Source organism: Halalkalicoccus tibetensis (assembly GCF_037996645.1).
Classification (GTDB): Archaea; Halobacteriota; Halobacteria; order Halobacteriales; family Halalkalicoccaceae; genus Halalkalicoccus; species Halalkalicoccus tibetensis.
Genome location: NZ_JBBMXV010000004.1, coordinates 55,185 through 110,402 on the forward strand (window position 1 = coordinate 55,185; position 55,218 = coordinate 110,402).

Sequence of the window (55,218 nt, forward strand, 5' to 3'; positions counted from 1 at the left end):
CAGATGGACCTCGTGCCCGCCCTGCCCAACGGCCCCGCGACGAAGTTCGAGTCGGGCGAGACGAGCTTCACCGCCATGGAGATGGCGACCCGGCTGTCGGGCCACCAGGAGTTCCCCTACGAGGACGCCGACTCGCTGGTCGACGACGTCATGACCGGCCTCGAAAAGGAGGACATGATCTGACCGGTACGGTTTCACCGTCCTTCCCCGAACGACCGTTGTCGTGCGTGAGACCCTATATCACAACCCGGTCGTCGCCCCGGACCGCGGTCGGGGACCGTCGGCGAGAGCCCGGACGCCGTCGAGGCGCTCCACGCATGCTGATCGGGACGAAACGCCCGTCCGATCCCGTTTCTACGCCGCATCCGGCACCACGTCGACGCTCGCAACCCGATCGTCCTCGGCGAGCCGCATCACGATCACGCCCTTCGTGTTCCGCCCGACCGTCGAGACGTCCGCCGCGCGGATCCGCATGATCTGGGCGTCGTCGCTCATCACGACGAGGTCGTCCTCCCCGCTCACCGACTCGATCGCGGCGACCGACCCGTTTCGGTCGCCGATCTTGATGTCGATCAGTCCCTTGCCGTAGCGCGACTGGGTGCGGTACTCCGAGAAGGGCGTCCGTTTCCCGTAGCCGTTCTCGGTGATCGTCAGCAGGTCACGGCCCTCCGCTGCGGTCACGAGCCCGACGACCGCGTCGTCGTCCCGGAGCTTGATCCCGTTGACTCCGCGGGCGTTTCGTCCCATCGCGCGGGCCTCGCCCTCGGGGAACCGGATCGCCATCCCGCCCTCGGTGGCGATCACGAGGTCGGTCGAGCCGTCGGTGACGGTGACGTCGACGAGGCGATCGCCCTCCTCGAGCGAGGCAGCGATCAGCCCCGAGGCGCGAACGCGCTCGAAGGCGCTCGCCGCGGTGCGCTTGACGTAGCCGTTCTCCGTGACCATCGTCAGGAACTCGTCGTCCTCGAAGTCGTCGGTGTTCACCACGGCCGTCAGCTCCTCGTCGGGATCGAGATCGAGGATGTTCACCGCCGACTTCCCCCTTGCCGTCCGGCTCATCTCGGGGACGTCGAACCCGCGGATCTGGTAGGCCTTGCCGTGGTTCGTGAAACAGAGCAGATAGTCGTGGGTGTTCGCGCGGAACACCTTCGAGACCTCGTCGCCCTCCTTCAGGTTTGCGCCGATGATCCCCTTGCCGCCCCGACCCTGGGGGTCGAACGCCGAGACGGGCATCCGTTTGACGTAGTCGTCCTCGGTGACGAGGATCAGCGACTCCTCCTCGGGGATGAGGTCCTCGTGGAGGACCGAGTCGCCGCCCTCGATGATGCTGGTGCGTCGGTCGTCGCCGTACTCCTCGCGGATCTCCCGGAGCTCCTCCTTGATGACGCCCAGGAGCTCGGATTCGTCGTCGAGGATGGTCTCGAGGCGCTCGATCTCCGCGGTGAGGTCGTCGTACTCCTCCTCGATCTCCTCGCGTTCGAGCGAGGTCAGGCTGCCCAGCTGCATCCGGACGATGTGTTCGGCCTGCGCCTCGGAGAACTCGAACTCCTCTCTGAGGACGTCCTTCGCGCCGTTTCGGTCCTCGGCCCCGCGGATCAGCTCGACGACGCTGTCGACGTTGTCGAGCGCCTTCAGGCGTCCCTCGAGGATGTGCGCGCGGTCCTCGGCCTCCCCGAGGTCGTACTCGCTGCGCCGGCGCACGACGTCCTTTCGGTGTTCGACGTAGTGTTCGAGCGTCTCCTTCAGGTCGAGCACCCGCGGCTGGCCGTCGACCAGCGCGAGGTTGATCACGCCGAAGGTCCGCTCGAGGTGGTGTTCGAGCAGCTGGTTCTCGACGACGTCGGCGTTCGCGCCGCGCTTGAGGTCGATCGCGATCCGGATGCCGTCCCGGTCGGATTCGTCGCGCAGGTCGCTGATCCCCTCGATCCTGCCCTCGTTGACGTTCTCGGCGATGCGCTCGACCAGCCGGGACTTGTTCTGCTGGAAGGGCAGCTCGGTGATGACGATCCGTTCTCGCTTGCCCGCCTCCTCGCGCTCGAACTCCGCGCGTACGCGGAGCCGTCCGCGGCCCGTCGTGTACGCCGAGTGGATCGCCTCCCGGCCGACGATGTTCGCGCCCGTCGGGAAGTCCGGCCCCTTGACGTGCTCCATCAGGTCCGGAATCGAGCAGTCGGGGTTCTCGATCAGGTGGATCGTCGCGTCGATCACCTCCCGCAGGTTGTGGGGCGGGACGTTGGTGCTCATCCCGACGGCGATACCCGAGGAGCCGTTGACCAGCAGGTTCGGGATCGCCGAGGGGAGCACCTCGGGCTCCTCGAGGCGATCGTCGTAGTTCGATGTGAAGTCGACGGTGTCCTTCCCGATGTCGGTCAGCAGCTCCTCGGAGATCGGGCTCATGCGCGCCTCGGTGTAGCGCATGGCCGCCGCGGGGTCGCCGTCGACGCTCCCGAAGTTGCCCTGACCGTCGATCAGGGGATAGCGCATCGAGAAGCCCTGGGACATGCGCACGAGCGTGTCGTAGATCGCCTTGTCGCCGTGGGGGTGGTAGTCCCCCATCGTCTCGCCGACGACCGAGGAGGACTTGCGGTGGGCCGAGCGGGAGCTGACGCCCATCTCGTGCATCGCATACAGGATGCGCCGGTGGACGGGCTTCAGCCCGTCCCGGACGTCCGGGAGCGCGCGGCCCGCGATGACGGACATCGCGTAGTCGATGTAGGACTGCTCCATCTCGTCCTCGATTCGGACGGTGTCGATGCGTGCGGCGTCGATATCGGGGTTCGGAACGTCAGAACTCATGGTGTGGGGGTCTCAGGGTGTGGTGGTCGCTGTGAGTGTCGTTCGTACTGCGGTCGCGATGGCTGTCCGCGGTGCGGTGGCCTCGCTTCGCGGCCCGTGGCCGCGAATCGAACGGGGAGGTGTGCGGCTGGGCCCTCAGCGAGCGATTCCGGTCGGAATCGCTCGCAATGCGGCCTGGTGGTCCTCGGAAATCTTCGATTTCCGGGACGCCGAGAGACCGTGAAGCGGTCTCTCGTAGCGACATGCAAAGAGTGAGGGCTTTCGGGGCGTTCGCTATATATCGACCCATTCGGCCTCCTTCGCGTGGTCCTGGATGAACTGCTTTCGCGGCTCGACGGCGTCGCCCATCAGCACCGAGAACATCCGGTCGGCGGCGGCGGCGTCCTCGATAGTGACGCGCTTCAGCACCCGGTTCTCGGGGTTCATCGTCGTCTCCCAGAGCTGATCGGGGTTCATTTCGCCCAGCCCCTTGAAGCGCTGGATCCGGTCCGGCGCGCCGTGCTCCTCGATGATCCCCTCGCGTTCGGCCTCGGTCATCGCCTCGCGGGTCTCCCCGCCGTAGCGAAGCCGGTAGAGCGGCGGCTGGGCGGCATACACGTAGCCGGCCTCGACCAGCGGGCGCATGTGCCGATAGAGAAGCGTCAACAGCAGCGTGCGGATGTGCGCCCCGTCGACGTCCGCGTCGGTCATGATGACGACCTTCCGGTAGCGCGACTCCTCGAGGTCGAACTCCTCGCCGACGCCCGCGCCGATCGCGGTGATCAGGTCGCGGATCTCGTCGTTCTCGAGCACGCGATCGAGGCGGTGTTTCTCGACGTTGAGGATCTTCCCGGAGAGGGGGAGGATCGCCTGGAACTCCCGTGCGCGACCCTGCTTGGCGCTGCCGCCCGCCGAGTCACCCTCGACGACGAACAGCTCGGCCTCGGTCGGGTCGCGGGTCTGACAGTCCGCGAGCTTCCCGGGCAGCGCCGTCGATTCGAGCGCCGATTTCCGGCGGGTGAGCTCCTCGGCCTGTTTGGCGGCCTTGCGGGCCTTGGCGGCCTCGACCGCCTTGCGGATGACCGCCTGGGCGGTGTCGGGGTGCTCCTCGAAGTAGGTGCTTAACCCCTCGTGCATCGCACTTTCGACGATCCCGCGGACCTCGCTGTTGCCCAGCTTGGTCTTCGTTTGCCCCTCGAACTGCGGGTCGGGGTGTTTGATCGAGATCACCGCGGTCAGCCCCTCGCGGATGTCCTCGCCCCGGAGGTTCTCGTCGATGTCGTCGAGCAGCCCCTGCTCGTTGGCGTAGTCGTTGACGATCCGCGTGAGGGCCGTTTTGAAGCCCGTCAGGTGGGTGCCGCCCTCGCGGGTGCTGATGTTGTTCGCGAAGGCGTGGATCGAACCCTGGAGCTCGTCGGTCGCCTGCATTGCCACTTCGACCTGGATGTCCTGTTCCTCGTCGGCGATGTAGAGGACGTCGTCGTGAAGCGGCGTGCGCGTCTCGTTGAGGTACTCGACGAACTCCCGGATCCCGCCGTCGTACTTGAACTGCGACTGGCTGCCGTCGCGCTCGTCGGTGAGCGTGATCTCGACGCCGGGGTTGAGGAAAGCCAGCTCCCGGATGCGCGTCTCGAGCGTCGAGGCGTCGAACTCGACGTCGTCGAAGATCTCCTCGTCGGGCCAGAACCGAACGGTGGTCCCCGTCTCCTCGTCCTCCTTGAGCTCCCGGACCCGCTCGATGTCGCCGTCGGGCGCGCCGTAGTCGAACCCATGGGTCCAGACCGCGCCGTCCCGACGCACCTCGGCCTCGAGGCGTTCGGAGAGGGCGTTGACCACGCTCACGCCGACGCCGTGGAGGCCCCCGGAGACTTGGTAGGACTTCGAGTCGAACTTCCCGCCGGCGTGGAGCACCGTCAGGATCACCTCGAGGGCGGGTCGGTCGTACTCGGCGTGGGTGTCGACCGGGATCCCACGACCGTCGTCGCTGACGCTCACCGAGTCGTCCTCGTGGATGGTTACCCCGATGGTGTCACAGTACCCCGCGAGCGCCTCGTCGATCGCGTTGTCGACGACCTCGTAGACGAGGTGATGCAGCCCGCTAGAATCGGTAGACCCGATATACATCGCCGGACGGGTGCGAACGGCTTCGAGCCCCTCTAACACCTGAATCTGCCCGGCTCCGTATTCACTCTGCTCGGACATAAAATCTGATTAAGCGTTCGTCCTCCGTAGTGATTAAACTTCCCGTACGCGCGCCCGCGCGAGACGCCGGCGTTTGCTCGGCGTGGTCGGGGACCGGACGGGCCCGGCTGTACTCGAGCTGTCGGCCGAGCTGCATATGCCTCGCGTGCCGCGCGAGGTTTTTGGCCCGCTCGTGCCTCCCTCCGGTATGGACCCTCTACTGACGGTTCTCCTCGTCTCGATTCTGGCCGGCTGTGCGACCGGGCTGGGCGCGCTGCCGATCCTCTTTGCGGACAGCGTCTCCCACCGGGCCTACGACGCCGCGCTCGGGCTGGCCGCCGGGATCATGTTCGGCGCGGCGGTCTTCGCGCTGATCGTTCCGGGCATGGAGATCGGCTCGCTCGCGGAGGTGCTCGCCGGGATCCTGCTGGGCGGGCTGTTCCTGCTGGCCGCGAACCGGGCGATCCCCCACGTCCACCTCCGGGTCAACGGCCGGCGCGCCGACGAGCGCGACGCCGAGATCGCGCCTGAGGACGCCGACACCATCCGAAGGGCCCTCCTCGTCGGTGGCTCGATCACGATCCACAACGTCCCCGAGGGGCTGGCGATCGGTATCGCCTTCGGCAGCGGGCTCGACGCGGTCGGGATCGCGCTGGCGATCGCCATCGCCATCCAGAACGTCCCCGACGGCTTCGCGATGGCCGTGCCGGCGAGCCAGACGGGACTCTCGGACGCGAGGACGATCCTCTACACCACCCTCTCGGGCGGGGTCCCGGAGCCGATCGCCGCCGTCGCGGGGTTCGCGCTCGTCTCGGTCGTCACCCAGCTGTTCCCCCTCGCGGCGGGGTTCGCCGCCGGGACGATGATCGCCGTCATCTCCCGCGAGATGATCCCCCAGAGTCACGGCCACGGTTTCGCCGACGAGGCCACCCTCACCTTCCTCGCCGGCTTCGCGATCATGCTGTTCGTCGACACCGCGCTCGCGGTCTGAGACGCCCACTTCCACTTTCACCAAGCTACCGCACGGGTTTTACGTGCGCCGGCGATAGAGACGCGTACGAATGACGTCGCTCCAGTCGACGCTCGGCGACGAGCAGGGGATCGCCGACGAGCTCGCTGCAAACCAGCGGGAGATCTCCATCGCCGAGTTCTTCGAGAAGAACAAGCACATGCTCGGGTTCGACAGCGGGGCCCGGGGGCTGGTCACCGCCGTCAAGGAGGCCGTCGACAACGCGCTGGACGCCACCGAGGAGGCGGGCATCCTCCCCGACATCTACGTCGAGATCGAGGAGGTCGGCGACTACTACCGGCTGGTCGTCGAGGACAACGGTCCCGGCATCACCAAGGAGCAGATCCCGAAGGTGTTCGGGAAGCTGCTCTACGGCTCGCGCTTTCACGCCCGCGAGCAATCCCGCGGCCAGCAGGGGATCGGCATCTCCGCCGCAGTCCTCTACAGCCAGCTCACCAGCGGGAAGCCCGCACGGATCACCTCCCGAACCCAGGGCTCGAGCGAGGCCGAGTACTTCGAGCTGATCATCGACACCGACACCAACGAGCCCGAGATCAGCAGGGAGGAGACCACCTCCTGGGACCGCCCCCACGGGACGCGCATCGAGCTCGAGATGGAGGCGAACATGCGCGCTCGCGGCCAGCTCCGGGACTACATCAAACACACCGCGGTCGTCAACCCCCACGCCCGGATCGAGCTCCACGAGCCGAACGACTCGTTCAAGGCCGAACGGGCGACCGACCAGCTCCCCGCCGAGACCGAGGAGATCCGCCCCCACCCCCACGGCGTCGAGCTCGGGACGGTCATCAAGATGCTCGGGGCGACCGACTCCCATTCGCTGTCAGGGTTCCTCCAGGAGGAGTTCACCCGCGTCGGGAGGAAGACCGCCGACAAAGTGCTCGACAACTTCCGGGACCGTTACTTCGGCCGCGAGATGGCCTGGGAGCCGCCCGCCGAGGACGAGATAGCGGACGCCGTGAGCGAGGCGACGACGAACAAGGCCGCCGACGCCATCGAGGCGTTCGCGAACGGGATCGCCGAGCGCGTGGCCGCCCGCGACAGCCTCGCCCACCACGAGCTCGAAGGGGTCGTCGCGGCGGTCGCCGACGAGATCAGCGTCGAACACGGCACCTTCGGCGAGACCGCCCGCGAGAAGGCCGTCGCGGCGGTCTGGAGCGCGGTCACTGAACACCGCGAGGAGGAGTGCCGTCGCCTGGTCGATGGCGCGACGAGCACCCACAAGGACGCGGCGACGATCGAGGCCCTCGCGGGGCGGATCGCCGCGAAGTTCGACGACGGCGGGCGCCACCGGCTGACCCGTTCGGCTCTCGCGGAGTACGTCGACCGCGCGGCGGACATGACCCAGGAGCGCGACGACGTGGCGATCGGCGAAACCGCCCGCGAGAACGTCGTCGAGGCGTTCTGGTCGGCCATGCGGACGGTCCCCGACGACGTGCCGCTCGCCCGCGAGGTCGCGAGCGACCGCAACACCGCCCGCGACCTGGTCGATGCGATGCGCGAGACCGACATCATCGCCCCGCCGACGGACTGCCTGGCGCCGATCACCGACGAGCTGGTCGAAGCGGGCCTGCGAAAGGAGTTCGACGCGGAGTTCTACGCCGCGGCGACCCGGGACGCCGACGTCCACGGCGGCGACCCGTTCATCGTCGAGGCGGGGATCGCCTACGGCGGCGACATCCCCGCCGAGGGGTCGATCGACGTGATGCGCTTCGCGAACCGCGTCCCGCTGGTCTACCAGCGCGGGGCGTGTGCGACCACCGACGTGGTCAAATCGATCGGCTGGCGCAACTACGGGCTGGACCAGCCCGGCGACACCGGCCTGCCGAACGGTCCCGCGGTCGTGATGGTCCACGTCGCCTCGACGAACGTCCCGTTCACCAGCGAGTCGAAGGACGCCATCGCGAACGTCCCCGCCATCGAGGACGAGATCGAGCTCGCGATCCGTGAGGCCGCCCGCGAGCTGAAGTCCTACCTCTCGAAGCAGCGTTCGATCGCCAAACGCCGGAAGAAACAGGACGTACTGGCACAGATCCTGCCCGAGATGGCCGAGAAGGTCGCGGAGGTGACCGGGAGGGAATCGCCGAACATCGATGCGGCGCTCGCCCGGATCATGAACAACGTCCAGGTCTCGCGCGCCGCCGAGAACGGGACGGTGAAGCTGGTCGTCGAGAACCACTCGAGCACCGCCGAGGAGCTCGACGTCACTGACATCGTCTCCGCGGAGCCGAGCGACCTCTCGGAGGGAACAGTGATAGAAATGGACGGCGAGTGGTTCGTCAAGTGGTCGCCCACGATATCGGCGGGCGAGACGGCGACCCTGGAGTACAGCGTGGACGGGGAGGCGACGTTCGACCTCGACGTGAGCGGGGTCGAGACCGCGAAACTCACGGTAGACGAATGAGCACGGACACACCACACGACGCGCGAGAACAGCTGATCGAACTGGCGGCGGAGTTCTACGACCAGTTCGCGGAGGGGGACATCCCCGAGATGACGCTCCCGACGCGGACGAAGAGCAACATCGAGTACGACGAGGACTCGCAGGTTTGGGTCTACGGCGACCGGACGAGCACCCGATCGGCGAACTCGGTCCGGGGGGCTCGCAAGCTCCTGAAGGCGATCTACACGATCGAGTTCCTCGCCGACCAGCTCGGCGAGGACCGCTCCTCGACGCTGCGTGAGCTGTACTACCTCTCGGAGAGCTGGGACAACGAGGAGGCGCAGTTCAACGACCAGGACGAGTCCAACCAGCTGATCGAGGACCTCGAGATCGTCTCGGAGGTCACCCGCGAGGACTTCCACATGCGCCCCGAGGAGTCGGGCGCGACGATCATGGGGCCTCTGGAGCTGCGCGAGCAGACCCGGCGGGGCGAGCGGGTGATCCACTGCCAGGAGGACGTCGGCGAGGGCGGTTATCAGATCCCGAACAACCCTGACACGATCGAGTTCCTCGAGAACGACGCCGACTTCGTCCTCTGTGTCGAGACCGGCGGGATGCGCGACCGGCTCGTCGAGAACGGCTTCGACGAGGAGTACAACGTGATCGTCGTCCACCTCAAGGGCCAGCCCGCCCGCGCGACCCGACGGATCACCAAACGGCTCCACGACGAGCTCGACCTTCCCGTCACCGTCTTTACCGACTGTGACCCGTGGTCCTACCGGATCTACGGCTCGGTCGCCTACGGCTCGATCAAGTCCGCGCACCTCTCGGAGTACCTCGCGACGCCCCAGGCGCAGTTCGTCGGCATCCAGCCCGAGGACATCGTCGAGTACGACCTCCCGACCGACCCCCTGTCGGACTCGGACGTCAACGCCCTCGAGAACGAGCTCGAGGACCCCCGGTTCCAGACCGACTACTGGGAGGAACAGATCGAGCTCCAGCTCGAGATCGGGAAGAAGGCCGAACAGCAGGCGCTCGCCTCCCGTGGGCTCGACTTCGTCACCGAGACCTACCTGCCCGAACGGCTCGAGGCGATGGACGTCCTCTAAACCGGGTCGTTTCTGACCGTCGTGTCCGTCTCGCCGCTGTAGTTCTCACGACCTTCGTCCGACGAGTCGCCGGCCGCACAGCGACGGCAGTAGGCGTTCCGGCCGTGTTCGTGGGTCCACAGCGGGATCCCCGCGAGATACGTCCGCTCGCCGTAGCGCCGCTCGACGCCCTGCTCGATCGGCGAGGCACAGGCCGAACAGGGCGTCTCGGGCCGTTCGATCACCCGCTCGTCGGTCCCGCGAACCCGGCCGAACGTGCCGACCGATCGGCGTGCGGCCAGGCGGCGTCGGGCCGGCGGAAGGACCGCGACGGCCCCGAGGAGGCAGATCAGCCCGATCGTTCCGGCGGCCACCGATCCGCTCGTCGCGAGCACCATCAGGCCCAGAAACAGGAGCAGCGTCGCGAGCAGGACGCTGAACCCCCAGTCGAGCACGTCCCGGTCGATGTCGGCTTCGGCGTCGCTCGGCCCGCTCAGCCGGCGGCGCGTCCCGTCGGCCCGGAGTTCGACCCGTTCGGCGTTCATCGAGTAGCTGTACCACCCGTAGAGGAGGTTGCCGACTCCGCCCGTGAACAACAGCAAGAGAACGTGGAGCCCGATCGATCCGATCCCGCGGTCCACCAGGACGACCCGGTCGTCGTACTCGCCCTCGATCTCCCAGCCCTCGGCGACCATCGCGTCGAGCTGCTGGCGGAACTCCCCGCGACCGTCGCGCCGTGCCGTCCGTCCACGGAACTCGCCCGATTCACCGATGGCCGTGCCACACTGCGAGCAGTAGGCGTCCCCGGCCCCGAGACGCGTTCCGCATCGCGAACAGAAGTTCGGCGCCGTCGAACCGCTCATATGCGATGTTGTATGTATACTGACAAAAGTGTTGTGGGCGTTACCGGCCGTCGAGCACTCGATGGGCGGCCCGGACGAGGTCGGCAACGGGCGGGACGGTCTCCAGCTCCGCGGTTCGACTTCGATCCGCGCCCTAGGTTTATCGGCTCGGTGGCCCCAGTGTCGGTATGGCAGAGAAGACCCTGCACGAGGAACGGATGAGCCGGGCGGACGTCGCGACACAGCTGCGGCGGCTCGCCGACGAGCTCGACTCCGGCGAGGACGAGGGAGAGGACGGCGGAACGGAGGGCGCTGGCGGGATCGAGGTCCCGGTCGGCAACAAGCGCGTCCGGCTCACCCCGCCCGAGGAGATCGGCTACGAGATCGGCGTCCGCGAGGGCTCCTCGGTGCTGCGGGGGAACCGGGAGACCGTCTCCCTGACGCTCGACTGGAAGCCCCGTTAGTCCTCGGTCTCGACCACCGGCGACGTCCCCTCGGTCCGGCTCCCGGCCATCGACGGCGGCCGCTGGTCCGGTCCGCCGAAGTCGCCGAGGGTCGTCTGGTGGGCGGGGGTGTCCTCGCCCCACAGCACGTACGGCAGCAGGACGTGGGTCGCGTTGATCAGGAGGATCAGCAGGATCGGGAGGAAGAACAGCCCGTAGAAGCCGAAGACCGTCGGCCCGACGATGTAGCTGACGAGCAACAGCCCGGTGTGGGTGTTGTCGCCGCTGATCAGCGCGCGGATGAAGAAGTCGGGGATGAAGTCGACGAAGACCCCCGCGGCGAGGAAGAAGGCCCCGACGTAGATCAGCAGGCCGGTCTGTCCGGCGGCGAACGCGGCGGCCGCGAGCCCGATCCCGACGGGGATGTAGACGAGCTTGATCCCGATGACGGGGATCAGGCTTCCGATCCCGGCGAGCGCGGCGAACAGGCCGGGAAACGGCACCTGAACGGTTTCCGGAACGAAGAAGTTGTACGTGAAGAAGACGATCACGCCGACGATCGCGGTGACGAACACGTTGACGATGTTGCCGAAGAGCGTCATCGAGAGCTCGGGGTCGGCCTCGTCGAAGAACTCCCGGATGATCCCCGTGTCGTCGAAGTTCGTGAGAACCCACGCCCGCAGCCGCGGCCCGTCGACGAGCATGTAGTAGGTCAGCACTACGAGGATCAGCAGCTGGACGATCGCGCTGCTGACGACGCTCAGCGCCCCCGAGAGGCTGAACAGCGCGGCGAAGATCGAGCCCTGTGCGCCCGCGCCGGCGATCGCCTCCTGAAGCGTATCGAGGTCCAGTGCGGCGATGTCGAACTCCTCGAGGCCCTGGCTCAGCACCTGGTCCTGGATGTCGTAGGCCTCGACGAGCGCCTGGACCTCGATGACGATGATCGCGACCGTATAGACCAGCAGGATCAGGAAGGGGATCCCGAAGAGGAGGATCGCGAGGAGCGCTCGGAGGCGTTGTGGGATCCCGAACCGTCGGAGGAAGCGGTGGATCGGCCGCACCGAGTAGTAGAGGAAGACCGCGAACACGACGACCGCGATGAACGCCTCGATGACGTAGGCGGCAATGAGAAACAGCCCGAACACGACCAGTCCGAGCCCGATCCGGCGCCCTACCCCGCGGTCGTACTCCATTACGTCCACCCAAAGCGCGGTCCGTTCATCAATCCCCTGGGTCGACCCACGGTGCCCTTCGAACGGTCGTTTCCATGCCACGGGACGGGGTACCGGACGGCCCGGGGTTCGACTAGCGGCCGCGACCCCGTTCCGGATAGGGCCGGCTCGGACCGGGTCCCATCACGCGCGGTCGGGGCCGCATCCGGGTCCGACGTTGACGCTGCAAGGCGTACTGCTAACCACGAACGGGCTGTTTATCGTCCGGGAACCAATGGTCGACGACAGCACCGCAGACGAGCGCATCGAGACGACGACCGACCACGAAACGATCCGCGAATGGGTCGAAACGCGAGGCTCGACCGCGGCACGAACGACCGGGTCGTCGGACGAGGAGACGGGGAGCCTCGCGATCGTACCCGAGGGAACGGACGACGCCTCGGTCGAGACCGTCCCGTGGGAGGAGTTCTTCGAGGTCTTCGAGGACGAAGGCCTCGCGTTCGCCTACCAGACGACCAGGGAGGACCCCGACGAGCGGTGGTTCTGTACGTTCGTCGCCCGCGAGGGGGAGGTCGACGAGGACGTCTTCGAGGCCGAGCGATCCGGAACGACCTGGTCGAGCGCCGGCCGACGCGCGGAATCGGCGGACGGGGAGGCGACGGGGACGAGGACCTCGGGGACCGCGGCGACGGACGAGAGCACCATCGAGGAGGGCGACGTCGCCGAGACCGAGGTCACGAGGACGGAGGTCGTCCGGAAGGAGATCGTCGAGACCGACCGGGTCCGGAGCCGGGTCGTCGAAAGCGAGGTCGTCGAGGAGGAGGCGATCGACCGATCGCTCGTCGGCCGGGAGATAGAGCGCTGTGAGATCGTCGACGACGCCGTCGAGACCGAAGTCGTGGAGCTCCACCGGGTGACGACCGAGGTCCTCGAGGCCCATACGGTCGAGAGCGAGGTCGTCGACAGCGAGACCGTCGAGCGCGACCTGGCCGAGGACGAGACCCGAACCGACGCGGACGGCAAGCCGACGACCGAGGGCGCCGCCGACCTCGGGGACAGCGGCCTCACCCACGACACGATCGTCGAGAGCGAGCTGGTCAGGCGCGACCTGGAGGAGGGCGAGCTCCGGGAGGGCGAGGTCGTCGAGACCGAGGTGGTCGAACGGCGCGTCCTCGAAAGCGAGGTCGAAACGCGGCTGCTCGTCCGAAGCGAGCTCGCGAGCGGCGAGTCGATCGACGAGCGGATCGTCGAAACCGAGCTGGTCGAGAGCGAGATCGTCGAGCGGGATGCCGACGGCGAGCTCGGATCGGGGCGCTCGGACAGCGGCGTCGACACGGTTCCCGACGCCCCGACGGGCTCGGACGCCGGGCCCGGCGCCACCGCGGTAAGCGACGACGAGGTGGGAAAGACCGTCGTCGACGCCCGCGGCGAGGAGGTCGGGATCGTCTCGGAGGTCGGCGCGGGCACGCTGTACGTCGACCCCGACCCGACGGTCGCCGAGCGGATCTCCTCGAAGCTCGGCTGGGGCGACGCCGACGACGGGTCGTATCCGATCGAGGCGGACCGGATCGAGGCCGTCACCGACGACGAGGTCCGACTCGCCCGCCTTTAGACGGCCCGCCGGCCGTGGTCCCCCGCCCCGGTTCGCCGTTCGGCGACGTCGGGCCGGGCTCGACACTCCTACTTTAAAGGTGATCGCCGGCCGATCCCCGGGTAATGACCGAATCCCAGCTCGCGGCGGCGGTGACCGAGGCCCTCGGGATCGACGCAACGACGTTCCAGCGTCGCGCGGCCGAGGACGCCGACGTGATCATCGAGGCGCTCTCCGAGGGAGTCTTCGACAACCCCCAGGCGATCGTCGGCTTCGAGTACGAGTTCTACGCCGTCGACGGCGAGACGAGCGCGCTCCGGCGCGTCCCCCGGCGGATGCTCGAGTACATCGGCTTCGAGAAGGAACTGGGGCTGCACAACGCCGAGATGTCGACCAGCCCCCAGCCGCTGAACGCCCACGGCCTGCGCGCCCAGGAGGCGGAGATCAAGGCCCGGCTCACCACCGCCCTCGAGTGCGTCCGGCCCGAGGGGATCACGCTCGTCAGCGACGGCATGTGGACGATCCCGCCCGAGGGCGAGGGGTCACGCGAGTACCTCACCGACCACATCACCGACGGCGGGATCCGCATCGCGACCAACATGAGCGACTCGGTCCGCTATCACGCGATGGCCAACGCCGAGGGCGAGACCACCGCCGGGATGCATCTCGACGCCCCGAACGTGACGCTCGACTCGGCGACGGTGATGCCGGAAAGCCTCATCACGTCGATCCAGCCCCACTACCAAGTGGCCCACGCCGCCGACCTGCCTGACTACTTCAACTACGCGCTGCGCATCGCCGGTCCGCTGCTCGCGCTCGGGGCGAACTCGCCGTTCTTCCCGCCCGCGCTCTACGACGACGTCCCCGACGAGCGGGTCGTCGACGAGGCCTGGATGACCAACCGGATCCCGGTCTTCGAGAGCGTCCTCAACGAGGGGACGCCGGGGAAGGTCCGCTTTCCCCACGACCTCCAGAGCGTCGAGGAGGCGGTCGACCGGGTCGTCGCCGACGAGATCATCGTCCCGATGCCCGTTGAGACCTCGGACCGGTTCGACGACGAGTTCGCCCACTTCCGCATGAAACACGGCACCTACTGGCGGTGGGTCCGACCCGTGTTCGACGGATCGACCCGCTCCGCGGCCAACGCCCGCATCGAGTTCCGCCCCATCGGCTCCCAGCCGACGGTCCGCGACTCCGTCTCCTTCCTCGCGGTCTTCGCGGGCCTCCTCGAGAGCCTCCCCCGCCGCGAGCATCCCGTGATCGGCCTCGACTGGGCGGACGCCCGCGAGAACTTCTACGCCGCCATGCGCGACGGCCTCGGCGCGGACCTCTCGTGGATCACCGGCGGCGGCGAGGAGACGATCGACGGCGAGCGCCTCTTCGCCGACCTGTTCGACCACGCCCGCGACGGCCTGAAGCTGCGCGGGCTCAGCGATCAGGAGGTCGAAACGTATCTCTGGCCGCTTCGCCACCGCGCCCGGCACGGCTACTCGCCCGCCGAGTGGCGCCACGAGCGCGTCGCGGACCTCGTCGAGGAAGGGACGTCCCTCTCGGGAGCTATAGAGACGGCTCAGCGCGAATACATCGACCGTCAGAAGGAAACGCTGTTGGAGGGCAGTTTCGCCGACTGGGTCGACGACCGGTAGTTATCGGCCGCTCTGGATGTCGTCGACGCCCTCGAACTCCTCGTAGCGCTCGATCTCGACCTCGTCCTCGGTGATCGTCGCGATGTTGATGCCGTTGCCGCTGGCGGTGTCGCGTTCGACGGCGCTGCCGACGCTTCGGATGGCGACGTCGCGGGCCTCCTCGACGCTCAGGTCCTCCTCGTAGTCCTGTTCGAGCACGCCCAGCGCGAACTGCGAGCCCGAGCCCGAGACGGCGTAGGCCTCCTCGGTGGTGCCCCCGAGCGCGTCCAGGCTGTAGATGTGGGGGCCGTCGTCGTCGACGCCGCCCAGCACGGGCACGACGATGAAGAAGCCGCCGCTGCGGAGCAGGTTGCTCGTCAGCGTCGAGAGCGCGGTCATGCTCATGTCCTCGCCCTGGCGGGCGTCGTAGAGGTTGACCTCCGCGCGGAGGGTGCGGATCAGCGACTGGGCCGCCGAGACCGAGCCGGCGATGGTGAGCGCGCCCGTCGGGTGGACGTCCTCGACCTTCTGGACCGTCTTACTCGAGACCATGTTGCCGAGGCTGGCGCGCATGTCGGTCGCCATCACGACGCCGTCCTCGGCGCGCAGGCCGACCGTCGTCGTTCCGGTCTTGAGCTCGGCGGCGTCTGCACCCTCGGGGAGCTCGGCGTCGGGCAGCGTTCCCAGTTCGGGCTCGTAGGGGTCCGCCTGGCCGGGACTGGAGACGAGCGAGTCGGAGAGCTCTAGTTCGTTCGGTGTTCGCATTACCGAACGTTACCCCCTACGGACTGATAAACCCATTCGTTCCGGCCGATCACTCCGCGAGCGAACGCCGCTCGTAGGCCCGCTCGGCGCGCGTAATGAGCCGATGGACCGGCAGCGTGAGGCCGACCCGCCGCATGGCGAGCGCCACCGGGAGCATCAACAGCCCGATGAGGACAGTGGTCTGGTACAGTGCGAACAGCGTGGCGCGGTGCAGCCGTGTGATCATCCGATACCAGTCGCTGATTACCAGACCCTACATAACTCTTGTTGCCGAGCGTGAACGTAACGATCTATTCTATCGATCGTGTCCCCGCTGCCCGCTCTCGGTTTTCGATCCCGTCGGTCGGGCCACGACGGAACCACTCCGAACGTTACAGACTTTTGAAACTATTGGGTTGGGAACCCGCGGGATTCCCATACGTTACGGGAAACGTCGGGATGACGTGCGCGCCGAACCGCAACGCACTCCACCACGGAGGGGCGAGGAGGGGTATGAACTATCTGGTAGTGATGGAGGCGGCCTGGTTGGTTCGCGACGTCGAGGAGATCGACGACGCCATCGGCGTCGCGGTCAGCGAGGCCGGCAAGCGTCTCAACCAGCAGGAGATGGACTACGTCGAGGTCGAGGTCGGCGCCACGGGCTGTCCGGCCTGCGGCGAGCCCTTCGACTCGGCGTACATCGCCGCCGGCACCGCGCTGGTCGGTCTCGTCCTGGAGATGACGGTGTTCAACGCCGAGAGCGAGGAGCACGCCCAGCGCATCGCCAAAAGCGAGGTCGGCGGCGCGCTACGTGACGTCCCCCTCTCGGTGGTCGAGACCATCGAGGCCGAGGAGGACGAGTAGCCCGAACCTTTTATAATAACCGGTGGTTATTGGCGCGCATGAACCTCCCGACGCCACAGGACCTGCGCGAACGCCGGATCGACCTCGATCTGACCCAGAGCGCGCTCGCCGAGCAGGCGGGCGTCTCCCAGCCGCTGATCGCCCGGATCGAGGGCGGGGACGTCGACCCGCGGCTCTCGACGCTCCGGCGGATCGTCGAGGCGCTCGACGAGGCCGAGGGCGGCATCGTGCGCGCGGGCGACCTCATGAACACGGAGGTGATCCACGTCGAGCCCGACGACGCCATTCGCGACGCGGTCGCGAGGATGGACGAGGAGGCCTACTCGCAGCTCCCGGTCCTACAGAACGGTGTTCCCGTCGGCTCGATCAGCCAGGGTGACCTCGTCCACCTCGACGCGGAGGCTCGCGACGAGCCCGTCGTCGAGCACATGGCCGAGAGCTTTCCCACGGTGTCCCGGGAGGCGAGCCTCGACGAGATCGGAAACCTGCTCGACCACTACAAAGCGGTGATGGTGACCGAGGCCGGCGAGACCGTCGGGATCATCACCGAGGCCGACATCGCCGCGCGGCTCTCCTAGAGGTAGTCTTCCTCGACCAGCCGGTCGACCGCTTCCTCGATGCGCTCCTCGCTGTTGGCATAGGAGATCCGCGCGTAGCCCGGCGTGCCGAACGCGCTTCCCGGGACGGTGGCAACGTGGGCGTCCTGGATCGCGCCCTCGCACCACGCCTGATCGTCCTCCTCTACAGGTACCATCATGTAGAAGGCCCCCTCGGGCGCGCGGACCTCGACGTCCTGCTCCGCAAGCAGATCGACCAGGAGGTCCCGGCGCGATTCGAACGCCTCGACCATCTCCTCGACCGACTCCTCGGTGTTCTCGAGGGCCTCGATCCCCGCGTGCTGGACGAAGTTCGTCGCACACGAGACCGAATGGGAGTGGAGCTTTCCGGCCTCGTCGATCAGCTCCTCGGGCGCCGCGATGTAGCCAAGCCGCCACCCGGTCATCGAGTACGCCTTGGAGAAGCCGTTGATCGTGACGGTTCGCTCGGCCATGCCCTCCAAGGTCGCGAGCGGCGTCGGCTCCTCGCCATAGGTGATGCGCTCGTAGATCTCGTCGGAGATCACCGTGATATCGCGCTCGACCGCGAGATCCCGGACGCCCTCGAGCGCTTCGTCGCTGTAGACCGCCCCCGACGGGTTGCTCGGGGAGTTCACCACGAGCAGTTCGGTGTCGTCGCTGACGGTCTCGGCGAGTTCGTCGAGCGCGGGTTCGAGGCGGAACTCGTGGGCCGAGAGGTCCACCCGCGAAAGCTCCCCGCCCGCGAGCTTCGCCATTGCCTCGTAGGAGACCCACGCGGGGTCGAGCAGGACGACCTCGTCGCCCTCGTCGACCAGCGTCTGAAACGTCTCGTAGAGCGCCTGTTTGGCGCCCGGCGTGACGATGAGGTTCTCGGGGCCGTACTCCAGCCCGTCGGCCTGTAGTTTCTCGGAGATCGCCTCGCGGAGCTCGCTAATCCCGTTCGAGGAGGTGTAGCCGGTGTCGCCGGCGTCCATCGACTCCTTGCCGGCGTCGACGACGTTCTCGGGGGTCGGGAAGTCGGGCTCGCCCACCGAGAGGTCGACCACGTCCGCACCCTCGTTCTCGAGTTCGGTCGCCAGTTGGCTGATCGCAAGCGTTGCGCTCGGTTCGACTCGGCTGACTCTGTCGGTAAACTCCATGCTCATAGTTCCTCCACCAGATCGATGGCGGCGTGAACCGCCTCCGCACCCTTCTCGACGCGTTCGCGCGCCTCCGCGCCGGACATCCCCGGCCCGCTGACGCCGAAGGTCACGGGGGTATCGCGCTCGAGGCTCACCTCGGTGAGCCCGTCGGCCGCCGATCCCGCGATCACGCGGTCGTGGTCGGTGTCGCCGGTGACGATCGCGCCGACCACCGCCACCGCATCGATCCTCTCGCGGCGCGCCAGGCGGTCGGCCGCCAACGGGCTGTCGTACGCGCCCGGCACACGGAGGGTCTCCGCGACCTCCGCGCCGCGCTCGTCGGCCGCCTCGCGGGCCGCCTCCGCCATTCCATCGGTGACCGACCGGTTGAACCGCGCGACGACGAGCCCGAGCGTGACCATACCGGGGGGTGTGAGGGCGCGATAAAAGGCCTTACCGTTCGTCGCCGGGCGTCGTCGGGCGCGGACGGCGCCCGAACTCCGAGCGCCGGTAGCGCTCCTGGTTGCGGATCTCCTCGTCCCACTCGGTGAAGATGCCGTACTCGACCATCGTCGTCATCCCCGCGATCGCCGCCCGGAGGTTGATGCCGACCAGCGGGATGTCCGCGACCGTCACGACGACGTCCGCCTGGACCAGCGCCCCCTCGGTCAACAGCACGTCGAGCACGTCGACGACCGCGTGACCCTCGGTGCGCGTCGGCTCCATCACTCCTCACCCCCGATCGACGGGGCATGCGAGTACGGCGGCCACGGCCCCGTGTAGTTGACGTCGAACCCCTCCCGCTCGAGGAACCCCTCGAGGACGTCGCCGATCGGCCCCTCGCTCTCCCCGGGCGCGAGCACCGAGAGCTGGACGACCGTCTCGAGGCCGTCGTCGACCCCGTTCGTCCCGCTGGCGTCCAGAAGCGTCGACCCGCCGTCCCCGGCCGTCTCGACCGCCGCGGCGTGTTCCGCGACCCGATCGTAGAGTTCGCCCGCGAGCTCGTCGCGGCGCGCCTGGAGGCGCTCCGCGAGGCGCTGGTCGTACTGCTTCTCGATCAGGTAGCCGGTGCCCTCGCTCGAACCCTCGATGCGCTCCTCGAGCTCCGCGAGCTCCTCGTCGCCCTCGGCGATCCCCTCGCGAACCGCCGCCTCGTCCCATCTGAGCTCGATCCGGTACTCCCAGCGGCCCGAGAGCTCGTCGAGGGCCTCGTCGAGCTGCGCGCCGTTCTCGTCGATCCAGCCCTCGACGCGCCCGTCGTCGCCCTTGATGACGGTGTCGAATCGGAAGGGGACGGGGGTGTCGAACGCCTCGCCCGCGGCGTCGACGACGCGCTGATGGGCGAGTAGCCACCGCTTGACCTGCGTGAGGTCGTCCGAATCGAACATCGCGTCGACGGGCTGGACGACCGCGCCGATCCCCTCGTGCTCGACGATCCGGACCTCGCCGCCCTCGATTCCCTCGACGTCGATCGAGGCGTCACCGTCGGCCCGGACCGCACAGTAGAGGTACCGACCCTCGTCGAACTCCGTGGCGCGCTGGTTCTGGTTTCGACTCTCGTTCCCGCTCATTCTTCGAGCTCCTCGTAGTGGTCGTCGTAGACCCGTTCGATCCCGTCCGAGAGGAGGTCGTTGAGCTCGCCGCGCAGCTCGCCGACGTCGCTCTCGATCCCCTCTCGCTCCTTGATGCCCTCGATCTCCTCCTCGATCGCCTGGAGCTGCGTCCCGAGGCGTTCGATCTCCTCGGGGTCGAGAGCACCCGACTCCATCCGTCGGATCGCCTCCTTCTCCATGGCCTCGACGAGCAGCTCGACGACGGTGATCACGAGCGCCAGCAGCCCCGAGGCCGCGTCCGCCTCGCTTCCCTCGTCGCTCTCGCCGCCGAGGTCGATCTGTCTCATGAATCGCCCTCACTTTCGTCGTCCGCGTCGGTCACCTCCTCGCCGCCCCCGTCACCCTCGTCCTCGCTCCCGCCCTCGCCGTCGTCGGTGGCGATCGGGACCTCGGGGTTCGGGCGCTCGCTCGGGGGGTCGCTGCTGGAGCTCTCGCTCCCGCCTTCATCGTCGTCCGCGTTCGAGCCCCCCTCGCTCGCGCTGATCCCAAGGTTGACTTCCTCGCCCTCCTCGACCTCGAGGGGTTCGCGGCCCGAGGCCTGTTCGACCCGGCGCATGTCCGTGCCGCTCGGGAACGCCAGTCCGTACTCGGCGGCGGTCTCGAAGGAGGCGATCGCCGCCCGGATCTCGACCCCCAGGAGCTCGGTCTCGCCGACGGTGACCGCGATGTCGGCGTTGATCACGATTCCCTTATCGAGCACGAGCTCGAGGACGTCCGCGAGGTCGCTTTTCTGTCGTGTTGGTTTTGCGCTGCTCATGGTTAGGTCACTCCGTGTTCGCGTCGTCGAACCGTCGGCCGTAGATCCGCCGCGGGTTGTCCGCCCGCGAGTACTTGACCTGCGAGGGCACCGTCGAGCGCCGCGTCGAGGCCGAGTTCGCGAGCGGGCCGCTCGGCATCGTCGAGACCGCCGTCGGGTTCAACGAGTCCTGTCCGCTCAGCTTCTCCTGGTTGTACTTATAGAGCAGACGGAGCTTGTCGTGGGTCTCCAGCAGTGCGGTCCGGAACCCCCCAACCGCCTTCGAGATCAGGTTCTCGATGTGTTGCTGGCGGTTCTCGGGGTCGAACTGCATGTGGGCGCCGTCGCCCATCCCCAGCTCCGTATCGAGCAGGCCGCCGTCGTCCTCGTTCGCGCCGTCGACGTCGTCGTCGGTGACGTCGTCGATCTCCTCCTCGAGCTCCTCCTGTTCCTCGCGCAGGTCCCCGATGTCCGCGGCCTCCCACAGCTCCCGGAACCGGATCGCGTCCTTGAGGTCGGTGAGATCGATCGCGTCGCCGTCCTCGTCATCGGCGATCGCCTCGGGGATCTCCTCGACGTCGACGGCGTCGGGCAGCTCGTCGAGCTCGATCACGTCGGGCACCTCCTCGAGGTCGAGGGTCTCGAGGACGTCCTCGGCCTCGTCGAGGACGTCCCAGATCTCCTCGGCGGTCTCGATGACGTCCTCGTCGTCGCTCCCCTCGACGATGTGGCGCTTCAGCTCCTCGATCCCGTCGGCGATCTCCGGGAGCAGCTCCTCGAGCTCGTCGAGGATCGACTCCTGGAGCGTCTCCGATTCGGTCTCGCTCACGATCCTGCCCCCTCGGGTTCGGTCCGCAGGCGGACCTCGAGGACGCCGTTCCTGAACGTCGAGTCGGCCACGTCGATCCCGGCGTCGCCGAGCGGGATCCGCTCGATCACCTCGCTCCCGAGCCCGATGACGAGGTCGCCCCGCTCGCGGTCGATCCCGGCGGTGACGTCCTCGGCGGTCGCCTGCGGGAGGTCCGCGAGCACGACCACGGCGTCCTCCTCCTCGCGGATGTCGACGAGGTGGTCGTCGTCGGCGGGTGCGGGCGTCGACGCCGAGCCCGACGACCCCGATCCGCTCGCCTCGCTTTCCTCGTCGACCCCGAGGCGCTCCCAGAGGCTGTCGGGGTCCGGTCCGGTGCCGACGCTGAACCCGTAGTCGGTGCGCGTGTGGTTGCCCGAGACCGTCCCGCTGCCCGTTCCACTCCCCTCGCCGTCTCGTTCCGCGTCCTGTAGCGTCTCGACGACGTGTCTGAGGACGTCGAGCAGCGACGAGGCTTCGCGATGGTTGTCGTCGGTCGTCATTGTTGGATCTGGATGTTCTTGTTGTTGAGCTGTTCGTGTGCCTGTTCGGCCGTCTCGAGCTCCGCCTCGAGCTCCGCCTTCCGCTCAGTGTACTCCGCCTCGGTAAGCTCCCCGAGCTCGTAGAGCAGCTGGTTCTCCTTCAGGTCGTTCTGGATCTCCTCGATGTCGTACAGCTCCTTGACCGCCATCGTGTGGATCGCGTCGAGGATGGAGGTGAACGGTCGGATGAGGATGTCATCGAGGATGAACATGATTGGTTATCGTTCGGCGGTGATCTCGATGTCGACGAAGTTGTAGGGTGCCCACGGCCCGGTGTACTGTACGAGCAGCTCGTCGTGGTCATCCTCGAACTCGCCGACGGCCCCGTCGAACGCCTCCCGGTCGTCGCGCTCGACGAGGTACGATCGGTTGATCACGAGTCGATCACTGAACAGTTCGTTCTCCACCACGTTAACACTTATCCGGTCGAACCGCTCCTTGACCTCCGCGAGGAGCTCCTCGCGATCGACCTCGGCGTCCTCCTCGGTGAGGACCTTCAGGCCGAGCTCGACCATCCCGTCGATCTCCCGTAGCGTCCGTCTGAACACCGGCCTGGCGTTCCTGAGGACGTTCTTCAGGGTGCGCTCGTTCTTGAACCCCATGCCGAACCCCATCGGGACGATCGTCCGGCCGCCGTCGTACTGGAGGATCGTCTGGAGCACCTCGTCGTGCCGGCGGACGTTCTCGTCGGTCCGCTCGGGTTCGACCGTGTCGATGTCCGAGACGACGGCCGAAAGCGATTGGTAGTCGACCGTGTAGGCGCGCTCGCCCCCGTCGACGCCGTCGATCTCGACATCGAGGTCCTCGTTCTCGATCACGCCGTACACGTAGAGTGAGTCGTCGGTCATGGTGGCTCGGTACCGAACTCTACTCGCACGCACCCGCATATGTGTCACGGTCAGCCAACGCGGCACTTGCGCTCGAAGGGGAAACCCTAAGATGGTGGGGAGTGCCATTGGAGATAGAGGGGAAGACCATGAGTCAAGCAAGACCAAGCACGTCAAGTCTGGCGGAAGTACTCGACCGGATCCTCGACAAAGGCGCTGTCATCGACATCTGGGTCCGCGTCTCGCTCGTCGGGATCGAGATCCTGACCGTCGAGGCCCGTGTCGTCATCGCGTCCGTCGACACGTTCCTCCACTACGCGAGGGAGATATCGAAGATCGAGCAAGCCGAGGAGGAAGGGGACTTAGACGACCTCGAGGACATCGAGATCGAGGCGTCCGCCGAATCCGCGTAAGCGGGCCCCATGTCCGCTGCGGGATCAGACGACGGGCAGTGTCGGGCGCTGACGTCCGACGGTGAGCGGTGTACCCGGCCGGAACAGGACGACGGGTTCTGTTATCAACACGGGCCCGACGACGAGACGATCGACGATCAAGAGACAGGATCCACTATGTCAAGCGAAACCGACGTCAGCGAGACCGAGATCGGTGCCGTGCGCACGAAGATCAACGAGGTCGCCGAGGACCTCATCGGACGGCCGCTCATAAGCGTCGTCTCCGTCGACCGCGACCGCAAGAAGGACGACGACGAGGAGCCGGGCTGGGTCGCGGCCGTCGAGATCCTCGAACGCAAGAGCGTCCCCGACACCCAGGACATCCTCGGACGCTACGAGATCACGCTCGATGCGGACCAGACGATCACCGGCTACCGTCGAACCCACCGGTACCGCCGCGACGACATGGATCAGGACGTCTGATCCGTCGTCACGGCAACGGGAGTTATAGACGTACGCGTTCTACCCATACTCATGAGTGACGACGAGATCGTCCTGCCATGGATCGACGAACCGATGAACGTAGAGGAAGCCGTCGAGGCGCTCGGGCAGGCCTCAGTCGACGACGGCGAGCACCTCGAGGAGCTGGAAGCACGTATCGAACGCCTCGAACGCCTCGTCGACAGCCTTCAGGACGGTTCAGGGGTCGAATGCCCCGAGTGCGGGAGCGAGGAGGAGGTCTACAAGGCCGGCGTCGGCGCCGCGAAGCTCGCGAACGACGGCGGGCTGACCGACGGCAGCGCCGACGCGCTCAACCGTGAGTCCCACGTCTGTCTCGACTGCCAGGAGTCGTTTACACCCTCGTTCAAGTGAACGAATCGGAGACCTAGAGCAAACCGTCATGAACCTACTTATGTGTGTGGACTGACTCACTCAAACGATGGGTGATGAACGTACGACCGATGACTCCATAGAGCGATCCGAGAGGCACGTACTGCTTTCGGATGGTGGGGAGTCAGCGGACGAAAGCGAGGAGGACGACGAAGAGGGAGAAGCGTCCGAAGACACGGGACCCGAGAACGGAGAGGACGACGAAGAAGGGGAAGACGAGAGGAGCGAAAGTGACGAGGAAGACGATGAAGTGGAGCAAGACGACGAAAGTGAGGAGGACGAAGAGGAGAACGGCGACGAGGAAGACGAGGAAAGCGAGGCCGACGAAGACGACGAAGACGAAGAAGACGAGGAAAGCGAGGCCGACGAAGACGACGAAGACGAAGAAGACGAGGAAGCGGAGGAAGACGAGGAAGAGACATACGAACTTTCGGTAACCGTCGAGAACAGCGAGGGCGAATCCGTCGCGGGCGCGCCCGTCACCGTCGAGAGCAAGGATATGGGGGTCATCGAGGGCGTTGTCGACGATCCCGAGCAGGAAGAAACCGACGAGGACGGCGCGGTCACCTTCGAGTTAGGGGACGCTGAATACAGCGTCGAAACAGTCGTCGGCGACGAGGAAGTCGAGGAACGAATCGAGACCGACGGCGCCGACGAGGAGGTTACCCTTTCGCTCGATACCGACGCCGAAGACGCGGAGGAAGCAGAAAACGAAGACGAGGCGGACGAAGACGAGGCGGACGAAGACGAGGAGGAGGCCGAGGAAGAACAAGCCGATGAAGGCGAGGAGGACGAAGAGGATGCGGAGGGCGAAGCCGACGACGGCGACGAGGAGGAAGCAGCCGAGGAGAGCGAGCGAAACGAGCTGATCGTCGTCGTCGAGAACGAAAACGGCGAGTATATTCAGGGCGCGACCGTCTCGGTCGAAAACAAGGACGACGACTCCTTGGGTGGGGGCGAACAGCAGGACACCGGCTCCGATGGCGAGACACGGTTCCTCGTCGAGGACGGCGATTACGTCGTCGAGGCCGAGGCCGACGAGGGGAGCGCCGAAGACCAGTTCCCCCTTGAAGGCGACGAGGAGATCACGTTGACCGTCGTCTCCGACGAGGAGACTCACACGCTCACAGTCACCGTACAGGACGACGAAGGCGAGCCCGTTTCAGGGGCGTCTATTACCGTCGAAAGCGAGGATATGGGGTTGGTCGAGGGATTTCAGACTCGCCCCGACGAAGCCGAAACCGATTCGAGCGGACAGGAGTCCTTCGATCTGGCGTCAGGTCAGTACACGGTGGCCGTCGAAGCCGACGACGAGACGAACGACCAAGCGATCGAGATCGAGGACGACGACGAGGATGTCACGCTCACGCTCGATGTCGGCGAAGAGGACGAGGAGGACGAAGAGGAAGGTCGTGTCGGCCCGAAGGAAGCGGAGGGCGAGGTCGACGAGGACGAGTCCGCGAGCCACGGCACCGAACGCGGATCGACGGTGCTGTATCTCGATCTCGAGGGGCTGTTCCTCGATCTCCTCGGACTGGAGGTCGATCTCCACGAGGTCGTCCTCGACGTTCGGGCGATCACTGGAGAGGGGAACCTACTCGGGAACCTGCTGTCGGCGGTCGCAGGGCTGTTGGATTCGCTGTCGGGCGTGCTCAACCGATTGCTCAACACCGTCCTCAATCTGTTGAGCTACATCACTTCGCCGTTGAAATGGCTCTGGAACCAGATCAAAAAACCGTTCAAATGGGCCCGCCAGCTCTTGAGCCGGGTCGCGAACACGCTCGCGGCGCCGATCAGTGCGATCAAGAGCGCTGCAAGTCGGGTCTGGGGTGTCATCACCTCGCCGATCAACGCACTCAAGAGCGCTGCGAGCTGGATCTGGGGAATCGTCAGTTCGCCGGTGGATTCGATCAAAAACGCGCTGGGACGGCTCCGGGGGCTACTCCCCTCGTTGCCCTCGCCCGGTGGCTGGCTGGGGAGTGTCACAGAGCGACTCAAGAGCGCCCTCGGCGTTCCGGCCGACTACCTGCGCGTCGGCGCGAACCGTCTCGGAAACTCCATCGAGAACGCGATCGACGCGCTGCGTGGCCTCGGCGGTCGAGTTCTTGGAGTTCTTACCTCGCCGATCAGTGCGCTCGGTAGCGCACTGGGTCGGCTTCGAGATGCGTTGGCCTCGCCGATCGAGACGCTTCGAAACGCCGCGAGCCGCGCTTTCGGCGTGCTCACCGCGCCGGTCGACTGGCTGCGTGGGCTGTTCGGCGGCGACGATGAAGAGGACGAAGAGGACGAAGGGGACGGATTGCTGAGTGGGATTGCAGAAAGCGTCTCCGACCGGCTGAGCAGCGTCGTCGAATGGGCGAGCGACATCGAGGATCGGATCGCGGGCTGGGCGCGAAACGCTGCGGATCGGATCTCGAACTGGCTGCGCAACGTCGCGAACTGGCTCACCAGCCCGATCCAGATGCTGCTTTCGGCGTTCCCGATCGAGTCGCTGCTCAACGAGCTGCTCAAGCAGTTGATCGGTGAATCAGAGGACAACGAGTCGAACGGTGGGGAGGACACTACCGAGTGAGTAGACCGATGTTCCGGACATCGGCCACGTCGGGTGGCGGACGGATCGGTGTCCGCTCTATCGGAGTCCCCGTCGCAGGGACCCGAGTTTGCAAGGGCATAGGATTACAACCACGTGCGATGAAAACGCAGATGCGAGAACTATCATGAGTGACAACGGAAATGACGACAACGGCAGTGGTACCGAGAACGAAAACGGAAACGGCGGCTCTTCGCTGCTCGATACGGTCACGGAGGCGGTCGGCGACATCGATTTCGAGCAGGTGTTCGAAGGAACAGTATTAGAGGATTCCTTCGACCCGGACGAGCAGAACACCGGGGTGGCGGTCGGGCGTGCGGTTGGCGAATTCCTTGGCCAGAAGCTCGGTGAGGTCGCTGGTCGGAAGATCGCGGAGATGATCGCCGAGGAGTTAGCCGAGAGTGATGATGAAGACGAAGAGGATGAGGAAGACCAAGAAGACGAGGAGGAAGACGCTGATGAAGAAGAGGATGACGGCGACGAGGACGAAGACGAGGAATCGGAGGGGGAAAACGAAGAGGATGAGGGCGAAGACGCTGATGAAGAAGGGGATGACGGTGACGAGGACGAAGACGAGGAATCGGAGGAGGAGCCCGAGGAAGAAGACGAGGAGGACTGAGACGGATGGGACGACCGGCTGACCGATTCACCGGGAGCACCGATTCACGCATCACACGAACCGTGGCGAACCAGCGACGCAAGCGGTGTTCGAGCGGAGGCTCTGACAGCTATGAGTGACGACAACAACGACGACGACAGTTCGGTCCTCGAAAGCATCGATACGGACGAACTCCTCGAAGGGACACAGCTAGAGGACACCGACGGGGATACCAAGAGCCTGGGCGAGGCGATCGGCCGTGCGATCGGTGCGATCATCGGAAGGCATATCGGCGAACTAATCGGACGGATGGTTACCGACCGGCTCAGCGGCGGAGACGAAGAAGAAGACACTCATGAACTGACGGTCACCGTGGCAGACGAGGACGGCGAACCCGTTCCGGGCGCGACCGTGACGACCAAGGACGCGGATGGGGGCCTTCTGAGTGGCGTTCTCGGGAGTGCCGAACGCGCCGAGACCGACGACGACGGCGAGACCACCGTCCAGCTCGAAGACGGCGACTACACGGTCGAGGTCGACGCCGAGGACGGAAGCGGCGAGGACAACGTGACCATCGAGGGCGAGGACGAGGAGCTCTCGGTGACCATCGAGGATGAAAGCGACGACGAGGAAGACGCCGGAGAGGACGAAGCCGAAGACGCTGAAGAAGACGAAGCCGAAGAAGCTGAAGAAGCTGAAGAAGACGAAGCCGAAGAAACTGAAGAAGCTGAAGAAGACGAAGCCGAAGAAGACGAAGCCGAAGAAACTGAAGAAGCTGAAGAAGACGAAGCCGAAGAAGACGAAGACGAAGAATGAGGGAATGAAAGCATGACCACGAGAAGATCACGGGAAACAGAAATATCGGCGGAGTGTGGATCATGAGTGACGAGTCGATCATCGAGGCTGTCAATACTGGGGCACTGCTCGAAGCTATCGACATCGGCGATCTACTCGAAGAGGTCGATCTCGAAAAACTGGCCAAGCGCGAGGATGTCAACGCAGCGGTCGCGGAGGTCGGTGCGGTCCTTGGGCGCGAACTGGGGCGGGCACTCGGCCGGGAACTCGGAGAGGTTACCGCCGAAGCGTTCGCCGAACACCCCTCAGCTGACGAGCTGATCGAGGAGATTAAAGGCGCGATCCACGAGGCGCTCAGGAGCCTGCTGGTGGATCCTGACGCTCGGTCGTCGCTCAAAGACGAACTCAAATCAATTGGTACGGAGCAGCTCTCCGGAGACCTGATATCGGACGCTGTGGGCGGTTCGCTCGGCGATGACGAGGAAGAAGATGGCGAAGACGAGCAAGCGAGCGAGGAGGACGCCGAATCAGATGGGGAAGAGTCTGGCGAGAGCGACGATGAGGACGCTGAAGACGAGTCCGAAGAGGTGGAAGAAGACGAAGGAAGCGATGAGGGCGGGGACGAGGAAACCGAAGACGAAGAGGAGAAAGACGAAAAGGACGAGGAGGCTGAAGAAGACGAGGAAGCTGAGGAAGACGAAGAAGGCGACGAGGGGGAGGACGACGAAGAAGAGGAAGAAGGTGACGAGGAAGGTGAAGAAGAGGACGAAGACGAAGAAGAGGCGGACGAGGAGGCTGAAGAAGACGAGGAAGCTGAGGAAGACGAAGAAGAAGAGGACGAAGGCGACGGGGACGAGACTGAAGGGGACGAGGACTCTGATCCGTCGAGCCGCGAGGAGTTAGAGGAGCTGTCCTACCGCGAGCTGCAGTCGCTCGCGAAGGACCACGACATCAAGGCCAACCTCGGTCGCGAGGAGATGACCGACGATCTCGTCGAGGCGCTCGACCTCGAGGAGTAGTCCGTCAGTCGGTCGCCGGCCGCGGCTCGACGCCCTCGCCGTCCGGGTCGGACGACTCGGTCGGCTCGACCGGCGTGTCGCCACAATCGACGCAGACGTACTCCCCTTCTACCGTCCGGACGACGGGCGCGTTGCAGGCGATACATTTGATCCGCGCGCTGCGTGCCTCTCGTGGATAGCGGCCCATGAGTTTCGTTGGTTCTCGCTCGTGATCGGTAGTTATCGCTCGATGCCGTCCGCCCGCGGTCGTCGCTCGGTCCCGGCGTGCCACTCGGCGAGCGCCGAGAGACACGGGGTGACTCCCGACTGCGTCGGGACCCGGTAGTGGGCGTCGGTCTCGCCGGTACCGACGTAGATCGCGAGTCCGTCGTCGACCGCCCGGAACGCCGACTCGTCGGTGGTGTCGTCGCCGATGTAGATCGGGAGCCAGTCGTCGGGGTGGTCGTCGACGAGCATCGAGACGGCCATCCCCTTGTGCCAGCGCACCTCGGGCCGGAGCTCGACGATCTCCTTTCCGTCGGTCTTCTCGATCCCGCTGCCGCCGAAGCGTTCGACGGCGTCGTCGACGGCCTCGCGGACCACGGGCACCGCCTCGTCGGGCGTTTGCCGGTAGTGGATCGTCGCGGTGACGCCCTTGTCCTCGATGCCCGTCCCGTCGATCCCCGCGAGCGCCTCGCTGAGCGCCTCACAGATCCGCTCGATCCGGTCGGCGTGTCGCTTCGCGATCGGATGAACCACGACCGAACCCTCGCGTTCGAGCTCGAGCCCGTGGTTGCCGGCGTAGGCGATCCCCTCGACCCCGACGCGCTCGCGGACGTCCGTGAGCGCGCGCCCGCTGACGACCGCGACACGGGTGTCGCCGGCGTCTCGGAGCCGCTCTAACAGCTCGCGGTTCTCCGGGTCGATCTCCGGGGCGTCGGGGTCCTCCTCGATGGGCGCGAGCGTGCCGTCGAAGTCCGTACACACCACCAGACCCGCGGCCTCCTCGACGGCCTCGCGGATCTCCCCGTGGGAGTCCTCGAACCGTTCGAGCGAGTCGCCCGCGACCTCAGACATGCGTCACCGAGAGGTCGCGGTCGTTCTCGCGGGCGAGCGCGGTCTCGAGGACGTCGTCCATCCACGCGACGAGGTCGTACTCTGAGACGCGTCGTCGCTGGGCGGCCATCCGGTCCGTCCGCTCGTCGGCGGGCATCGAGAGCGCCCGCTCGATCGCGTCGGCGAACGCCCGGGTGTCGTAGGGGTTGATCGTCACCGCGTCCTCGCCGAGCTCCTCGTGGGCGCCCGCGAACTCCGAGAGCAGGAGGACGCCGTCGTCGTCGATCTGGGAGGCGACGTACTCCTTCGCGACGAGGTTCATCCCGTCGCGTAGTGCGCTCACGAGCGCGAGGTCGCCGTGGCGGTACAGCGCGTACAGCTCCGCCTCGGGGAGCATCTCGTCGACCCGAACGACGGGCCGCCACTCGTCGGTCCCGAACCGGTCGTTGACCCGCTCGATCGCGGTGTCGACCCGCTTTTGGAGGTACTCGTAGGCCTCGATCTCGCTCCGGCTCGCCGAGCCGTTCTGGACGTAGGTGAACTCGCCGCGCCACTCGGGGTTCTCCTCGAGGAAGCGCTCGATGGCGTCGATCCGTTCGGGAATGCCCTTGGTGTAATCCAGCCGGTCGACGCCGACTGCGACCGTCTGGCCCTCGAGCCCGTACCGTTCGGCGAGGTCGGGCCAGACGTCCGGCCGGTTGGCGAGCTCCGCCGTCCGCTCGGCGTCGATCCCGAGCGGGAACGCCCGAACCGCCGTCTCCACCCCGGCGTGGCTGACCGTCCGGTCCTCGCGGTCGACGCTCGCCCCGGGAACCGCCTCCGCGACGCAGTCGAGGAAGTTCTCCACGTACTCAGGGACGTGGAAGACGAGCAGGTCGTTGGCCAACAGCCCGTCGAGCAGCTCCTCGGCCTGCGGGCAGGCGCCGAAGGTGTCGGCTGTGGGCCAAGGGATGTGCCAGAACTGCGCGAGCAACGCCCCCGGGAGCTCCCGGCGGACGAACCGGGGCGCGAGCGCGAAGTGGTAGTCCTGGAACCAGATCAGGCTCCCGTCGCCCGCCTCCTCGACGGTCGCGTCGGCGAACCGGCGGTTGACCGACCGGTAGCGCTCGAAGTCCCGCCCGTCACAGCGCATCGGATAGACCATCCCGTGACAGAGCGGCCAGAGCGCCTGGTTGCTGTAGCCGAAGTAGTAGCCCTCGAGCTCCGCCTCGCTCAGGTCGACCCGCGAGAGCGTATACGAGGGGTCGTCGGGGGGCACCTCGACGCGCCCGTCGTCCGCGACCTCGAAGTCGGCGTCGCCGTCGCCCCACGCGATCCAGGTGCCCTCGGCGCGCTGCATCACCGGGTCGATCCCCGCCGTCAGCCCGCCCGCGGGCCGGGAGACGGTGATCTCCCCGTCCTCGCGATCGTGCGAGTAGGGCTGCCGGTTCGAGACGATCAACAGGTCGCGCTCCGAGAGCGCCTCGGTCACCGACGGGCTCAGCTGGTGGTCGCTCATGGGAGCGGCTGTGGTCCCGGGTCGTCGGGCGCCGTCCGCCCCCACTCGTCGTGGCTTTCGATCGCCGAGTCGGCCTCGAGCAGCTCGAGTAGTCTGTTCAAGGAGATGCCCTCGTCCGATTCGCCGACCTCGTTTATCTGTTGCATGTGTCTGAGTAACGTATCCACTGCGGCGTTCGTCGTGGATACGTATCCTAGCCCCATATCGCTTTTCGCTTCGCCGACCCGCCGTTCGCAGGCGAGTCGCCAGAGCTGGCTCGCACACAGCTCCGGAAGGGCGGGGCTCTCGTCGGCCGGCTCCGCGATGAGCCGGATCCGATCCTCGTCCCGCCTGAACGCGATCCTGTCCTCGTGGGTGGTCTCTGCGACCCATCCACACGGCAGGAGTATGTCCTCTAGTTCGGGTTTCATGGCCCTGTCTTGGGAACACCTACAACGCTCCGAGCACTCCCCCTTCTGCCTGCGATACCGTGGACTTTATATGTGATCCGCTCTCGACGATGGATACTTCACTCGGATCCGTATCAACCTGGTCTCTCCGCGATATCGGCGGTTCACAGCGGGCTTCGGCCGATACCCATGAATAGGGCGCGCACGCAAGGCCCCCATATTTGCTATTAATGACCCAATATCGACCATCCCCACTAGGGACTGAACGATGGGACATCCAAACATCGCGGTCGTCGTCATGGACACGGCGCGGGCGACGGAGACCGTTCCGGCCGACCCGGCGGTCACGCCGACGCTCGCCGAACTCGCGGCGGAGGGTACCGAGTACACGAACGCCTTCACGAGCGCACCGTGGACGCTGCCGTCCCACGCGTCGCTGTTCACCGGGACCTACACGTCGCGCCACGGCGCCCACGGCGGACACACGCATCTCGGAGAGGAGCTCCGGACGCTCGCCGAGGCGCTCGGGACCGAGGGCTACGAGACGGTCGGCATCTCGAACAACACGTGGATCACCGAGGAGTTCGGCTACACCCGCGGGTTCGAGACGTTCCACAAGACCTGGCAGCTCGTCCAGTCCGAGACCGACCTCGGCGAGGTGACGCGGGCCGAGCACGCCCGCGGAAAGCTCGACGCCTTCGTCTCGCAGGCGCTCTCGGGTAACCCGCTGGTCAACGGCCTGAACGCGCTCTACGACGAGTTCGTTCGAACGAACGACGACGACGGGGCCGCGCGGACGACCGAGTGGATCGGCGACTGGCTCGACGAGCGTGAGGAGGACCGTCCCTTCTTCTGTTTCGCGAACTACATCGAGCCCCACATCGAGTACGGCCCGCCCCGCGAGTACGCCGAGCCGTTCCTGCCCGAGGGGGGCTACGACGAGGCGACCGCGATCCGACAGGACCCCCGGGCCTACGACGTCGGCGAGTACGACATCGACGATCGGGAGTTCGAGCTGCTCGAGGGGCTCTATAAGGGCGAGCTCGCCTATCTGGACGCGAAGATCGGCGAGTTCGTCGATGCCCTAAAGGACGCCGGCGAGTGGGAGGACACCGTCCTGATCGTCTGTGGCGACCACGGCGAGAACGTCGGCGATCACGGCTTCTTCGGCCACCAGTACAACGTCTACGACACCCTGCTCCACGTCCCGCTGGTGATCCACGGCGGGGCCTTCGAGCCCGCCACCGGCGAGGACGAGCTGGTCCAGCTGCTCGACCTGTTCCCGACGCTGCTCGACCTCGCGGACGCCGACGCGCCCGCCGCGTGCGAGCAGGCACAGGGCCGGTCGCTGCTCGCCGGCGGGCCGGACCGGGAGTCGGTGGTCGCCGAGTACGTCTCCCCCCAGCCGTCGATGGAGCAGCTGGAGGAGCGTTTCGGCGAGATACCCGAGGAGCTCTACGAGTACGACCGCTCGCTGCGGGCGATCCGCACCCGGGAGTACAAGTACGTCCGGGGTTCGGACGGCACCGAGGAGCTCTACGACGTCGAACAGGATCCCGAGGAGCGCTTCGACATCGCGTCGACCGAGGCCGAGATCGCCGCCGACCTCGCCGACGAACTCGACGACTGGCTCGACTCCTTCGAACACACCGAGGAGGGCGGCGAGGTCGAGATGACCGACGCCACTAAGGGCCGGCTGCGCGATCTGGGCTATCTATGAGCCGTCCGAACGCCCTGTTCCTTCTTACCGATCAGGAGCGCTACGACCTCACTGAGCCAGGTTCTCCCGTCGAGACGCCGAACCTCGACCGATTGTCCGAGGACGGAATGGCCTTCGAGCGGGCCTACACCCCGATCAGCATCTGTTCGTCCGCGCGCGCGTCGCTGCTCACGGGGCTCTACCCGCACAACCACGGGATGTTGAACAACTGCCACGAGGCCGACGCGATCCGGCCGAACCTCCCGCCCGAGCTGCCGACGTTCGGGGAGCTGCTCGCCGAGGCGGGCTACGTGAACCGGTACGTCGGCAAGTGGCACGTCGGGCGCGATCAGGGTCCCGAGGACTTCGGCTTCGAGTACCGCGGCGGGGCCGACCGCCACCACGACCCCGGCCTCGCCGGCGACTTCGAGCGCTACCGGGAGGAGCTCGGCGTCGACGTGGACGAGGGGGACCTGGAGGACCTGGAGGACCGGATCCACACCGGTACCGGGACGCTCGTCGCCGCGACCGACCCGGCCCCCGTCGAGGCGACGCGACCCTACTACATCGCCGAGCGGGCCATCGAGTGCCTACGTGGCGAGACTGACGAGCCGTTCTTTCTCAGAACCGACCTCTACGGGCCCCACCACCCCTACGTCGTGCCCGAACCGTACGCCTCGATGTACGACCCCGAGGCGATCGAACGGCCGGGGAGTTACGCCGAGACGTTCGAGGGCAAGCCCGCCGTCCACGAGCGGTACCTCCGCTATCGCGGGGCCGACGCGCTCGACTGGGAGACCTGGTCGGAGGCCATCGCCAAGTACCGGGGGTTCATGACGCTGCTCGACGACCAGGTCGGCCGGATCCTCGACGCGCTCGATGAGGGGGACCTCGAGGACACGCTGGTCGTCCACGCCTCGGACCACGGCGACTTCACGGGCGGTCACCGCCAGTTCAACAAGGGACCGCTGATGTACGAGGACACCTACCGAATTCCCCTCCAGATCCGCTGGCCCGGCGAGGTCGAATCGGGCTCGACCTGCCGGGAGTTCGTCTCGCTGCACGACCTGATGCCGACCTTCCTCGATCTGGCGGACGCGGAGATCCCCGACGTCGACGGTCGGTCGATCCGCCCGCTGCTCGACGGGGGGGTCCCCGCCGACTGGCGCGAGGCCCATTTCGCCCAGTACCACGGCGACGAGTTCGGGCTCTACTCCCAGCGGATGCTCCGCACGAAACGATACAAGTACGTCCACAACGGCCCCGACAGGAACGAGCTCTACGACCTCGAGTCGGATCCCCACGAACTGACCAACCTGATCGAGCATCCAGACTACGAGGATGCCCGTGGGGACCTCGAGAGGCGGCTGCTCGAACGGATGCGCGAGACGGACGACCCGCTCTCCCAGTGGGCCGGGGACGTGCTCGGGTAGCGGTGGGCTTTTGGCCTCCCTCGCGGAAGCGCCCTCCATGACGATGCGAACCGTACCTGGACCCACGTTGGGCGTCGTCGGCGGCGGCCAGCTCGGACGGATGCTCGCCGAGGCGGCGGCGCCGCTCGGGATCGAGACCGTGGTTCTGGACCCGACGCCCGACTGCCCGGCCGCGCCCGTCGCGCGCGAGCAGGTCGTCGGCGCGTTCGACGACCCCGAGGGGATCCGGGAGCTCGCCGAGCGCGCGGACGTCCTGACCTTCGAGATCGAGCTGGCCGACCCGGACGTCCTCGAGGAGGTCTCGGCGGAGACGGGCGTCGACGTCCAGCCCTCGCCCGACACCCTCCGGACGATCCAGGACAAGCTGGTTCAGAAGCGCGCGCTCGCGGACGCCGGGATCCCGGTCCCCGAGCTCCGGGCCGTCGATTCCCCTGGGGAGCTGCGGGCAGCCCTCGACGACCTGGGAACGCCCGCGATGGTCAAGGCCCGCGAGGGCGGCTACGACGGCCGGGGTAACCTTCCGATCGAGGACCCCGACGACGCCGAGGCGGTGCTTTCCGAACTCGGCGGGAGGGCGATGGTCGAGGAGATGATCGACTTCGAGCGCGAGCTGTCGGTGATCGGCGTCAAAGGAACGGACGAGACCGCGACCTACGTCGTCGGCGAGAACGTCCACGAGGAGGAGATCCTCCGGGAGACCGTAGTCCCGGCGCGCGCGAGCGGGGCTGTCCGCGAACGCGCCCAGTCGGTCGCTCGCGAGGTGCTCGAACTGCTCGAGGGTCGCGGGGTGTACGGGATCGAGCTGTTCGAAGTGAGCGAGGGACGGAGTTCCTCGGGAGAAGCGAGCGGGGAGATCCTCGTCAACGAGATCGCGCCCCGGCCGCACAACTCGGGCCACTGGACGATCGAGGGCGCGCGCAGCTCGCAGTTCGAGCAGCACGCGCGGGCGGTCTGTGGCCTGCCGCTGGGATCGACGGAGCTGCGCGAGCCGGTCGTGACGAAGAACGTGCTCGGCGACGACCGCGAGTCCCGCGAGGCGCGCCTCGCCGGGGTGGATCAGCTACTCGCCGAGCCGCTTGCCCACCTCCACTGGTACGGAAAGGACGAGGTCCGCCCGCTGCGCAAGATGGGTCACTTCGCCGTCCTGGGCGGGGATCGTTCGGCCGACGAACTGCTGGAGTCGGCACGTACATACCGCCGGCACGTGGAGTTCGAGCCATGACCCTTCAGGACCTGATCGAGGGGTTCGAGCGCGAGGCGGAGCGCGAGCGCGAGCCCGAAGCGACCCCCGAGGTGGGGATCATCATGGGCAGCGACTCGGACCTCGACACCATGTACGGGGCCTACGAGGCCCTCACGGAGCTCGGCTTCGAGGAGGTCACCGACTACGACGACCCTCCGGAGGCGCGGTTCACCTTCGAGACGTACGTCGTCTCGGCCCACCGAACGCCGAAGCTGATGGACGCCTACGCGACGACGGCGGCCGACCGGGGGTTGGACGTGATCATCGCGGGCGCGGGCGGCAAGTCGGCGGACCTGCCGAACATGACCGCCTCGCTGGCCTTTCCCGTTCCGGTGATCGGCGTACCCGTCCAGGAGAAGTCGGTCGACTCGGTGATCGGGATGCCGACGGGCGCGCCGCTGGTCGCGGTCGACGCGGGCAAGTCATTCAACGCGGCGCTGTCGGCGGTGCAGGTTCTCGCGCGCGAGCACGGGGAGCTGCGCGAGCGGCTGGTCGAGTACCACGAGGGGTTGCAGGGGGAGGTCGCGGCGGTCTCCCGGGAGCTCCACGAGTCGGGGACCCCCGGATTCCGCGCGGAGGGAAAGCAGTGAGGCTTGCCCCTGACGGGTGCGAAATAACGAGAATCAACCCTTATGTAGGTGGGTTCCCAACCGACGAACGTTACGGAGAACACGGCCTATGAGCACATGGATAGCAGTCGGGGCACTGGCGGTCGTGGGGGTGGCGATCCCGCTCGGTATGATGGCGGTATCGGCACTGCTGCGGCCAACGGTCCCCGAACAAGGCAAAAGTAGCATCTACGAGAGCGGTGAGATCCCGACGGGGACGACGCGCATTCGCTTTAACATTCAGTACTACATGGTGGCGCTGTTGTTTCTCGTCTTCGACATCGAGACGATCTTCATCTTCCCCTGGGTACTCATCTACAGTGACGCCGTGGCGCAGGTCGGCCTGCTCCACGCGCTGGGGCCGATGTTGGTCTTCATCGCCGTTCTCGTCGCCGCGCTGATCTGGGCGTGGCGCACGGGTGTGGTACAGTGGATCAAGAGCCCGGAAGCGACCAAACGGAGCAGACTACAATGAGCGACACACCAAAACGAACGATACACGAAAGCAGCGATCCCATGACGAAGACCCGCGAGGCTCGCATGGGCGACGTCGACAGCCGGTTCAACTCGCGGCTGCGTGAGGCCTTCGGCTCCTCGCCGTTCATTCTCACCAAGTTCGACCAGTTCATGAACTGGGCGCGAGGTTCCTCGATGTTCATGCTGCAGTTCGGGATCGCCTGCTGCAGCCTGGAGATGATGCACACCTACGCCGTGAAACACGACCTCGACCGGTTCGGCTCGGGCGTGCCACGGGCCTCGCCCCGACAGGCCGACACGATCATCATCCCCGGGACGATCGTCTCGAAGTTCGCCCCGCGGATGAAGCGCGTCTACGACCAGATGGCCGAGCCCAAGTTCGTCGTGAACATGGGTTCGTGTGCCATCTCCGGCGGGCCGTTTCAGGAGGGCTACAACGTCGTCAAGGGCGCCGAGGAGGTCATCCCGGTCGACATCAACGTCCCCGGCTGCCCGCCCCGCCCCGAGGCACTGCTCTACGGCGTCGTGAAGCTCCAAGAGCGCATCTCACAGGGCGAGTCCGCGCCGGTGACGGTCAAGCCATACGAGCTCGAGCAGTTCGGCGACCTCGAACAGGACGAGCTGACCGAGAAGCTCGCGGATCAGATCGACACCGACGACCTGATCATGCGGTACAACTGGGCCGATTCGCCATGAGCCTCGAGAAACCACCCCGACAACGGTACGCAACGGACGAGAGCGTCGACTACGACGCGATCGAGGAGCTGCTCGGCGAGCACGTGCTGGGCCGCGAGACCCATACGGACACGGAGGCGTTCGTCATCCGCCCCGACGAGGTCCAGGACGTGCTGTTCGCGCTCCGCGACGAGGCGGGGTTCGATCACCTCTCGCTGCTCGTCCCCCAGGAGTACGAGGACCGCTACGAGTCGATCTACTACCTCACGAAGTACGACGACCGGACCCAGGAGGTGGGCATCGTCGTGCCGACGGCCAAGGACGACCCGGTGAGCCAGACCGCCGAACCGGTCTACCGGACCGCCGACTGGCATGAGCGGGAGGCCTTCGACCTGGTGGGCATCGAGTACGAGGGCCACCCCGATCCGCGGCGGATCCTGCTGCCCGAGACCTGGCAGGGCCACCCGCTGGCGCTCGATTACGACCAGGACCGCCCGCAGATCGTCACGCTCGCCGAGCACGAGAACCCGATCGCCGACGACCACTACGACGAGGACACGGACACGATGTTCCTCAACATCGGTCCCCACCACCCGGCGACCCACGGCGTGCTCCACCTGAAGACGGTGCTCGACGGCGAGCAGGTCGTCGACGTCGATCCGGACGTCGGCTACCTCCACCGGTGTGAGGAGCAGATGGCCCAGAACGGGACCTACCGCCACCAGATCATGCCGTACCCCGATCGGTGGGACTACTCCTCACAGCCCACGAACGAGTACGCCTACGCCCGGACCATCGAGGACATGGCGGACATCGAGGTCCCGGAGTACGCCCAGATCCTCCGGACGATGTCGGCGGAGTTCGGCCGGATGATGGGCCACTTCCTCGCACTCGGGACGTTCTGTCTCGACATCTACGGGGACTTCACGGCGATCTTCATGTACGCAATCCGTGACCGCGAGAAGGTCCAGGACATTCTCGAGGACCTGACCGGCCAGCGGATGATGCTCAACTACTTCCGCGTCGGTGGGGTCGTCTGGGACGTCCCCGAGCCCCGCGAGGAGTTCTTCGAGAAGATCCGCGACTTCCTCGACGAGCTGCCGGTTGCGACCCAGGAGTACCACGACCTGATCACCTCCAACGAGATCTTCCAGAAACGGACGGTCGACACGGGCGTGCTCGACCGCGAGACCGCGAAGCAGTACGGGGTCACGGGGCCCGTCGCCCGCGGGTCGGGCATCGACTACGACCTCCGGCGCGACGACCCCTACGGCTACTACCCCGAACTCGACTGGAACGTCGTCACGGAGGAGGCCGGCGACAACTACTCACGCCTGCTCGTTCGCATGCGCGAGGTCGAGGAGTCGGCCCGGATCATCGAGCAGTGTGTCGACCTGCTCGAGAGCTGGCCCGAGGACGACCGGCAGGTCCAGGCCAACGTCCCCCGGACGCTGCGACCGGACCCCGACGCCGAGATCTACCGTGCCGTCGAGGGCGCGAAGGGCGAGGTCGGGATCTACATGCGCTCGGACGGCACCGACAAGCCCGCCCGGTTCAAGATCCGCAGCCCGTGTTTCCACAACCTCCACGCGCTGCCGGAGATGGCCGAGGGCGAGTACGTCGCCGACCTGGTCGCCTCGCTCGGCAGCCTCGACATCATCCTCGGGGAGGTGGATCGCTGAATGGTCGGTTTGTTGCCGCTGCAGGACGTGGTGCTGCCCGACCGTATCGCCGACCTCACCGGGCTCGATCAGTTCGGGGTCTTCGGCGAGTTCATCGCCGCGCTCCTCGCGGCATTCGTCATCGCCAACCTGATGCTCGCGATGAGCGGCGTCGCCGGGCCGTGGGCGAAACGGAAGATCACCGCCGCCTTCACCGACCGGATCGCGGTCAACCGACACGGACCGGCCGGGATCCTGATCATCCCCGCGGCCTCGGTCCAACTGCTCGCGAAGGAGCTGATCATCCCCGACGGCGCCGACCGACCGGCCTACGACCTCGCGCCGCTGATCATCGCCTCCTCGGCGATGCTTGGCTTCGCGGTAATTCCGATGGGCAACGGCATCCATCTGGCCGACCCCGAGACGGGGCTGGTTCTCGTCTTCGCGATCGCCTCGATCGCCTCGCTCGGCCTGACGACCGCGGGCTACGCCTCGAACAACAAGTACTCGATGCTCGGCGGGCTGCGCGCGGTCGCCCAGAACATCGCCTACGAGATCCCGCTGATCGTCACCGCGGCGTCGGTCGTGATCTTCGCGGGGACGCTCCAGATGAGCGAGATCGTCGCCGCGCAGGCCCAGCCGCTCGCGACGGTCGCGGGCGTCGGGATCCCCTCGTGGTACGCGTTCGTCAATCCGTTCGCGTTCGTGCTGTTCATGGTCGCGAACATGGCCGAAGTGGGTCGTAACCCCTTCGACGTGCCCGAGGCACCGACCGAGATCATCGCCGGCTACCAGACCGAGTACTCGAGCGTCTACTTCGTGCTGATCTACCTCGGGGAGTTCCTGCACATCTTCCTGGGGGCGGCGATCGTCACGACGCTGTTCCTCGGCGGGCCCGCGGGGCCCGTGCTGCCGGGGATCGTCTGGTTCATCATCAAGATCTGGGCGATCTTCCTGTTCACCCAGTGGGCGCGCTCGGCGCTGCCCCGGGTTCGGATCGATCAGCTGATCGAGATCGGTTGGAAGGGCATGCTCGTGCTCTCCTTCGCCAACCTGGTTCTCACGGCCATCATCGTGGGGGTGTTCATCGCATGATCGGACTAATGAAATCGATGGCAACGACGATGAAGCACGCGCTCGACGGCAACACGTTCACCGTCGAGTACCCCGAAACCGCGCCCGAAGTGAGCCCCCGGTTCAGGGGGATCCACAAGTTCAGCCAGGAACGCTGTATCTGGTGTCGTCAGTGTGAGAACGTCTGTCCGAACGACACCATCCAGATCGTGATGGACGAACAGCGAAACGGCGAGCAGTACAACCTCCACATCGGCCAGTGCATCTACTGCCGGCTGTGCGAGGAGGTCTGTCCCGTCGACGCGATCCTGCTGACCCAGAACTTCGAGTTCACGGGCGATACGAAGGACGACCTGGTCTACAACAAGGAACAGCTCGGGAACGTCCCGTGGTACAAGGACATCGACCCCCTCGAGTCCCGGGAGCCCGACCGCGGCGCGTGGATCGGCGAGGGCGAGGGCGAGGTCGACTACCAGTAGCTACCCGCGGTAGCGGTTCGTTTTCATCCCCGAACAGCGACAGTACTGAACCGAAAATTCGCGTGCCGCCGCGTTCATCTCGAAATCTTCAAAGGGCGTGCGCCTGAGTGATGAGATAATGGTATTAGAAACAGCGGCGTTCGCGCTGTTTGCGGGGGTGACTCTCGCGAGCAGCCTCGGCGTCGTCCTCGTCAGGGACGTCTGGCACGCGGCGCTCCTGCTCGGGGTGGCACTCCTGAGCGTCGCGATCCACTACGTGACGCTGCAGGCCGAGTTCCTCGCGGCGGTGCAGATCCTCGTCTACGTCGGCGGGGTGCTCATCCTGATCACGTTCGCCGTGATGCTGACGCACGACGAGACCCAGGAGGCCGACCGGGGCGCACAGGGCGTGGGGCCGACCGACACGGAGGCGAGCAATGCCGACTAAGCCCAAGCTCCAGCTCGGAAGCCACCTGCTTCCCGGGCTGGGAGCCGTCGCGCTCTTCTGTGTGCTGGCGTTCGTCTTCGTCACGTCGTCGTTCCCCGCCCCGCAGGGGTTCCCGGCCGACGCGAACATCACCGCGAACATCGGCTACGCGCTGTTCAACATCGAGGCCGGCGAGGTGCCCGCCGAGGGCTTCATCGTCGCCTTCTTCGCGATCGCGATCGTGCTCGACGCCGCCCTCGACGGCTCGGTGATGCTCGCACGGAACGACGACGAGGAACGGGATCGGGAGCTGGTCCCCGAACGCGGGGGCTTCGAGGGGGGTGAGGAGTAGATGATCGCTCCGACCCAGCTGCTCGTCCCCGTCGAGTGGTACCTCGTCCTCTCGGCGGGCGTGTTCTGTATCGGCCTGTTCGGCGTGCTGACCCGACGTAACGCGCTGATGTTCCTGATCAGCGTCGAACTCATGCTCAACGCAGCGAACATCAACTTCGTCGCCTTCTCGCTGCAGTGGGGCAACCTGACCGGACAGACGTTCGCGCTGTTCGTGATGGCGCTTGCCGCCGCGGAGGTCGCGATCGGGATCGGGATCATCCTCGTCCTCTATCGCAACTTCCGTGGCATCGACGTGACCGAGGCGACGACGATGAGGTGGTAACGAGATGGCATTCGAATACGCACCGTTGATCGCACTGTTCCCGCTCGCATCGTTCGTCATCGCGCTCGCTGCGGGCGAGTACCTCCCCAAGAAGGGGGCGTTCGTCGGCATGGCCGCGACCGGCGGCTCGCTGCTGCTCTCGATCTGGGCGATGGTCCGGGTCTCGGGCGGCGAGATCTACGACGAGACGCTCTACACGTGGGTCGCCGGCGTCGGCGAGGAGACGATCTCGCTGACCTTCGGCCTGCTTTTGGACCCGCTGTCGACGATGATGCTCGTCATCGTCTCGCTGATCGCCTTCCTCGTCCACATGTTCAGCCTCGGCTACATGAACGACGAGGGCGAGACCGGCCTGCCGCGATACTACGCCGGCCTCGGGCTGTTCACCTTCAGCATGCTCGCGTTCGTCTTCGCGGACAACCTGCTGATGGCGTTCATGTTCTTCGAGCTCGTGGGGCTGTGCTCGTTCCTGCTGATCGGCTTCTGGTTCCGCGAGGACGCCCCTCCGAGCGCCGCGAAGAAGGCGTTCCTCGTCACCCGCTTCGGCGACTACTTCTTCCTGATCGGCGTCGTCGGGATCCTCGCGACGTTCGGCACCGCACAGTTCGCGGGCGAGGGGGCGTTCCCCCAGCTCGCCCAGGAGGCCATCGAGGGCGGCGAGACGCTGTTCGGCTTCACCGCCGAGACGTGGATCACGATCCTCGGGCTGTTGGTGCTCGGCGGCGTGATCGGCAAGTCCGCCCAGTTCCCGCTTCACACCTGGCTGCCCGACGCGATGGAGGGCCCCACGCCGGTCTCGGCGCTGATCCACGCGGCGACAATGGTCGCCGCCGGGGTCTACCTGGTCGCGCGGATGTTCGGCTTCTACGCGCTGAGCCCGACCGCGCTGGGGATCATCGCCTTCACCGGCGGCTTCACGGCGCTGTTCGCGGCGACGATGGGGGTCGTGAAGGACGACATCAAGCAGGTGCTCGCGTACTCGACGATCTCCCAGTACGGCTATATGATGCTCGGGCTGGGGGTTGCGGGCTACGTCGCCGCGACCTTCCACCTGATGACCCACGCGTTCTTCAAGGCGCTGCTGTTCCTGGGTGCGGGTGCGGTCATCATCGCGATGCACCACGAACAGGACATGTGGCATATGGGCGGGCTGAAGGACGAGATGCCCGTCACCTACTACTCGTTCCTCGCGGGCTCGCTCGCGCTCGCGGGGATCATCCCGTTCTCGGGCTTCTGGAGCAAGGACGAGATCCTCTACGACGCGCTGATCGTGGGGCTCAACGAGCCGATCATGCTCGCCGCCTACGCCATGGGGCTGCTCGCGGTGTTCTTCACCGGCCTCTACACGTTCCGGATGGTCCTGCTGACCTTCCACGGCGAGCCCAGAAGCGACCACGCCGAACACCCCGTCGCGCTGGGGTGGAACACGAAGATCCCGCTGGCGGTGCTGGGCGTGCTGGCGGCGGTCGCCGGCTTCGTCAACATGGTGCCGGTCGCGGAGGTGACGGGTGCGGACATCACCTACCTCTCGAACTGGCTCGATAGCGGTCCCGAGGAGCTCGCCTACTCGACGTACACGGCGACCGCCGCGGAGTTCGCCGGCCTCGAGGCCGCCGAGCTGAGCCCGCTGCTGCCCGGCGTCGTCGCGCTCGCCGTCGCGCTCGCGGGCGCGGGTGTCGGGGTGTTCCTCTACCGAGGCCCCGAGCCCGAGCGCCACACCGAGAAGCTCGGCGGGGCGAAGGACGTGCTGGTCGCGAACTACTACCAGGACGAGTACCAGGTCTGGCTCGCCGAAGGCCTGACCCAGCGGACGGCCCGCGCGGCGGACACGTTCGACCAGGGCGTCATCGACGGCGTCGTCAACGGCGCCAGTAGCGTCAGCCTGCTCGGAAGCGACCGGATCCGCCGGGTCCAGAGCGGGGTCGTCACCAACTACGCGGCGATGATCACGATCGCGCTGGTCGTCCTGCTTGTGGCCTTCGGCATCTACGGAGGGTGGTTCTGAATGTTGATCGAGACACTCATCGCAGTCACGTTCGTCGCGGCGCTCGCCGTCTTCATCACGCCGGAAGCCTACGCGCCACAGGTCGCGTTCGCACTGAGCCTGCTCCCGCTCGTCGGGAGCCTCTACATGTGGACCGGCTTCGACGCGAGCGGCAACGCCCTGCTCGAAGGCAGCACCGTTGCCTTCGAAACACAAACCCAGTGGATCGGCTTCGAACCCTACGCGATCAACTGGCACGTCGGCCTCGACGGCGTGAGCTTCCCGCTTCTCGTCCTGACGACCGTGCTGGTCCCGCTCGCGATCATGAGCGCGTGGACGCCGATCACCGAGCGGGTCTCGCAGTTCTACGGGCTGATCCTCTTCATGGAGGCGAGTCTCATCGGCGTGTTCACCGCGCTCGACTTCTTCGTCTGGTTCGTCTTCTGGGAGGCCGTGCTGATCCCGATGTACCTGCTGATCGGCGTCTGGGGCGGTCCCCGGCGCAAGTACGCCGCGATCAAGTTCTTCGTCTACACGAACGTCGCCTCGCTGGTGATGTTCATCGGCTTCATCGCGCTGGTCTTCGGGCTGGGCGATTCGGTGACGAGCTTCGGCATGCCCGAGATCACCCAGGCGCTACATGACGGTGAGCTCGGCGGCTTCGCCGGGCTCACTAGTGACGCGCTCGCGCTCGCCGCGTTCATCGCGATCTTCTTCGGCTTCGCGGTCAAGGTGCCGATCTTCCCGGTCCACACCTGGCTGCCCGACGCCCACGTCGAGGCCCCGACGCCGGTGTCGGTGCTGCTTGCGGGCGTCCTCCTGAAGATGGGGACCTACGCGCTGCTTCGGTTCAACTTCACGATGCTCTACGACGTCGCGGCGACGCTCGCGATCCCGATCGCGGCGCTCGGCGTCTTCAGCGTCATCTACGGCGCGATGCTCGCGCTGGCCCAACAGGACCTCAAGCGCATCGTCGCGTACTCCTCGATCTCCTCGATGGGCTACGTGATCCTCGGGCTGGTGGCGTTCACAGTGTATGGAATCGGCGGCGCGACCTTCCAGATGGTCGCCCACGGGCTGATCTCGGGGCTGATGTTCATGGCCGTCGGCGTGATCTACAACGCCACGCACACGCGGATGGTCGGGGACATCTCGGGGATCGCCGACCGGATGCCGATCACCGTCGGGATCCTGATCGCCGCTGCCTTCGGCTACATGGGCCTGCCGCTGATGGCCGGCTTCGCCGGGGAGTTCATGATCTTCCTCGGGGCGTTCCAGTCGACCGTCCTGCCCAGCGCGCCGATCTTCACCGCGATCGCGATGTTCGGCATCGTGATCGTCGCGGGCTACCTGCTCTTCGCGATGCAGCGCACGCTGTTCGGGCAGTTCAGGCTCGAGACCGACTACGAGGTCACGCGCGCACCGCTACACGACGTCGCGCCGCTGTTCGTCCTGATCGGCCTCATCATCCTGCTGGGGGTCGATCCGGACATCTTCTTCACCATGATTCAGGACGCCGTTGATCCGATCGTCGAACTGGGGGGTGATGCCTGATGCTGTCGCAGCTACCACAGCCGCTCGTGACTCAGCCCTCGACGTGGATCGCGTTGGCGCCGGTCGTCATCCTCGCGACGACGGCGTTCCTGCTGTTCATCGCCGACAGTATCGACCCCAAGGGCTCGAACAACGGCCCGCTCGCGGCCTTCTCGCTCGTCGGCATCCTCGGCACGCTCGGGGTCACCGTCTGGTACTTCTTCGCCGGCGTGGGCCAGCCGGAGGGGCTCTCCCTGCTCGCCGACCAGGTGGTCGTCGACGGGATGAGCCTCTTCTTCACGTTCGTCGTCACGAGCGTCGCGGCACTGGTCGTCGTCGGGAGCTACGACTACCTGCACGACCAGCCCCACCAGGGCGAGTTCTACTCGCTGATCGTGCTCGCGACGACCGGGATGGCGCTGATGGCCAACGCCAACAGCCTCATCACTGCGTTCATCGCGATCGAACTCGCGAGCCTCTCGTCGTTCGCGCTGGTCGCGTTCCTCAAACACAACCGCGGCAGCGTCGAGGCCGGGCTGAAGTACTTCCTGATCGGCGCGCTTTCGAGCGCGATCCTCGTCTACGGGATCAGCCTCGTCTACGCGACGACGGGCTCGCTGCAGCTCGACGCGGTCGCCGCGGGCGTCGCCGAGACCGACAACGTCGGGCTGCTGGGCGTCGGCGTGCTGATGATCGTCGGCGGGGTCGCTTACAAGACCGCCTCGGTGCCGTTCCACTTCTGGGCACCGGAGGCCTACGAGGGCGCGCCCGCACCCGTGAGCGCGTTCCTCTCCTCGGCGTCGAAGGCCGCCGGCTTCGTGATCGCCTTCCGCGTCTTCGTCGAGGCGTTCCCGCTGGACGTCGTCGTCGCGCTGGGCATCGACTGGGTGCTGATCTTCCAGGTGCTCGCGGTCGTGACGATGATCGTCGGCAACTTCGCCGCCGCGATGCAGGAGAACGTCAAGCGGATGCTCGCCTATTCGTCGGTGGGACACGCGGGCTACGTGCTGATCGGGCTCGCCGCGCTCGGCGGCGGGCAGGACTCGCTGGTGATGGGTGCGGCGATGATGCATCTCCTCGTCTATGGATTCATGAACACCGGCGCGTTCCTGTTCGTCGCGCTCGCGGAGTACCGCGGCATCGGGCGGACTTTCGAGGACTACAACGGGATGTGGCGCCAGGCGCCGATCGCGAGCGTCGCGATGACGGTGTTCCTGTTCAGCCTCGCGGGTCTGCCGATCGGGGGCGGCTTCCTCTCGAAATACGTCCTCTTCACCGCCGCGGTCGGCGCGGGCGTCTGGTGGCTCGCCGCGGTCGGCGCGCTCACCAGCGCGCTGTCGCTGTTCTACTACTCCCGGCTCGTGAAGGCGATCTGGATCGAGGACCCGATTCGGGAGTTCGACGTCGCACGCCAGCCCGTCGGGCTCTACGTGGCGATCATCGCCGCCGGCCTGATGACGGTCGCGCTGCTGCCGGCGTTCCCGGTCGTCGACCTCGCACAGACCGCCGCGGCCTCGCTGCTCGCCTGACGGCTTCCGTCCCTTCTCCCGACGCCCGCTCGTGATGATCACGTTCGTTCGAGACGGTAGGCTTTAGCGCGTCCGTGGGCTACCGACTCACATATGGCGTCTCGACTGCTCCTCGGATGTGGCGCCGGGACCGTCGGCCACGCGCTGATCGATCTCGCGAAGGAGCAGGCGGTCGGGGTCCACGTCGTGACGCTCGATCCCGAACAGCGGGAGTTCCCGCAACGAGACGTGACGATCACGGCCGCGGATCCGGCCGACGAGTCGGTGCTCTCGAACGTCCGTACGGAGGTCTCGAGCGTCTTCATCGGGACCGGCTCGCCCGAACGGAACGTCGCGATCGCGCGGGCGGCGAGCGAGATCTTCGCGGGGCTGCCGATCGTCGCTTACACCGGCCACGACCCGACCGAGGCGGAGCGCGAGGCGCTCGAGGAACTGGTCGAAACGGTCCTCGACCCGACGAGCGCTCTCCGCGAGCACGCCGCCGAAACAGTTACCGGCTACGCCCCCGAGCACGCGCGCCACCTCCGGTCGCTGCTCGCGGGGATCGACGGGGAGCTCGGCGTGATGCTCCACGACAACCCCGACCCCGACGCGATCGCGAGCGGGATCGCCCTCGCGACGCTCGCCCGCTCCGTCGGGGCCGAGGCCGGCGCGTACTACTTCGGGGACATCTCCCATCAGGAGAACCGCGCGCTGGTCAACGTCCTCGACCTCGAGCTCACCCGGCTCAAGGATCCCGAAGTGATCGAGCGGTTCGACGCGATCGCGCTGGTCGATCACTCCCTTCCCGGCGTGAACGACCCGCTCCCGGAGGACACCCCGATAGACGTCGTCATCGATCACCACCCCTCGCCGGGGCCGGTCGAGGCCCGCCATCTCGACGTCAGAAGCGACGTCGGTTCGACGAGCACGATGCTCGTCGAGTACTTCGACGCGCTCGGGCTCGAGCCAAACGAGGAGCTCGCGACCGCCCTCCTCTTCGGGATCCGGACCGATACTGACGACTTCTCGCGGGGGGTCTCCTCGCTCGACTTCGAGTCGGCGGCGTTCCTGCTCCCGCTGGTCGACGCGGGCGTCCTCGATCAGGTCGAACGACCCACGGTCAGCTCGGAGACCTTCGAGACGCTCGCCCGCGCGATCCGTAACAGCCGCGTCGAGAAGGGCGTCTGTACGACCTGCATCGGCCGTCTTCGGGACCGGGACGCCCTCGCCCAGGCGGCCGACCGCCTGCTCGGCATGGAGGGCGTCACCGCGTCGCTCGTCTACGGCTTCACCGACGGAACCGTCTACATCTCCGCGCGGGCGCGCGGCCCCGACCTCGACATCGGCGAGACGCTGCGCGACGCGTTCGACCAGATCGGGAGCGCGGGCGGTCACGCGGGGATGGCGGGCGCGCAGATCCCGCTCGGCTTCCTCGGCGAGGAGGGCGAGGACAACGAGGAGCTGCTCACCGAGATCGTTCAGGGAGTGATCGACGGGCGTTTCTTCGAGACGCTTTCGGCCCGGAACGCCGGCGGTTCCCGACCGTCCGACGACCCGAGCGACTGGTACCCGACGCCTCGGCGCCGGTAGCGTGAAGCTTTTGCGAACCGCCACCCTGGGTGGGGCATGAACGTAGGCGTCACCGACGGGAAACCGCGCGTCAACGAGTACATGACCCGCGACGTGGTGACGGTCTCGCCCGACGCCTCGGTCGGGAAGGTGGCCACGCGGATCGCCGAGAGCGACGAACACAGCGGCTTTCCCGTCTGTGAGGGTCGGCGCGTCGAGGGGTTCGTCAGCGCCCGCGACCTGCTGCTCGCGAACGACGGCGAGCCGATCTTCAAGGTGATGAGCACGGACCTCGTCGTCGCCCACCCCCGGATGAAGGTGACCGACGCCGCCCGGGTCATCCTCCGGTCGGGCATCCAGAAGCTCCCGGTCGTCGACGACGCGGGCAACCTCGTCGGGATCATCTCGAACGCCGACGTGATCCGCAGCCAGATCGAGCGCGCCACCCCCGAGAAGGTCGGCAAGCTGATCCGCACCCTCGAGAGCATCCACGACATCTCCGTGAGCGAACAGCGCCGCACCGTCCCGCTCTCGAACCTCGTCCCGACCCAGGGGAAGGTCTACGCCGACGAACTCGAAGGCCGGCGCTACGAGCTCGAACACGGGCTCGCCGAGCCGCTGGTCGTGATCGACGTCGACGGCCGGCTCCTGCTCGCCGACGGCCACCACCGGGTCATGGCCGCCGACAGGCTCGACATCGGGGAGATGGACGCCTACGTGATCGTCATCGACGAGGAGCTCGAACTCGGAATGGAGCGGACCGCCCGCAAGGAGGGGCTCTCCTCGATCGACGACATCGCGGTGGTCGATTACGCGCGCCACCCGTTGGTCGAGACGACCGAACGGCTCCAGTGACTCACCCCGATCGACCGATCAGAGCACCGTCGGCGGGGCGGTCAGTCTTCACCTCCATCTCGCCGAGCTGGATACAGTTCAGACAGGGCACGGTTCGGAGCGGCTCGCCGCAATGCTGGCAACACCAGTCGGGATAGCGGACCATGAGTTACGTCAGACATATGTATTTCTACTTATATAAATTTTAACCAAAATATCCCAAAAAAATACGCCGGCTCGCCCGGAATCCTTAATGGTCGTCCCGGCAAAATCGGGGTATGTACGACGAGGAGGAGCTCTCGGCCATCCGCGAGGGCAAACGGCGCTGGGAGGAGCGGAGCCTCGATCCGGCCCTAGAGCGCCACGGCGAGCGGGCGGAGCGGTTCGCGACCGTCTCGAACCTCGACGTCGACCGGCTGTACACGCCCGACGACGTGGCGGACCTCGATTACGAGGCGGATCTGGGCTTCCCCGGCGAGGAGCCGTACACGCGCGGGGTGTATCCGACGATGTACCGGGGGCGCACCTGGACCATGCGCCAGTTCGCGGGCTTCGGCACCGCCGAGGAGACCAACGAACGCTTTCATTACCTGACCGACGAGGGCCAGACGGGGCTGTCGGTCGCCTTCGACATGCCCAGCCTGATGGGCAAGGACAGCGACAACCCCCTCTCGGAGGGCGAGGTCGGCAAGGAGGGCGTCGCCGTCGACACGCTGCGCGACATGGAGGTGCTGTTCGACGGGATCGACATCGGGGAAGTCTCGACGAGCTTCACGATCAACCCCTCGGCCGCGGTGATCTACGCGATGTACGTCGCGCTCGCCGACCGACAGGGCGTCCCCCGCGAGGACGTGAGGGGAACCCTCCAGAACGACATGCTCAAGGAGTTCATCGCCCAGAAGGAGTGGGTCGTCCCCCCGGAGCCCTCCCTCAGGGTGGTCACCGACACCATCGAGTTCGCCGTCGAGGAGACGCCGCGTTTCAAGCCCGTCTCGATCTCGGGCTACCACATCCGCGAGGCGGGCTCGACGGCCGTCCAGGAACTCGCGTTCACCCTCGCGGACGGCTTCGCCTACGTCGAGGACTGTCTGGAGCGCGGCCTGGAGATCGACGCGTTCGCCCCGCAGCTCTCCTTTTTCTTCAACTCCCACAACTCCATCCTCGAGGAGGTCGCGAAGTTCCGCGCGGGCCGGCGGATCTATTCGAGGATCATGGACGAGTGGTACGGCGCCGAGGCGCCCGAGTCCAAACGGATGAAGTTCCACACCCAGACGGCGGGCCAGTCGCTCACCGCCCAGCAGCCGCTGAACAACGTGGTTCGCGTCACGATCCAGGCGCTCGCGGGCGTGCTGGGCGGGACCCAGTCGCTGCACACCAACTCCTTCGACGAGGCGCTCGCGCTGCCCAGCGAGGAGGCGGTGCGGGTCGCGCTGCGGACCCAGCAGATCATCGCCGAGGAGTCGGGCGTCGCCGACGTCGTCGATCCCCTCGGCGGGAGCTTCGCCGTCGAGGCGCTGACCGACGAGACCGAGGAGCGGACCATGGAGTACCTCGAGGAGATCCGCGGAATGGGCGAGGGATCGATGCGCGACGGCGTGCTCCGGGGCATCGCGGAGGGCTACTTCCATCGCGAGATCCAGGACGCCGCCTACGAGTACCAGGAGCGCGTCGAGGAGGGCGAGGAGGTCGTCGTCGGCGTGAACAGCTACGTCCTGGAGGAGGACACCAGCCCCGACGTGCTCCACGTCGACGAGCAGGCCGCCTACGACCACCAGATCGAACGCCTGCGCGAGGTCAAGGCCGAACGCGACGACGACGCCGTCGGGCGCCACCTCGACGCGCTCCGGGCGGCGATCCGCGAGGGTGAGAACGTCATGCCCCACATCGTCGACGCCGTGAAGGCCTACGCGACGATGGGCGAGGTGATGGACGTCTTCGAGGCCGAACACGGCACCTACCGGGAGACGGCCGGGCTGGCCCGGTAACCACCCTCTTGTGTCCGTCAGATGAGAGATACCGTGTACGGTTTTGTGCCTCCCGAACGGAGGGGAGGTGAGAAACCATGAACGACATCGAACTCGGGGCGGCGACGAACGTGATCGAGGCGGCGGAGGCGAAGGCCGAGGAGATCGACGTTCCGATGTGTATCGCCGTCGTCGACCGCGGAGCGAACCTCGTCGCCTTCCATCGGATGGACGGGGCGATGCTCGCGAGCGTCGACATCGCCCAGGGGAAGGCCTACACCGCGGTCGGCCTCCGGATGCCGACGGACGAGCTGGCGGCCGAGGCCCAGCCGGGCGAGTCGCTGTTCGGGGTCGAGGCGACCAACGACGGCCGGATCGTCGTCTTCGGGGGCGGGTTCCCGCTCCGGTCCGACGGGGAGATCGTCGGCGGTATCGGCGTCAGCGGCGGAGTCGTCGACGAGGACATGGCGGTCGCGGAGGCCGGCGTCGAGGCGTTCGAGGAGGAGTAACCGCCCGACGAAAACGTATATCACGATTTGTGATAAACGTTCGTCGAGGTATGCACAAGCCACTGCTGACGACCGACTTCCTCGACAGAGCGCGCAGGCATTACGGCGACCGGGAGGCCGTGGTGGCGACGACGGAGGAGCGATACACGTACGACGAGCTGGGCGAGCGGGTCGATCGGCTCTCGGCGGCCCTCCAGGAGCGGGGGATCGGGAAGGGCGACCGGGTAGCGGTGCTCGACCCGAACACCCACTACCACCTCGAGGCCGCCTACGCGATCATGCAGCTGGGTGCGATCCACACGCCGCTGAACTACCGGCTGGTCCCCGACGACTTCGAGTACGTCCTGAACGACGCGGGCGTGACGGCGGTCATCGCGGACCACGAGCACGCCGGGAAGATCGAGCCGATCCGCGACTCGGTGCCCACGGAGCTCTACGTCTCGAACGACGCGGGCGCGACCGAGGGCGACTGGGAGGACTTCGAGACGCTGATCGACCGGAACGGCGAGTACGACCGCCCCGAGATGAGCGAGGACGAGGTCATCACGATCAACTACACCTCGGGGACGACCGGCGATCCGAAGGGCGTCTGTCGGACCCACAGGGGCGAGACGATCCACGCCTACCTCGTCTCCGTCCACCAGGAGGTCCGTGACGACGACGTCTACCTGTGGACGCTGCCGATGTTCCACGTCAACGGCTGGGGTCACATCTACGCGGTCACGGGGATGGGCGCGAAACACGTCTGTACGCGGGGGATCGACGCCGAGTGGATCCTCGAGACCGTTCGCGAGGAGGGCGTCTCATACCTCTGTGCCGCACCGACCGTGTTGAACATGCTGATCGAGCGCTACGAGGAGACCGGCGAGGACACCCGGGGGACGAACCCCGTCCGGGCGGCCACCGCGGGCGCCGCGCCGCCCGAGGCGACGATCCGCACGATCGAGGACGAGTTCGGCTGGCACCTCAAACACGTCTACGGCGCGACCGAGACGGGGCCGCTGATCACGACCTCGGACGCCGGACGCCTCCTGCCGGAGGGGACCGAACGGTTCTCGATCAAGAAGCGCCAGGGACTCGGCTATCTCGGCACCGACGTCCGGGTCGTCGACGAGGACGGCGCGGACGTCCCCCGCGACGAGGGCACGATCGGCGAGATCGTCGTCCGGGGCAACCAGGTGATGGACGGCTACTGGGAGAAGCCCGAGGCCACCGAGGAGGCGTTCTCCGAGCGGATCGAGGGCTACTACCACACCGGCGACCTGGCCGTCGTCGACGAGCACGGCATGGTCTCGATCCAGGACAGGAAGAAGGACATCATCATCTCGGGCGGCGAGAACATCTCCTCGATCGAGCTCGAGGACACCCTGTTCGAACATCCCGAGGTGGCCGACGCCGCGGTGATCCCCGCGCCCAGCGAGAAGTGGGGCGAGACCCCGAAGGCGTTCGTCGTGCCGGCCAATGGCGACCCCGAGAACCCGGGGACGAGCGCCGAGGCGATCGCCGAGTTCACCCGCGAGCGCCTCGCGGGCTACAAGGCCGTCCACGAGGTCGAGTTCGTCGAGGAGCTCCCCACGACGGCCACCGGCAAGATCCAGAAGTTCGAGCTCCGCCAGAAGGAGTGGGACGAGGAGGACCGGATGGTCGGGGAGGGATGAACGCGTCCCGTCCCGGCGCCTGAACGGCCCCTGGGCTCGCGGCGAGCGCCCGGTTCAGTCCTCGGGGGCGACGTAGCGCACGGCGAGCAGCAGCACTCCGAGTATGACGGCGATCGTTATCGAGCCGTAGGCGGCGAGTCCGATCGGCGTCGGCGGGATCGGGATCACGCCGAGCAGCGCGACCGATTCGAGGTCGTCGATCATGAACCCGAGGATCAGCCCCATGACCCCGGCGAAGACGACCAGTCCGGTGTAGATCGCAACGACGACGCGCTCGCCGGCCACCCCGCGCGAACCGGCGGTAGCAGATTCGTTCACACCGGGGGTTCGGCGGGCGAAGCGATGAGGCTTTCCCTCCACCGATCCGACCTCGGGTAATGCTCGACAGAGAACTAACCGAAAAGGAGCTACTGGCGCTCGTTCTCGGCGGGATTGCCGTCCTGATGGGGATGACGGCGTTCTTCATCGTCATAACCGGGTAGAAAAGCGCGTTCGAAACCGCCCGCGGTCGCTTACTCGTCGGGGTCGTCGGTGACCGACCCGCCGTCGGCCATCGCCGCCCCGTCGCCCGAGGCGTCCTCGCCGCCGTCGGCCAGCTGCGTCTCGAGTTTTCGCTCGAACCAGGTCCATTCCTGGGTGACCAGACCGTCGTCCTTGAGGTTCCACGGGTCGCCGTCCTCGACGCGCGGCCCCTCGAGCCACGACTGGACGATGTTGAACAGGAAGACGAGCCCGCCGATGAACAGCAGGAACGCGCCGACCGACGTGATCTGGTGGAGACCTGCATAGGCGGGCAGATACTCGGCGTACCGGCGGGGCATGCCGCCGTAGCCCAGCAGGATCATCGCGAAGAACGTCACGTTCGTCCCGATGAAGGAGAGCCAGAAGTGCACCAGCCCGAGCTTGCGCTGGTACATCCGGCCCGAGACCAGCGGGAACCAGTAGTAGACGCCCGCGAACAGCGCGAAGCCGATCGCGCCCATTACGATGTAGTGGAAGTGCCCGACGACGTAGTAGGT

58 protein-coding genes and 1 pseudogene (2 of these 59 running past the window's edge) are annotated in these 55,218 nt (G+C 66.6%); 37 read left to right on the top strand and 22 right to left on the bottom strand.

Annotated elements, in window-relative coordinates:
- Window positions 1–183, top strand: partial view of an MTH865 family protein gene (locus WOA58_RS12980; protein WP_340604663.1) — the 3' portion only. 72 nt of this gene lie to the left of the window's left edge; 183 of the gene's 255 nt are visible here — the last part of the coding sequence; its start codon lies off the left edge, out of view; the stop codon is at window positions 181–183.
- A gap of 171 nt (window positions 184–354) precedes the next feature.
- Here WOA58_RS12980 and gyrA read toward each other — a convergent pair whose 3' ends face one another.
- Complete coding sequence (gene gyrA / locus WOA58_RS12985) at window positions 355–2,796, bottom strand: DNA gyrase subunit A (RefSeq protein WP_340604664.1); 2,442 nt, start codon at window positions 2,794–2,796, stop codon at window positions 355–357.
- A gap of 273 nt (window positions 2,797–3,069) precedes the next feature.
- Window positions 3,070–4,977 carry a DNA topoisomerase (ATP-hydrolyzing) subunit B gene (gyrB, locus tag WOA58_RS12990; RefSeq protein ID WP_340604666.1) on the bottom strand — a complete coding sequence of 636 codons (1,908 nt, stop codon included), beginning with the start codon at window positions 4,975–4,977 and terminating at the stop codon, window positions 3,070–3,072.
- A gap of 187 nt (window positions 4,978–5,164) precedes the next feature.
- On the opposite strand from gyrB, the gene WOA58_RS12995 reads away from it, so the two are divergent.
- From WOA58_RS12995 to WOA58_RS13005, 3 genes are all read left to right on the top strand, one after another.
- Window positions 5,165–5,947, top strand: a complete 783-nt coding sequence (locus WOA58_RS12995) for a ZIP family metal transporter (protein ID WP_340604667.1) — start codon at window positions 5,165–5,167, stop codon at window positions 5,945–5,947.
- A gap of 70 nt (window positions 5,948–6,017) precedes the next feature.
- Window positions 6,018–8,387, top strand: coding sequence for a DNA topoisomerase VI subunit B (locus WOA58_RS13000; protein WP_340604668.1), 2,370 nt, complete (start codon window positions 6,018–6,020; stop codon window positions 8,385–8,387).
- On the top strand, window positions 8,384–9,475 hold the full coding sequence (locus tag WOA58_RS13005) for a DNA topoisomerase IV subunit A (RefSeq protein ID WP_340604669.1): 1,092 nt from the start codon (window positions 8,384–8,386) through the stop codon (window positions 9,473–9,475). Before WOA58_RS13000 ends, WOA58_RS13005 begins: the two co-directional genes overlap by 4 nt.
- On the opposite strand, the gene WOA58_RS13010 is transcribed toward WOA58_RS13005, so the two are convergent.
- Window positions 9,472–10,317, bottom strand: a complete 846-nt coding sequence (locus WOA58_RS13010; RefSeq protein ID WP_340604670.1) for a zinc ribbon domain-containing protein — start codon at window positions 10,315–10,317, stop codon at window positions 9,472–9,474. The two genes, WOA58_RS13005 and WOA58_RS13010, sit on opposite strands and share 4 nt — an antisense overlap.
- Window positions 10,318–10,484: 167 nt before the next feature.
- On the opposite strand from WOA58_RS13010, the gene WOA58_RS13015 reads away from it, so the two are divergent.
- Window positions 10,485–10,760, top strand: coding sequence for an amphi-Trp domain-containing protein (locus WOA58_RS13015; RefSeq protein WP_340604671.1), 276 nt, complete (start codon window positions 10,485–10,487; stop codon window positions 10,758–10,760).
- Here WOA58_RS13015 and WOA58_RS13020 read toward each other — a convergent pair.
- A complete protein-coding gene (locus WOA58_RS13020) occupies window positions 10,757–11,932 on the bottom strand; it encodes an AI-2E family transporter (protein WP_340604672.1) in 1,176 nt (391 codons plus the stop codon). The genes WOA58_RS13015 and WOA58_RS13020 overlap by 4 nt on opposite strands.
- A gap of 253 nt (window positions 11,933–12,185) precedes the next feature.
- Here WOA58_RS13020 and WOA58_RS13025 point away from each other — a divergent pair, with 253 nt between their 5' ends.
- Window positions 12,186–13,523 carry a hypothetical protein gene (locus tag WOA58_RS13025; RefSeq protein ID WP_340604673.1) on the top strand — a complete coding sequence of 446 codons (1,338 nt, stop codon included), beginning with the start codon at window positions 12,186–12,188 and terminating at the stop codon, window positions 13,521–13,523.
- Window positions 13,524–13,627: 104 nt separating this feature from the next.
- Window positions 13,628–15,148 carry a hypothetical protein gene (locus WOA58_RS13030; RefSeq protein WP_340604674.1) on the top strand — a complete coding sequence of 507 codons (1,521 nt, stop codon included), beginning with the start codon at window positions 13,628–13,630 and terminating at the stop codon, window positions 15,146–15,148.
- On the opposite strand, the gene psmB is transcribed toward WOA58_RS13030, so the two are convergent.
- A complete protein-coding gene (psmB, locus tag WOA58_RS13035; RefSeq protein ID WP_340604675.1) occupies window positions 15,149–15,892 on the bottom strand; it encodes an archaeal proteasome endopeptidase complex subunit beta in 744 nt (247 codons plus the stop codon).
- A gap of 49 nt (window positions 15,893–15,941) precedes the next feature.
- Window positions 15,942–16,118 carry a hypothetical protein gene (locus WOA58_RS13040; RefSeq protein WP_340604676.1) on the bottom strand — a complete coding sequence of 59 codons (177 nt, stop codon included), beginning with the start codon at window positions 16,116–16,118 and terminating at the stop codon, window positions 15,942–15,944.
- A 266-nt stretch (window positions 16,119–16,384) separates the two neighbouring features.
- Here WOA58_RS13040 and WOA58_RS13045 point away from each other — a divergent pair, with 266 nt between their 5' ends.
- Together WOA58_RS13045 and WOA58_RS13050 are read left to right on the top strand one after the other, a co-directional pair.
- A complete protein-coding gene (locus WOA58_RS13045) occupies window positions 16,385–16,735 on the top strand; it encodes a DUF555 domain-containing protein (RefSeq protein WP_340604677.1) in 351 nt (116 codons plus the stop codon).
- A 38-nt stretch (window positions 16,736–16,773) separates the two neighbouring features.
- The gene (locus WOA58_RS13050) at window positions 16,774–17,313 is read left to right on the top strand and encodes a CBS domain-containing protein (protein WP_340604678.1); all 540 of its coding nucleotides are present in this window, start codon (window positions 16,774–16,776) and stop codon (window positions 17,311–17,313) included.
- Here WOA58_RS13050 and WOA58_RS13055 read toward each other — a convergent pair.
- From WOA58_RS13055 to WOA58_RS13100, 10 genes are read right to left on the bottom strand one after another with little or no spacing between them, the layout of a single operon-like run.
- Window positions 17,310–18,458, bottom strand: coding sequence for a pyridoxal phosphate-dependent aminotransferase (locus WOA58_RS13055; protein ID WP_390220957.1), 1,149 nt, complete (start codon window positions 18,456–18,458; stop codon window positions 17,310–17,312). The two genes, WOA58_RS13050 and WOA58_RS13055, sit on opposite strands and share 4 nt — an antisense overlap.
- The gene (gene ribH / locus WOA58_RS13060) at window positions 18,455–18,856 is read right to left on the bottom strand and encodes a 6,7-dimethyl-8-ribityllumazine synthase (RefSeq protein WP_340604680.1); all 402 of its coding nucleotides are present in this window, start codon (window positions 18,854–18,856) and stop codon (window positions 18,455–18,457) included. Before ribH ends, WOA58_RS13055 begins: the two co-directional genes overlap by 4 nt.
- Window positions 18,857–18,887: 31 nt before the next feature.
- Window positions 18,888–19,160 carry a gas vesicle protein GvpM gene (gene gvpM / locus WOA58_RS13065; protein WP_340604682.1) on the bottom strand — a complete coding sequence of 91 codons (273 nt, stop codon included), beginning with the start codon at window positions 19,158–19,160 and terminating at the stop codon, window positions 18,888–18,890.
- On the bottom strand, window positions 19,160–20,005 hold the full coding sequence (gene gvpL / locus WOA58_RS13070) for a gas vesicle protein GvpL (RefSeq protein ID WP_340604684.1): 846 nt from the start codon (window positions 20,003–20,005) through the stop codon (window positions 19,160–19,162). Before gvpL ends, gvpM begins: the two co-directional genes overlap by 1 nt.
- Window positions 20,002–20,334: a gas vesicle protein K gene (locus tag WOA58_RS13075; RefSeq protein ID WP_340604685.1), complete on the bottom strand. Its 333-nt coding sequence runs from the start codon at window positions 20,332–20,334 to the stop codon at window positions 20,002–20,004. Before WOA58_RS13075 ends, gvpL begins: the two co-directional genes overlap by 4 nt.
- A complete protein-coding gene (gvpJ, locus tag WOA58_RS13080; protein WP_340604686.1) occupies window positions 20,331–20,804 on the bottom strand; it encodes a gas vesicle protein GvpJ in 474 nt (157 codons plus the stop codon). The genes WOA58_RS13075 and gvpJ overlap by 4 nt, the downstream gene beginning before the upstream one ends.
- A 7-nt stretch (window positions 20,805–20,811) precedes the next feature.
- Window positions 20,812–21,612 carry a hypothetical protein gene (locus WOA58_RS13085; protein WP_340604687.1) on the bottom strand — a complete coding sequence of 267 codons (801 nt, stop codon included), beginning with the start codon at window positions 21,610–21,612 and terminating at the stop codon, window positions 20,812–20,814.
- On the bottom strand, window positions 21,609–22,133 hold the full coding sequence (gvpH, locus tag WOA58_RS13090) for a gas vesicle protein GvpH (RefSeq protein ID WP_340604688.1): 525 nt from the start codon (window positions 22,131–22,133) through the stop codon (window positions 21,609–21,611). Before gvpH ends, WOA58_RS13085 begins: the two co-directional genes overlap by 4 nt.
- The gene (gvpG, locus tag WOA58_RS13095; RefSeq protein WP_340604689.1) at window positions 22,130–22,384 is read right to left on the bottom strand and encodes a gas vesicle protein GvpG; all 255 of its coding nucleotides are present in this window, start codon (window positions 22,382–22,384) and stop codon (window positions 22,130–22,132) included. The genes gvpH and gvpG overlap by 4 nt, the downstream gene beginning before the upstream one ends.
- Window positions 22,385–22,390: 6 nt before the next feature.
- Window positions 22,391–23,020, bottom strand: a complete 630-nt coding sequence (locus tag WOA58_RS13100; RefSeq protein WP_340604690.1) for a GvpL/GvpF family gas vesicle protein — start codon at window positions 23,018–23,020, stop codon at window positions 22,391–22,393.
- Between the two features lie 128 nt (window positions 23,021–23,148).
- Here WOA58_RS13100 and gvpA point away from each other — a divergent pair, with 128 nt between their 5' ends.
- From gvpA to WOA58_RS13140, 8 genes and pseudogenes are all read left to right on the top strand, one after another.
- A complete protein-coding gene (gene gvpA, locus WOA58_RS13105) occupies window positions 23,149–23,412 on the top strand; it encodes a gas vesicle protein GvpA (protein WP_122090611.1) in 264 nt (87 codons plus the stop codon).
- 9 nt (window positions 23,413–23,421) lie between these two features.
- Window positions 23,422–23,544, top strand: a pseudogene (gvpO, locus tag WOA58_RS13110) (gas vesicle protein GvpO, halophile-type); the annotation flags it as partial.
- A gap of 24 nt (window positions 23,545–23,568) precedes the next feature.
- On the top strand, window positions 23,569–23,874 hold the full coding sequence (locus WOA58_RS13115) for a gas vesicle protein GvpO (protein WP_340605268.1): 306 nt from the start codon (window positions 23,569–23,571) through the stop codon (window positions 23,872–23,874).
- Between the two features lie 51 nt (window positions 23,875–23,925).
- Window positions 23,926–24,264 (top strand): hypothetical protein, encoded by a 339-nt coding sequence (locus WOA58_RS13120; protein ID WP_340604692.1) that lies wholly within the window; start codon window positions 23,926–23,928, stop codon window positions 24,262–24,264.
- Between the two features lie 67 nt (window positions 24,265–24,331).
- On the top strand, window positions 24,332–26,854 hold the full coding sequence (locus WOA58_RS13125; RefSeq protein WP_340604693.1) for a carboxypeptidase regulatory-like domain-containing protein: 2,523 nt from the start codon (window positions 24,332–24,334) through the stop codon (window positions 26,852–26,854).
- A 145-nt stretch (window positions 26,855–26,999) separates the two neighbouring features.
- Window positions 27,000–27,491 (top strand): hypothetical protein, encoded by a 492-nt coding sequence (locus tag WOA58_RS13130; RefSeq protein ID WP_340604694.1) that lies wholly within the window; start codon window positions 27,000–27,002, stop codon window positions 27,489–27,491.
- A gap of 111 nt (window positions 27,492–27,602) precedes the next feature.
- On the top strand, window positions 27,603–28,286 hold the full coding sequence (locus WOA58_RS13135; RefSeq protein ID WP_340604695.1) for a carboxypeptidase-like regulatory domain-containing protein: 684 nt from the start codon (window positions 27,603–27,605) through the stop codon (window positions 28,284–28,286).
- A 62-nt stretch (window positions 28,287–28,348) separates the two neighbouring features.
- Window positions 28,349–29,284, top strand: a complete 936-nt coding sequence (locus tag WOA58_RS13140) for a hypothetical protein (protein ID WP_340604696.1) — start codon at window positions 28,349–28,351, stop codon at window positions 29,282–29,284.
- A 4-nt stretch (window positions 29,285–29,288) separates the two neighbouring features.
- On the opposite strand, the gene WOA58_RS13145 is transcribed toward WOA58_RS13140, so the two are convergent.
- Genes WOA58_RS13145 through WOA58_RS13160 form a run of 4 tightly spaced genes read right to left on the bottom strand, consistent with a single transcriptional unit; the run spans window position 29,289 to window position 32,227 of the window.
- The gene (locus WOA58_RS13145; protein WP_340604697.1) at window positions 29,289–29,471 is read right to left on the bottom strand and encodes a hypothetical protein; all 183 of its coding nucleotides are present in this window, start codon (window positions 29,469–29,471) and stop codon (window positions 29,289–29,291) included.
- Window positions 29,472–29,503: 32 nt separating this feature from the next.
- Window positions 29,504–30,340 (bottom strand): trehalose-phosphatase, encoded by an 837-nt coding sequence (otsB, locus tag WOA58_RS13150; RefSeq protein ID WP_340604698.1) that lies wholly within the window; start codon window positions 30,338–30,340, stop codon window positions 29,504–29,506.
- Complete coding sequence (locus WOA58_RS13155) at window positions 30,333–31,817, bottom strand: alpha,alpha-trehalose-phosphate synthase (UDP-forming) (RefSeq protein ID WP_340604699.1); 1,485 nt, start codon at window positions 31,815–31,817, stop codon at window positions 30,333–30,335. Before WOA58_RS13155 ends, otsB begins: the two co-directional genes overlap by 8 nt.
- The gene (locus WOA58_RS13160) at window positions 31,814–32,227 is read right to left on the bottom strand and encodes a hypothetical protein (RefSeq protein ID WP_340604700.1); all 414 of its coding nucleotides are present in this window, start codon (window positions 32,225–32,227) and stop codon (window positions 31,814–31,816) included. The genes WOA58_RS13155 and WOA58_RS13160 overlap by 4 nt, the downstream gene beginning before the upstream one ends.
- A gap of 247 nt (window positions 32,228–32,474) precedes the next feature.
- Between WOA58_RS13160 and WOA58_RS13165 the strand changes: the two genes are divergently transcribed.
- The 20 genes from WOA58_RS13165 to WOA58_RS13260 all read left to right on the top strand — a co-directional run bounded on the left by WOA58_RS13165 (window position 32,475) and on the right by WOA58_RS13260 (window position 54,199).
- Window positions 32,475–33,926, top strand: coding sequence for a sulfatase (locus WOA58_RS13165; RefSeq protein WP_340604701.1), 1,452 nt, complete (start codon window positions 32,475–32,477; stop codon window positions 33,924–33,926).
- The gene (locus WOA58_RS13170; protein WP_340604702.1) at window positions 33,923–35,338 is read left to right on the top strand and encodes a sulfatase-like hydrolase/transferase; all 1,416 of its coding nucleotides are present in this window, start codon (window positions 33,923–33,925) and stop codon (window positions 35,336–35,338) included. The genes WOA58_RS13165 and WOA58_RS13170 overlap by 4 nt, the downstream gene beginning before the upstream one ends.
- A 37-nt stretch (window positions 35,339–35,375) precedes the next feature.
- Window positions 35,376–36,560 carry a 5-(carboxyamino)imidazole ribonucleotide synthase gene (gene purK, locus WOA58_RS13175; RefSeq protein WP_340604703.1) on the top strand — a complete coding sequence of 395 codons (1,185 nt, stop codon included), beginning with the start codon at window positions 35,376–35,378 and terminating at the stop codon, window positions 36,558–36,560.
- Window positions 36,557–37,171 (top strand): 5-(carboxyamino)imidazole ribonucleotide mutase, encoded by a 615-nt coding sequence (gene purE / locus WOA58_RS13180; RefSeq protein ID WP_340604704.1) that lies wholly within the window; start codon window positions 36,557–36,559, stop codon window positions 37,169–37,171. The genes purK and purE overlap by 4 nt, the downstream gene beginning before the upstream one ends.
- An 88-nt stretch (window positions 37,172–37,259) precedes the next feature.
- A complete protein-coding gene (locus WOA58_RS13185; protein WP_340604705.1) occupies window positions 37,260–37,664 on the top strand; it encodes an NADH-quinone oxidoreductase subunit A in 405 nt (134 codons plus the stop codon).
- Window positions 37,661–38,362: an NADH-quinone oxidoreductase subunit B gene (locus WOA58_RS13190; RefSeq protein WP_340604706.1), complete on the top strand. Its 702-nt coding sequence runs from the start codon at window positions 37,661–37,663 to the stop codon at window positions 38,360–38,362. The genes WOA58_RS13185 and WOA58_RS13190 overlap by 4 nt, the downstream gene beginning before the upstream one ends.
- The gene (locus WOA58_RS13195) at window positions 38,359–40,023 is read left to right on the top strand and encodes an NADH-quinone oxidoreductase subunit D (protein ID WP_340604707.1); all 1,665 of its coding nucleotides are present in this window, start codon (window positions 38,359–38,361) and stop codon (window positions 40,021–40,023) included. The genes WOA58_RS13190 and WOA58_RS13195 overlap by 4 nt, the downstream gene beginning before the upstream one ends.
- Window positions 40,024–41,097, top strand: a complete 1,074-nt coding sequence (locus WOA58_RS13200) for a complex I subunit 1/NuoH family protein (RefSeq protein ID WP_340604708.1) — start codon at window positions 40,024–40,026, stop codon at window positions 41,095–41,097.
- Entirely contained in the window at window positions 41,094–41,555 is a 462-nt protein-coding gene (locus WOA58_RS13205) for a NuoI/complex I 23 kDa subunit family protein (protein WP_340604709.1), read from the top strand. Before WOA58_RS13200 ends, WOA58_RS13205 begins: the two co-directional genes overlap by 4 nt.
- 118 nt (window positions 41,556–41,673) lie before the next feature.
- Window positions 41,674–41,982 carry an NADH-quinone oxidoreductase subunit J gene (locus WOA58_RS13210; RefSeq protein ID WP_340604710.1) on the top strand — a complete coding sequence of 103 codons (309 nt, stop codon included), beginning with the start codon at window positions 41,674–41,676 and terminating at the stop codon, window positions 41,980–41,982.
- On the top strand, window positions 41,972–42,313 hold the full coding sequence (locus tag WOA58_RS13215; RefSeq protein WP_340604711.1) for a proton-conducting membrane transporter: 342 nt from the start codon (window positions 41,972–41,974) through the stop codon (window positions 42,311–42,313). The genes WOA58_RS13210 and WOA58_RS13215 overlap by 11 nt, the downstream gene beginning before the upstream one ends.
- Window positions 42,314–42,637: an NADH-quinone oxidoreductase subunit NuoK gene (gene nuoK / locus WOA58_RS13220; protein WP_340604712.1), complete on the top strand. Its 324-nt coding sequence runs from the start codon at window positions 42,314–42,316 to the stop codon at window positions 42,635–42,637.
- Between the two features lie 4 nt (window positions 42,638–42,641).
- Window positions 42,642–44,642: an NADH-quinone oxidoreductase subunit L gene (gene nuoL / locus WOA58_RS13225; RefSeq protein ID WP_340604713.1), complete on the top strand. Its 2,001-nt coding sequence runs from the start codon at window positions 42,642–42,644 to the stop codon at window positions 44,640–44,642.
- The gene (locus tag WOA58_RS13230) at window positions 44,643–46,175 is read left to right on the top strand and encodes a complex I subunit 4 family protein (protein WP_340604714.1); all 1,533 of its coding nucleotides are present in this window, start codon (window positions 44,643–44,645) and stop codon (window positions 46,173–46,175) included.
- Entirely contained in the window at window positions 46,175–47,683 is a 1,509-nt protein-coding gene (locus tag WOA58_RS13235) for an NADH-quinone oxidoreductase subunit N (protein ID WP_340604715.1), read from the top strand. The genes WOA58_RS13230 and WOA58_RS13235 overlap by 1 nt, the downstream gene beginning before the upstream one ends.
- A gap of 93 nt (window positions 47,684–47,776) precedes the next feature.
- Window positions 47,777–49,255, top strand: coding sequence for a DHH family phosphoesterase (locus WOA58_RS13240; RefSeq protein WP_340604716.1), 1,479 nt, complete (start codon window positions 47,777–47,779; stop codon window positions 49,253–49,255).
- Between the two features lie 36 nt (window positions 49,256–49,291).
- Window positions 49,292–50,089: a CBS pair associated ParBc domain-containing protein gene (locus tag WOA58_RS13245; protein ID WP_340604717.1), complete on the top strand. Its 798-nt coding sequence runs from the start codon at window positions 49,292–49,294 to the stop codon at window positions 50,087–50,089.
- A 257-nt stretch (window positions 50,090–50,346) separates the two neighbouring features.
- Window positions 50,347–52,053 carry a methylmalonyl-CoA mutase family protein gene (locus WOA58_RS13250; protein ID WP_340604718.1) on the top strand — a complete coding sequence of 569 codons (1,707 nt, stop codon included), beginning with the start codon at window positions 50,347–50,349 and terminating at the stop codon, window positions 52,051–52,053.
- Window positions 52,054–52,130: 77 nt separating this feature from the next.
- Window positions 52,131–52,541, top strand: a complete 411-nt coding sequence (locus tag WOA58_RS13255) for a GlcG/HbpS family heme-binding protein (protein WP_340604719.1) — start codon at window positions 52,131–52,133, stop codon at window positions 52,539–52,541.
- A 50-nt stretch (window positions 52,542–52,591) separates the two neighbouring features.
- Window positions 52,592–54,199, top strand: coding sequence for a long-chain-fatty-acid--CoA ligase (locus WOA58_RS13260; protein ID WP_340604720.1), 1,608 nt, complete (start codon window positions 52,592–52,594; stop codon window positions 54,197–54,199).
- A 54-nt stretch (window positions 54,200–54,253) separates the two neighbouring features.
- Here WOA58_RS13260 and WOA58_RS13265 read toward each other — a convergent pair whose 3' ends face one another.
- Together WOA58_RS13265 and WOA58_RS13270 are read right to left on the bottom strand one after the other, a co-directional pair.
- Window positions 54,254–54,517 carry a DUF7520 family protein gene (locus tag WOA58_RS13265; RefSeq protein ID WP_340604721.1) on the bottom strand — a complete coding sequence of 88 codons (264 nt, stop codon included), beginning with the start codon at window positions 54,515–54,517 and terminating at the stop codon, window positions 54,254–54,256.
- Window positions 54,518–54,711: 194 nt separating this feature from the next.
- A protein-coding gene (locus WOA58_RS13270; protein WP_390220961.1) for a cbb3-type cytochrome c oxidase subunit I crosses the window boundary here: on the bottom strand, window positions 54,712–55,218 show its 3' end. It continues 1,233 nt past the right edge of the window; only the last 507 of its 1,740 coding nucleotides appear in the window; its start codon lies beyond the right edge, outside the window; it ends in the stop codon at window positions 54,712–54,714.

Coding starts and splice junctions, on each gene's coding strand:
- gyrA (WP_340604664.1), bottom strand. CDS start 2,796: ATGAGTTCTGACGTTCCGAACCCCGATATCGACGCCGCACGCATCGAC.
- gyrB (WP_340604666.1), bottom strand. CDS start 4,977: ATGTCCGAGCAGAGTGAATACGGAGCCGGGCAGATTCAGGTGTTAGAG.
- WOA58_RS12995 (WP_340604667.1), top strand. CDS start 5,165: ATGGACCCTCTACTGACGGTTCTCCTCGTCTCGATTCTGGCCGGCTGT.
- WOA58_RS13000 (WP_340604668.1), top strand. CDS start 6,018: ATGACGTCGCTCCAGTCGACGCTCGGCGACGAGCAGGGGATCGCCGAC.
- WOA58_RS13005 (WP_340604669.1), top strand. CDS start 8,384: ATGAGCACGGACACACCACACGACGCGCGAGAACAGCTGATCGAACTG.
- WOA58_RS13010 (WP_340604670.1), bottom strand. CDS start 10,317: ATGAGCGGTTCGACGGCGCCGAACTTCTGTTCGCGATGCGGAACGCGT.
- WOA58_RS13015 (WP_340604671.1), top strand. CDS start 10,485: ATGGCAGAGAAGACCCTGCACGAGGAACGGATGAGCCGGGCGGACGTC.
- WOA58_RS13020 (WP_340604672.1), bottom strand. CDS start 11,932: ATGGAGTACGACCGCGGGGTAGGGCGCCGGATCGGGCTCGGACTGGTC.
- WOA58_RS13025 (WP_340604673.1), top strand. CDS start 12,186: ATGGTCGACGACAGCACCGCAGACGAGCGCATCGAGACGACGACCGAC.
- WOA58_RS13030 (WP_340604674.1), top strand. CDS start 13,628: ATGACCGAATCCCAGCTCGCGGCGGCGGTGACCGAGGCCCTCGGGATC.
- psmB (WP_340604675.1), bottom strand. CDS start 15,892: ATGCGAACACCGAACGAACTAGAGCTCTCCGACTCGCTCGTCTCCAGT.
- WOA58_RS13040 (WP_340604676.1), bottom strand. CDS start 16,118: ATGATCACACGGCTGCACCGCGCCACGCTGTTCGCACTGTACCAGACC.
- WOA58_RS13045 (WP_340604677.1), top strand. CDS start 16,385: ATGAACTATCTGGTAGTGATGGAGGCGGCCTGGTTGGTTCGCGACGTC.
- WOA58_RS13050 (WP_340604678.1), top strand. CDS start 16,774: ATGAACCTCCCGACGCCACAGGACCTGCGCGAACGCCGGATCGACCTC.
- WOA58_RS13055 (WP_390220957.1), bottom strand. CDS start 18,458: ATGAGCATGGAGTTTACCGACAGAGTCAGCCGAGTCGAACCGAGCGCA.
- ribH (WP_340604680.1), bottom strand. CDS start 18,856: ATGGTCACGCTCGGGCTCGTCGTCGCGCGGTTCAACCGGTCGGTCACC.
- gvpM (WP_340604682.1), bottom strand. CDS start 19,160: ATGGAGCCGACGCGCACCGAGGGTCACGCGGTCGTCGACGTGCTCGAC.
- gvpL (WP_340604684.1), bottom strand. CDS start 20,005: ATGAGCGGGAACGAGAGTCGAAACCAGAACCAGCGCGCCACGGAGTTC.
- WOA58_RS13075 (WP_340604685.1), bottom strand. CDS start 20,334: ATGAGACAGATCGACCTCGGCGGCGAGAGCGACGAGGGAAGCGAGGCG.
- gvpJ (WP_340604686.1), bottom strand. CDS start 20,804: ATGAGCAGCGCAAAACCAACACGACAGAAAAGCGACCTCGCGGACGTC.
- gvpH (WP_340604688.1), bottom strand. CDS start 22,133: ATGACGACCGACGACAACCATCGCGAAGCCTCGTCGCTGCTCGACGTC.
- gvpG (WP_340604689.1), bottom strand. CDS start 22,384: ATGTTCATCCTCGATGACATCCTCATCCGACCGTTCACCTCCATCCTC.
- WOA58_RS13100 (WP_340604690.1), bottom strand. CDS start 23,020: ATGACCGACGACTCACTCTACGTGTACGGCGTGATCGAGAACGAGGAC.
- gvpA (WP_122090611.1), top strand. CDS start 23,149: ATGAGTCAAGCAAGACCAAGCACGTCAAGTCTGGCGGAAGTACTCGAC.
- WOA58_RS13115 (WP_340605268.1), top strand. CDS start 23,569: ATGTCAAGCGAAACCGACGTCAGCGAGACCGAGATCGGTGCCGTGCGC.
- WOA58_RS13120 (WP_340604692.1), top strand. CDS start 23,926: ATGAGTGACGACGAGATCGTCCTGCCATGGATCGACGAACCGATGAAC.
- WOA58_RS13125 (WP_340604693.1), top strand. CDS start 24,332: ATGGGTGATGAACGTACGACCGATGACTCCATAGAGCGATCCGAGAGG.
- WOA58_RS13130 (WP_340604694.1), top strand. CDS start 27,000: ATGAGTGACAACGGAAATGACGACAACGGCAGTGGTACCGAGAACGAA.
- WOA58_RS13135 (WP_340604695.1), top strand. CDS start 27,603: ATGAGTGACGACAACAACGACGACGACAGTTCGGTCCTCGAAAGCATC.
- WOA58_RS13140 (WP_340604696.1), top strand. CDS start 28,349: ATGAGTGACGAGTCGATCATCGAGGCTGTCAATACTGGGGCACTGCTC.
- WOA58_RS13145 (WP_340604697.1), bottom strand. CDS start 29,471: ATGGGCCGCTATCCACGAGAGGCACGCAGCGCGCGGATCAAATGTATC.
- otsB (WP_340604698.1), bottom strand. CDS start 30,340: ATGTCTGAGGTCGCGGGCGACTCGCTCGAACGGTTCGAGGACTCCCAC.
- WOA58_RS13155 (WP_340604699.1), bottom strand. CDS start 31,817: ATGAGCGACCACCAGCTGAGCCCGTCGGTGACCGAGGCGCTCTCGGAG.
- WOA58_RS13160 (WP_340604700.1), bottom strand. CDS start 32,227: ATGAAACCCGAACTAGAGGACATACTCCTGCCGTGTGGATGGGTCGCA.
- WOA58_RS13165 (WP_340604701.1), top strand. CDS start 32,475: ATGGGACATCCAAACATCGCGGTCGTCGTCATGGACACGGCGCGGGCG.
- WOA58_RS13170 (WP_340604702.1), top strand. CDS start 33,923: ATGAGCCGTCCGAACGCCCTGTTCCTTCTTACCGATCAGGAGCGCTAC.
- purK (WP_340604703.1), top strand. CDS start 35,376: ATGACGATGCGAACCGTACCTGGACCCACGTTGGGCGTCGTCGGCGGC.
- purE (WP_340604704.1), top strand. CDS start 36,557: ATGACCCTTCAGGACCTGATCGAGGGGTTCGAGCGCGAGGCGGAGCGC.
- WOA58_RS13185 (WP_340604705.1), top strand. CDS start 37,260: ATGAGCACATGGATAGCAGTCGGGGCACTGGCGGTCGTGGGGGTGGCG.
- WOA58_RS13190 (WP_340604706.1), top strand. CDS start 37,661: ATGAGCGACACACCAAAACGAACGATACACGAAAGCAGCGATCCCATG.
- WOA58_RS13195 (WP_340604707.1), top strand. CDS start 38,359: ATGAGCCTCGAGAAACCACCCCGACAACGGTACGCAACGGACGAGAGC.
- WOA58_RS13200 (WP_340604708.1), top strand. CDS start 40,024: ATGGTCGGTTTGTTGCCGCTGCAGGACGTGGTGCTGCCCGACCGTATC.
- WOA58_RS13205 (WP_340604709.1), top strand. CDS start 41,094: ATGATCGGACTAATGAAATCGATGGCAACGACGATGAAGCACGCGCTC.
- WOA58_RS13210 (WP_340604710.1), top strand. CDS start 41,674: ATGGTATTAGAAACAGCGGCGTTCGCGCTGTTTGCGGGGGTGACTCTC.
- WOA58_RS13215 (WP_340604711.1), top strand. CDS start 41,972: ATGCCGACTAAGCCCAAGCTCCAGCTCGGAAGCCACCTGCTTCCCGGG.
- nuoK (WP_340604712.1), top strand. CDS start 42,314: ATGATCGCTCCGACCCAGCTGCTCGTCCCCGTCGAGTGGTACCTCGTC.
- nuoL (WP_340604713.1), top strand. CDS start 42,642: ATGGCATTCGAATACGCACCGTTGATCGCACTGTTCCCGCTCGCATCG.
- WOA58_RS13230 (WP_340604714.1), top strand. CDS start 44,643: ATGTTGATCGAGACACTCATCGCAGTCACGTTCGTCGCGGCGCTCGCC.
- WOA58_RS13235 (WP_340604715.1), top strand. CDS start 46,175: ATGCTGTCGCAGCTACCACAGCCGCTCGTGACTCAGCCCTCGACGTGG.
- WOA58_RS13240 (WP_340604716.1), top strand. CDS start 47,777: ATGGCGTCTCGACTGCTCCTCGGATGTGGCGCCGGGACCGTCGGCCAC.
- WOA58_RS13245 (WP_340604717.1), top strand. CDS start 49,292: ATGAACGTAGGCGTCACCGACGGGAAACCGCGCGTCAACGAGTACATG.
- WOA58_RS13250 (WP_340604718.1), top strand. CDS start 50,347: ATGTACGACGAGGAGGAGCTCTCGGCCATCCGCGAGGGCAAACGGCGC.
- WOA58_RS13255 (WP_340604719.1), top strand. CDS start 52,131: ATGAACGACATCGAACTCGGGGCGGCGACGAACGTGATCGAGGCGGCG.
- WOA58_RS13260 (WP_340604720.1), top strand. CDS start 52,592: ATGCACAAGCCACTGCTGACGACCGACTTCCTCGACAGAGCGCGCAGG.